The sequence below is a fragment of the Pseudomonas oryzihabitans genome (assembly GCF_006384975.1).
Lineage (GTDB): Bacteria > Pseudomonadota > Gammaproteobacteria > Pseudomonadales > Pseudomonadaceae > Chryseomonas > Chryseomonas psychrotolerans_B.
Genome location: NZ_CP021645.1, coordinates 4619290 through 4672573 on the forward strand (window position 1 = coordinate 4619290; position 53284 = coordinate 4672573).

Sequence of the window (53284 nt, forward strand, 5' to 3'; positions counted from 1 at the left end):
TCAGTTCGGCGGCGTTGGCGCCGTCGGCGACCCGTACCACCACCACGAGCGGCTGGGACTGGTCGGCGATCGCCTGCAGCGAAGCCGCCAAGGTGCCCTTGGTGCCGGCCTTGGCGACCGCCGCCTGGACGTTGGTGAGCAGGACGGGAGTGTCCAGCGGGAAAGCGGTGGCGTCGGCGTCGCTGGCGGTGCAGACCATGCCGATGACCGCGGTGGAAACGGTGGAGATGGAGCGAGTGCCTTCGTTGATTTCGAGGACACGGACGCCGTGATGATAGTCAGCCATGAGGGTTTGCCTGCGCAGATGGTTAGGTGACGTTGCACAGGCTGGCGCAATCCCTTGCGCCTGTCGTGGCAAGGGGGTTGTGGGGAGCGGGGCTACAAGTCGGAGTTCGAAAAGAGGCTGGCCAGCCACTCGGGCGCTACCGGGCGGCTGTGCTGGTCGGGAAAGCCGGAGGCCCGGGGCCAGTCACGCAGATCCAATCGGTAGGCCTGCAGCTCGCGGTATTGCGCGTCGGTCAGGGAGGTAGCACGTGCGGCCTCCAATTCGTCGCGGTGACGGACTACTAGGTAGTCGGTGCCGACGAGACGCTTGTCGCGCCAGGAGCGCTCGGCGGCGGCGCGTTGGTCTTGGCTAGGGGCCGGCGGATCTTGTAGCCGCGGCTGGCCATCCGCGGCGCTGACGATCCGTTGGCCCTGGGTCTGGCCATCGAGCAGCGCCTGGTAGTGCGCTTCGCTCAGGGCGACGGCATCGCTGGGTAACTCGTCTATGACACCTGCATGACAAAAGCCAGCCAGGGAGGGGCTCCAGTAGAGATTCATGATCATTCTCCTATCGCGAAGACGCGGATGAGTCGGCTGCCGTCTATTTCCGAATACAGAAAACCTTCCAAGCTGTTGCGGCTGCCGCCTTCGACGGTGAGGCAGACTTTGCTCGGTGTGCACCCGCTGCCCAGGACCGCGAATTTTTGCAGGCACTGGGTCGGGAAGGTGGTAGGCAGGGTGACCTGCCAGGCAACGATCTGGCCGGCGCTGTGGCTCACTGAAAACTCGGCCCATTGCAGGATCTGGCCACTTATTAACCGCGTGAAGCCATTGGGTGAGTTCAGCTTGGTGAAGAGCGCCAGGCGGCCAACCTCGATGTTGTCGATGCGCAAGACTAGGTTCGAGGAGGAATTCTCGGTACCGCCCTCGGCGAAGAGACCGGTGTCGCCATCGGCACCGAAGGTGTAACCCGATTGGTAGGAGGCATCCAGCGCCGCTGGAGCACCCTTGGGAACGCGTAAGCCACAGTAGGCCTGCAACGGCCCCTTGAGACTGCCTTCCAGCAGCACCTTGCCACCCGCCACCAGTTTCAAGCGATCCTCAGCGTTGCTGAAGAGGCCGGTATCGGCATCGAAGACGAAGCCTCCGGTATTGGTGTCGCCGACCTTGCCGCGCAGCGGCCCTTCCATTTGGCCACCGGCGAGCGGCAGCTTGGTGGCGTCCTGGACGGTGATATCGGAGCTACCGTCGAAGGCCACGCCATTGATCTTGCGCCAGGTAGCCAGGCGGGCGGCTAGGGTGGCAATGCGGCTGCCATCGAGCAGACCGTCCAAGCGCGTCTTGAGCCAGCGGGTGCGGTTGGCCAACTGGTTGGCTTGGCGGTTGGAGATGCCGTCCGCACCGCCGACCACCGGGTCGCTTTTCTCGATCTGGTAGATCCCGTCTTCATACTGGTTCTGTTCGGTGAGATTGGCCATCAGGCGACTCCGTAGGTGAAGCTTCCGTCGTAGTGGAAGGTGCCGCTGTGGTCATTGAGCGCGGCGGTGAAGTTGAGGGACAGCAGTTCGCAGCGCGCCGGGGCGACGTCGGCCAGGGTGCTGCGGATCAGCGACGCCTGGGCGATGCTGATGGGTTGCCGGACGTACAGCCGGTATTGGGCCCAATGCTCGGCATGGCTGTGGAAGCGCTCGCCGTCGTAGGCGTAGCGGGCGTCGTAATGACCGCCCTGGGCGCCTTCGAGCAGGGTGAAGTCCTGGTTACCGAGCAGGTTGGCCAGCGCCCGACGCACCGCGCCGCGAGTACCCTTGTGGCGATGGATGCGCACCGAGTCGGCAATGACCTGACGCTTCTTGTCCTCGCCCCAGTTGGCATCCCAGTCGTCCACCGAGACGGCCCAGGCCAGCCAGGGCAGCAGGCCGGCCGGGCACCGCCAGGGATTCCAGAGATCGCGCAAGGGCACCGGCAGCGCCGCGAGGTCGGCGCCGGCCGCGGCCAGGGCCTTCTCGAGGCGGGTGCGGTTGGGTGGCAGCAGCGACTCAGGCGTCATCGAGGATCTCCGTGGTCAGGCTGATGGCACTGCAATAGGCAGCCTGATCGGCGGTTACCGCGAGGTCGTTGGCCGGGCTGACCAGGCGCACGTTATGCACGCCGCTCTGGTGTAGGGCGGCGAACAGGCCGGAGCGGGTGATGTCCTTGCCCAAGGCATGGCGCTCGGCGACATAGGCCTGGGCCTTGGCCAGGGCGTTTTGCCGGACCACGGTCAGTTCGGGGCCAGGGTAGAGCTGCAGGGTGGCCTTAACCTCGTAGGTAAGGACCGTGGCGGCACCGACCTCGACGGTGTCGCACAGCGGGCGCACGTCTTCATCGTTGAGGGTGGTCGCCACCTGGGCCAGCAGGGCGGAGTCGGGGGTGCCATCGCCCGTGGCCGCGAGCACCACCACCCGTACCGTGCCCTGGACTGGCCGCAGGATGGCGACGTCCTTGACCTGGGGCGTGGCGGACAGGGCGTGGTAGCGATAGGCGTTGCGCGAGCCGGCGGTGGTGAAGCCCTCCAACGCCAGCTGGGTACGCTGGCGCAGGCGCTCGTCGCTTTCATAGACGGCTGCGCGTGGCGGCTTGGCAGTGAGATCGGCTGGCGTCACCAGCGCCCGCGTGACCCCGTACCAGGCAGCCAGGTTTTCCAGGTCGCTGCCGGTCGCATAGGCCAGCAGCGTAGCCTTGGCGCCTTCGTTGATGCGCTGGCGCAGCAGCAGTTCGCGATAGGTGCTCTCCTCGAGCAGCTTGGTCAGCGGCTCGGATTCCAAGGCCAGCCGGGCGGCCAGCGCCTCTTGCTCGGCCACCGGCCAGAGGGCGAGCAGGCGCGCCTTGCGTTGGGCCAGCAGCGTCTCGAAGTCGAGGGGCTCGACGACGGTGGGTGAGGGGAGTTGCGAGAGATCGATCATGGGTGGACTCCGCGAGGATGAGGCGGGCGGGAGAAGCCGGGCGTGCGCGCTCTATGTTCCGGAACGCGACTGGAGCGAAGTCGAGAAGGGCGACGCCCAGAACGGGACGGGCGCCGGAGCGTTGCGGGAGCGGCCATGGAGGAAAGCGCCGGGAAAAGGATGACGCTGCACAGGCTGGCGGACCCGGCGAGCCGGGTCATGGGGTGGGGGTTGTGGTGGGGGGCGCTACAAGATTGCGTTCAGAGTCGAAGCCCAGCGGACAGCCTCGGCCAGTTGCCCCGGGCTGTAGCGGTGTGGCTGCTCCAGCCCTAGAGCCTGGGCGCAGAACTCCGAGCAGAACCAGCGCGACCGGCTCTGGAAGCCGGTCGGCAGGATCTGGCTGCCGAGGATGCCGAGCCAGTCGTAACCGGCGCCGACTTCCTGCTCGAGCAACTGTTCGACGTGGGTCGGCTGGAGCCAGGGCAGGGGCAGGAAGTCCCAGACCGCTGGGTCTGGCTCGATGACCTTGGCGCGGACACCGCCGTCCCTGGGGAGCTGGAGATGAAGCGGCCATCCGGCAGCACCAGCTCACAGTGGGAATAGGGGCTGCGCGTCCAGGTGCGGATGAGCCGGTCGAAGGTGTCGCCAGGGGCCTTGTAGAACCCCAGGCGCATCACTGCGGCGCCGTCCAGGTGATGGCCTTGATCTCGGCAAGAGTCGTGGCCTTGGCCAACTGCTGTTCCAGAGCGATCTTGCGGGCAATGCAGGCATTGATGGCATTCTTGCCGTCGGTGCCTACCTGCTGGATCTGGGGAGCGGTGTGGGGGCGGTAGGCCCAGGTGCCGGTGGCGTCCTGGCACCAGAACGGTGTGGTCCAATCCTCGGCCAGGCCGGGAATGAGGGAGGCCAGCACGGACGCCTGCAGATTGCTCTGGTCGGTCAGCTTGGCCGGGTAGCGGTGTTCTGAACCCAGGGCCGCTGAGACGAAGCCTTCAAGGATGGTGGCGTCGCAGGCTCCGGCGATCACCGCTCGGATCACATCCTTGTCGTGCTGAGGGTCGTAAATACTTGGGTCGCCCGAGTCGCTCCAAACGACAGATTGGCCCTTGAACGCCTCGTACTGTTCTGGGCTGATCTCGACAGCGTCTTCCGGGATCTGCGCGTGTAATTGGCTGAGATAGAGCCCGCGGGTTGAGCGAGAAACGAAGTATTTCATGGGGCCTCCTTATCGGCCGATGGTGAGCCAGCCGACGGATGTGCCGCCATCTGAGTTGGAGACGGCAAAGGTTGCCTGGGTCAACGGGTTCGGGGACGTAGTTCTGCGAACCGAATCTGTTGCGCCGTTCGTGTCGTTGTAGATGGTCCCCCATACGCCGTAGCAAGCATTAGGGAAGGCGATTGGATACGTCGCCACCACCCAGTTCACATTCGCGGCTCTGATCGAGCCCCATTGCAAAATGAAGCCGCCCAGCCAGGTGGGAAGAGCGATACAGCCGACCGTCCCGAAGCTAACTATGAAGCCGGTCCGCAGCTTCTTCGGGGTAACGGTGGTGGCATCGTCGGTACCCGAATTCACCTGCGCTTGAGTGGCCAGCTTGGTCCAGCCGAAGCTGGTTTCGCTGGCTTGCCTCATCGCCGCACTCCACCAGTTGGCGAGTTTTTTCGGAGTGATGAAGCGGGTGTCGTCGGTTGCCGCGGAGATGTCCACTTCCGTCGCGATCTTGGCTGTGCCCCGAACTGCTTCGCTCGCCTGTTGAGTCGCCATGTCGACGTATTGCCGGGTGGCCAGGATCACGCTGGGATCGATCTTCAATTCCACGGAGCTGGTGCTGCTGACGACCAGGATCATGCGCAGCACCTGGGTCCGGCCAGAGCCCTCGGCCAGTTGCGGCTTGTAGCTGGGCGGGGTATTGGCCACGGCGATCAGGTTGCCGTCGCTGTCGTACAGGCCCATCTCGCGGATCCAGTTGCCGCCGGTGGCCTCGGGGATGACCAGTTCGGCGATGATCTGGCTGCCGTTGTTGGGATCGACAATCAGGGTGTTGAGGCCGGCGCGATACCACTCGCCGGCCAGGGCCGTCTGGGTGCGGGTGGGCGTGGGCACGGCGCCACCGCCATCGCCGACCGCCATCTTGGCGATCTTCAGGGTGGTGTTGAGCGCCGCGGCGTTGGCCAGCTTGGCCTCGCCGATGGCCGTGAGGATCGCGTAGTAGGTCTGGCTCATGGATAGATGCTCAGGGTATCGAGGGTGTGGGTGCTGCCGGCGCCGAGCAGGGCCTGGCCGCTGACGACGATGGCGTCGGGCTGATAGGCGTAGACGCTGAGGATCTCGCCCTGGTAGGTCGCGAGGCCGACGCTTGCGGCACCGCGGGTTTCCAGGCTGATGGCCAGGCCGACCAGATGCCGGCCGACTGGGCGGGCGTCGTCGATCAGCAGGCTCATGGCGTCATACATGGTCTCGGTGATGCCGCTGTCGAGTACACCGACGTCCAGGCGGAAGGTGCCCGGGATGCCGGTCGGACTCTCCTGCCACCATTCATGAACGCGGATCAGATAGCCCAGGGGTTCCACCACCCGGCGCAGGGCGCCGATGGTGCCCTTGTGGGCATGGACGAAGTAGGCGGACTTGATGACCTGCCGCTTGGTGGCCTCGCTCCAGCCGCTGTCCCAGCGATCCACCGAGCGGGCCCAGGCCAGGTAGGGCAATAGTTCTTCGGGGCAACGGTCGGGGTCGGCCAGGTCGCGCAGCGGGACGGGCACCTCGCCGATGCCGGCCAGCGCCTCGGCGGCTAGGCGTTCCAGCGGGGTACTGTTGGGTGGCAGCAGCGTCTTCATGGTCAGGCGCCCAGGGTGACGCTAATGGCGGTGCAGTAGGCCGCCTGGGCTTCGGTCGGGGTCAGGTCCTGCCAGTCCTTGAGCTCGACCCAGGCCACCCCGGCGACGTGCAGCGCGGCATCGATACCGGAGCGCGACACCCGTACGCCGAGGCGGCGCCGCTGGTTGACGTAGGCGGCCAACTGCTGCCGGGCGGTGGCCAGGATGACTTCGCCCTCGGCACCGGTGTTGGCCAGGTGCAGCACGGCTTTGACCTGGTACCTGAGGATCTGCGCCGATTGCACGGTCAGGCGATCGCCCACCGGGCGCACGTCCTCGTCGTTGAGGGCCTGGCTGACGGTGGCCAGCAACTCGGCCGAGGCGCTGCCGTCTCCCTCCAGGCTCTGCACTGTGACGGTTACCACCGCCGGACTGGGGCTGGTGGCGCTGGCGTCGGCGACCTTACCGCTGGCGTTGCGCGCATGCAGGATGTAGGCGTTGCGCGGCCCGGCCACGCTGAGGCCTTCCCAGGCCATCTGCACCCGCTCGCGCAGGGCATCGTCCGTCTCCAGCACGGCCGCGGTGGGCGGTACGGCATTGGGATTGGCAGCGGTCACCACTAGGCGAGTCAGATTCACGCCGGCGGCGATCTGCTCCAGGTCGCTGCCGCGGGCCTTGGCCAGCATGGTGCCCAGCGCCGCCTCGTTGACCCGCTGGCGCAGCAGCAATTCGCGATAGGTGTTTTCCTCGAGCAGCTTGGTCAGCGGCTCGGACTCCAGTGCCAGACGGGCACGCAGGGCGGCTTGCTCGGCCGTGGGCCATAGGCTGACCAGTCTCTCCTTGCGCGCCTGCAGCAGGCTTTCGAAGTCCAGCGGCTCGACCACGCTCGGCGCCGGCAGCTGGCTCAGATCGATAGGGGTAAAGGTGGTCATGACAGGCCCCCCAGAACCAACGGGGCGCGCAGGCTGACGGCCGCGTCGTTGACGGTGCTGTAGCCCTCCAGCTCGATGAAGGCCTGGCCGGGATGATCGCCCTGGACCAGATCGATATGGGTCAGGTTGAGGCGCGGCTCCCAGCGCAGCAGGGCGATCACCGCGACGGCCTTGGCCTGCAGGCCGAGGGCACCGTTGAGCGGCTGGTCGAGCAGGCGGAACAGGTCGCAACCGTAGTCCCGCCGCATCAGGCGGCTGCCGATGGGCGTGGTGAGGATGTCGGTGACCGATTGCTGCAGGTGCTCGAGGTCGCCCAGTGCCTGGCCGGTGTTGCGATTCATGCGGGTGCTCCTGTCTGGCTGCCGCCGCTCTGGACGCCGCCGTGCTTGTGCTTGACCAGGCTGATGCCGGCCGCCACCACGTCCTGGCTGACGGTGACCTGGCCGGTGACCTTCTGGTTGCCGGTCTGGGTGTAGTCGCCCTGGTGGGTGATGGGGCCGACGATGGTGATGCCGCCGGTACTGGTCAGTTGGGTGACACCGCCCTCGGGCAGCACCGCGCTCAGGCGATGGGCCTGGCTGTCGTACTCGATGACGGCGCCGTCGGGGTAGCTGCGTCTGTGCAGGTCGGCGCGGTCGCCATTGGCCGGCAGCAGCTGGCTGAACAGGCCACAGAGGACGATGCCCTGGGTGGTCTGGCCGCTGGGGCTGAGCAGCAGCACCTGCTCGCCGAGGGTCGGCGGGTCCCACTCGCGGCTGCTGCCGGCGCGCAGGGTCAGCCAGGGCAGCCAGCCGGTCAGCAAGTCACCGCTCTGCACGCGGACGCGGGCGGGCCGGGGTTCGGTGAGACTGCCGTGGTCCACCGCGGCGATGGTGCCGAGGCGGATCAGGTTCTCGAGGAGGCGGGACAGCGCAGCGAATTCGTTCATGCCGCCAGCATGGCGCTCGCCCGGGCGCGCCGCAGCTGACGGGCGTTGTCGGCGCGCCGCCGACAACTTCAGGCGGTGCCGATCAGCCGGGCCACGTCCGGGTTGGCGGCCAGGAAGGCCTTGAGCTTGTCGACCGGATCCTCGGCCGCGAAGGCCTTGGGACGATTGACCAGGCGCCAGGCGCTGCCGTCCCAGCGCGGCCACTGGCTGTCCTCCCAGGTGGTGGGCGGCGGCGTTTCCACGCAACGTGCCGGCAGGAGATAGACGCCGGGATCGAGCGGTGAGGCGTCGGCGACGGTCTCGCCCAGGTAGAAGCCGGCGTGGTCGAGCTGGTAGACGAGCTTGTCCATGGGCACTCCTTCAGTACTTGATGATGGCCAGCAGGGCGACGTTGCGTGGGCGGGCTTCGTTGCCGCCGCTGGAATCGATGGTCAGGGCGTGACTGTGGTCGCCGTTGGTGCTGGTGCTGTAGTAGCTGTCGCGGTCGGTGAAGTTGTTACCGCCCGACAGACCGCTGGTGCTGGTCTCGAAGGTGTCGGTGTTCATGTAGGAGTGGGAGTGGGCACCGGCCGTGGCGGTGCGGCCGGCGTGGCTGTGCTCCTGGTTCTGGCTGCCCTGGGCGGTGCCCAGGCCACGGCCCTTGTCGACCCCGCGGCCGTCGTCGAGGCTGCGGATGAATTCACCGCGCAGATCCGGCAGGTTGAAGGTAGTGAAGCCATCGCCCGCGCCATGGAAAGTGCCCAGGGCGGCGAAGAGTTCGCCGTAGGCGGTGCGGGAGATGGCCGCACCATTGGCTTTGAACCAACCGGCCGGCGCGGTGGTGCCAGCGAAGTAGACCACGGTGCCTGCCGGTACCCGGGGAATCAGGCCTTCCACCTCGCTCTTGCTGTAGAGCTCGAGATTGGCGCGGGCTTTGGCCTTGTCCGGTACGTCGGCCAGGTTCTGGGCGCGCAGCAGCGGATCGAAGAAGGTCCCCAGCGGATCGTTCTGCGCCAATGCGATCTTGGTGCCGGCCGCGTAACTCTTGGCGAGGGTCAGGATGGTACTGCTGGTCGCGGTCCATTCCTCGCTCGGCCGGAGCCGGGTACCGGCAACGTAGACCGAGAGGCCGACGGTGGTGGTCTTGGCCAGGTTGACCACGGTCTGATTGGCCGCCAGCGTCTGGATTTCTTCGATGGAGCGCACCACCACGTTCGCCTCGGTGGGGTCGGTCCAGGCATAGGCGCCATCGGCATTGCCCGTCTTGGCCAGTACCTGCCGAGTAGTGCCGCCCGGAATGATCAGCGCCTTGGCGAAGGTATTGAGCACCCAGGTGTGCGAGGCGATCGCCACATTCGGATCGACGGCGACGCTGATGACCGAGGCGTTCGAGACTAGGAATTGCACCCGGATAGTCGCGTCCGAATAGGCGCCCTCCCCCGCGACCGGCTTGTAGGTGTCCGGCAGGTTACCCACCACAAACAGGCTGCCCTGGTCGTCGTAGATGCCAATCTCGCGCATGGTGAAGCCACCGACCGCCGCCGGGATGATCAGCTCAGCCACGAAGGCTCGTGGCTCGTCCGGATCCTGATACACCCGATTGAGCGTCGTGCGGTAGCGCTCGCGAACCAACTGGGTCTGTGTCTCGACTGGGGTTGTTGCGTTGCCGTTGCCGTCGCCAACCGCTGCCTGCAGCAGGTTCACGGGAACGCCCGAGGCCTCGGCCTGGGCCAGGCGCTTGAGGCCGTAGGCCGTGTGGATCGTGTGGAAGTCCATGGTCAGCCCTTGCTGGTGCGCGCCTTGGTGGTCGATTCCACGGGCGGCCAATACTTATCGTCGGTGTAATCCTGCGGTATGGGCTGCAGCTGCTTGAGCGTATTGCCAGCGATGACTAGCAGGCTCTTGCGAGCCACTGCGGCGCGGGCGAAGGCGAGGCAGGTCTGCGCATCCATGGGCACCCGTGAGTTATCCGCAGCGATCCAGAAGAAGTCGAAGCCCGGATCAGCCCAGTGGAGATTGCCGGCCTGGGCGCCGTCCACAGCAATCGCAGCCAGAGCGGTACCGAGGGCGCCAAGAATATTTTCCCGATCACTCTGACTCTCTGTCTGGTAGGTCTTACCATCAAAGATAAAGCCCACGGAAATTCGGCGGTCGCGCTCTTGATCAACCTGATAAGACTCGACGGGCACTACAACTACGGGAGGGGGCGAGAATGTGCTGCCGTCATATAACCAGCCTATGTCAACATCATAATTCTCTGGAAGAACCACCCAGCCTTGCGAATGCGCGAAGTCAAACCCCTGCTCGTCATCAGTGATGGAGGCAATATTGACAACTTTTCCGTCTTCAATTATCGCTGCTGCTCTGCTCATCCCCACCACCATATTCTGACTCTGCCGTTAGCCCCATCGCCGCCCTTGGTGCCGCCATTGCAACCGCCGCCGCCGCCACCTGGAAAGACGCCGTTTTGCCCAGGTGTCGATGCGCTGTTGTTTGCAGCACCGCCGGCGCCTGCATCGCTAGAGGCGCCGCCGGGTGCCGCGCCATAGATGATTGTCCCGGCTTCGTTCCGGGCATAAGCATTGCCGCCCGAACCTCCGCCCTTGATTGAGCTTCCACCGAGCGAGCCGCCGAATGACCACTCTCTGTTGATTGCCGTATACCCATACTGCGCGGCATATGAAATTGTCTGATATGATCCCGCGGCCTGTAACAACGAGCCAAAGGTAGTTGCGCTACCGGACTTTCCTTCTGACGACGAAAATGTTCCTCCCTTGCCGCCGACTCCCGTAACAATGGATACCGATGATGGAATATCGCTCGCCCGGAATAATTTGGCGTTAAAAGCGCCACCATCACCGCCCGCAATCCAATAGCTCGAATTGTTACCTGGTTGGACTACATAACTACCTCCAGCGCCAGCCCCCACCGCTTCGACATAAATAAACTTCGCGCCGTCAGGCTTGTTGAAAGTGCCGGAACTGGTGAATTCTTGATAACCCGACTGCATTGCCAGCAGATCGGCATAACTCTTGGTGACGGCTTCGAGAGCCTGACTGGGAGGCCCCTTGAGAAGGAGGGAGCCGGTCAAGGTGCCCCCTGTCTTGGGCAAGGCTGCATCCGCCGTCGTCTTGATGTTGCCTTGCGCGGTCGCCTGGGCATCGAGATAGGCCTTGAGCGTCACGCTGCCGTGACCAACCAAGGTACTGCCGGTGGTCGCTGCCAGGTCGTTGCGGGTAGCACTGGCCGCCGCAATGGCCGCAGCCAGGCGCGTGACAAGGCTGGGTAGCGTCTCGACCTGCTTACCGTCGATGGTGGTGTAGTAGCCGGCGGAGTTGCCGTTGGTGAAGTCGTTAATCCGCCCCTCGTTACCACGGAAGCGCGTGATTACCTCGGGCAGCGTCATGTCAGCCATTTTTCAGTTCCAGCGCCTGGACCAGGCCTACGTTGGTGATTTGATTCAGCCCGGACTCGGCCTCGACGAAGCTAGGCTCATGGGCCGCGTATTGGGTATCGGAGGGGCGCAGGGTCAGCTCCTGGCCGGCGCGCGCGACGCAAGCTGAATAGGCCCTCGCCTTGGTGGTGGCCCGCAGTTCGATGGTGTCCAGGTGCGACCTGAGGTTCTTGGCGGCCTCGACCACGGCCAGGAAGCGTTCGGCGCTGCTGTTGGGCACGCCGACCTGGTCGACTTCGATCAACAGGCGGAAGGTGCCGGGCTGACCGGGTGGCGTCTGCTGGTACCATTCCTGAACGCGCAGGGGATAACCCAGGGCGGCCAGGGCGTCCTTGATGGCGCCGAAGGTGCCCTTGCTGCGGTGGACCTGGAGGCTGGCGCGGATGGTTTGACGCTTCTGGTTCTCGCTCCAGAGCGGATCCCAGGCGTCCACCGACAGCGCCCAGGCCAGCCAGGGCAACTGCTCGGCCGGAGCGGTGTCCGGGTTCCAGACCGAGCGAGTGGGTACCGGCACCTCGCTGATGGCGCTACCGACCTGGGCCAGGCGCCGTTCCAGGTGCGTGCTGTTGGGTGGCAGCAGGTCACGCATTGGTCGCCCCCGCCACGCTGAGGGTCACCCCGGTCAGGTTGCTGGCCTCGCCGTTGCCGAGGACCAGGCTGGCCGCGGGCCGCTTGAGCTTCACCGATTGGACGCCGGCGCCGTGCAGGGCCTGGTAGAGGCCGGAGATGGCCACGTCGTAGCCGATCTTCTTCACGCTGGCGGCGTAGTCCTCCACCGCCTTGTAGGCGGCGTCGAGTACCACCTTGGCATCAGGGCCGTCGTAGAGGGTCAGTTCGGCCTCGACCTGGTAGTCGACGATGTTCGCCGCCAGCACCGTCACCTTGTCGGTCAGCGGGCGGACCTTCTCGGCATTCAGGGCGGTGCTCACCTTGGCCAGCAGCGCTGGCGAGGCCTGGCCCGAAGGCCGGCGCGACAGCACGTAGACGGTTACCTGGGTCGGCGCCGTGCTGATGGCCTGGATGTCGCGCACGTCGCCATCGGCCGACAGCCCGTGGAAGACGTAGCTGCCCTGGCTGCCGGCGGTGGTGTAGCCCTCGGGCGAGAGCTGGATGCGGGCGCGGAAATCGTCGTCGGACTCGTAGACGGCGGCGGTGGGTGGGACGGCATTGGGATTGGCGGATTGCAGCAGTAGCCGGGTCACGCCGAAGTTGGCGCCGAGCTGGTCCAGGTCGCTGCCGCGGGCGAAGGCCAGCATCACGCCGCGGGTGGCGTCGTTGACGCGCTGGCGCAGGATGAGTTCGCGATAGGCGTTCTCCTGCAGGATCTTGGTCACCGGATCGGATTCCAGCGCCAGGCGAGTACGGATGGCCGCTTGCTCGGCAGCGGGATAGAGGCCGATCAGACGCGTCTTGCGTTCGGCGAGCAGGGATTCGTAGTCCAGTGCCTCGATGATGGTCGGCGCTGGCAACTGGCTGAGATCTATGGGACTGAAGGTGTCGACCATGGCGGGTTGCTCCAGGCAAGCGGCCGCCACGTTCGGTGGTCTGCCGGTGGATCAGCGGGCGTGGCTTGGCGAGATTGTCTGCAAGCTCTCGGTACCAGCCAGCATGGCGGGCGCCCGGCCTGGGTGCAGCAGGCCCGGGTTGTGGTGGCCGGGCCGACAAGCAAGGGTGACGAATGTCGCCACCCCAGCAGCTATCACCCTCAGCCCTTACTACGCTTCGGATGTGGCATGGCCAGCGCCACGGCATCGCCAGCTGCGCTGGACCGCCATCCGCTGAGCGCACCATCGGCCGTGGCGAGCTGCCAGGTACCGGCAGCCAGGTAGGGGCTGTAGTGCGGCTCGGCGGGGCGGCTCAGCTGGTAGGAGCCGTCCGCCTGGCGCTGGGTCACGACTCTTTCGGTGAGGGGCAGGAGTAGGGACAGGCCGCTCGTGGTCATCTCGAAGCCGATGCCCTGGGCGGCCTGGTCGAGGCTGACCAGCAGGTCGGACTGATTTTCCCGGACCCAGAGCAGCAGCGCCAGGAGCACCAGGTCGACATCGCCGGCGAAGTCGGTCAGGGTCAGGCGCAACTGGTAGGCGTATTCCCAGGACAGGCTGGTGGCGCCGGTGCAGTGCAGTCGGCCCTGGGTGACGGTGAGGGCCAGGCGGTTGGGGTTGTCGTGCAGTTCCGGGATGCTGGCGAGCAGCTGGGCGCGAAGACTAGCGGGTTTGTTCATGCTGGGCCTGCTGCAGGGTGTAGATCTGGTCGACCTGGGCGGCGCAGTCGGCCCACGCCGCCTCCAGGGTATCGGCGTCGGCGAGCAGTTCGCCGTTACTGCGCGGCGCCGTGGCCGGTAGCTGGCAGGGCGTCACCATGGGACAGCCAGTCACGGTAAGCGCCGGCACCGTCGAGGGTGGGGCGCTGGCGCAGCCGGCGAGCTGCAGCAGGCAGAGGCTGAACAGCCCAGGCCTTGAGATCGCGGTTTTCATCTTCGAGCTCCTGCAACCGGCGCCGGCGAAGATCCAGTTCGCGACGCAGGTCGTGTTGGGTGGTCTGGAGTTGCTGCTGGGCGGCGCGTTGCTGGTCCAGCACCTGCTGCAGTTGGCGCAGTTCGGTCTGGGCCGTGCCGACGGCCTGGCGGGCGCTGTCGCGTTCGGCGCCGACCAGTTGCAGGCGCAATTGCTGGGCATGCAGCAGCAGGCCTAGCAGGACGCAGCCGACCAGCAGCGCCAGGGCGCCGAGCAGGCGTGCCGCCAATAGGTTCATAGCGCTTGCCAGCCGGCGTGGCCGAGCGCCGCGCAATCCAGATGGCGGGGATCGCCGACCACCACGATGGCCTTGACCCCCGGGCTGGCGCGCTGGATGGTCTCGGCCAGGCGTTCGGCGTCTTCCAGGGAAGCGCCAGCCGGCAGGACGAAGACGTCGCCGTCGTAGGCGGGACGCTGCGGGTCGTGGCTCATCGAGCGGACTCCGCGCTGTAGCGGGCGAAGGCGCGCGCCAGCTTGATGTCGTAGATATTGCGGGCATAGCCGGGGCCGTTGTAGCCCCGGGCGAAGTCCGCCCATTTGCCGGCGCGCAGGGCCTGCAGCAGCCCCGGCTGGGCGCGCAGGAAGCGCACGAAGGCCTCCAGTTGCATGGCCGCGCCGCTGCTCATCCGCGCGACGAAGTCCTGGATCCCGGCATAGTCCAAGGTCTGCCAGTGGTAGCCCATGATCTGGAACAGGCCCCAGCTGGCCGACTCCAGGGCCAGGTTCTCGTCGAGCTGGCGGGCGAGGGTGAGCCGTTGCCATTCGCTGGTGCCGTTGCCGTAGCCGCCGGGCTGCGGATTGACCAGGTTGGGATAGTCCCGGGCCAGCAATTCGGCCGTGGCACGACCGCGACGTTCGACCAGGCGAGCGTAGAAAACATGGCGTTCGAAGAGGATCACCGGGCGGCCGTCTTCCAGGAAGCCACTGCCGCGGGATTCGACCTCGGTGACCGCCTGGACGGCCGCCAGGGGGACGACCAGGGTGGTGGCGGCGTTCCGCAGATCGGCGGGGGCCAACTGGCGGGAATCCGCGGCGCCGCCCAGCGCGGCCAGGGTACGCGGACCGGCGAGACCGTCCGCCGGCAGGCCGGCCCGCTGCTGGAAAGCCTGGACGGCGGCCAGGGTCGTCGCGTCGAAGGTGCCGCTGGCGACGAGCGCGAAACCCTGGGCGGCCAGAGCCTGCTGCAGGGCTTGCACCGCCGGGCCCTGGTCGCCCTGGCGCAGGGGCATGGCCGCACTCATTGCAGATCCACCTTGCGGTCGAGGTAGCGATCGGCCAGCTTGCGCACGCCTTCGACACCGAGCAGGCCGATGATCCCGCCGAAGAAGGGCGCCGTGGTGCTGGATAGGCTGAACAATTCGAAGCCGCCACAGGCGCTGACGGTGATCAGGCCGCACAGCGGCGCCTCCAGCAGCATCTGTCGCAAGGTGCCGCCACCGTAGGCGACGCGCAGGGCGGCGACACCCGTGCCGATCAGGCCGGCATAGAAGGAAGGCCAGTGGTCCTGGAACCAGGCGATCAGGAAGGCCCAGGTATCGGGACGGTCGGGCATGTCGGGTTTCTCGCGCATGGGATCAATCCCAGAGGTTCACCGGCTGTTGCACGGCGGTGCCGGCGGTGGCCGTGGCGGGGACGTCTGGCAGGGTGACGGGGGTGCCGATGGGCAGGACCGGGCCGAGTTCGGCCAGACCTGGGTTGTAGTCGAGGGCGGCCTCGGTGACGCCGCGGGTGTAGCCGTAGTGCCGCAGGCAAACGAGATCCAGGGTGTCGCCTTGTTGGGTACGCAGAACGCTGGTCATCAGCGCAGCTCCTCGGGACGCGGCCGGTTCGGGTGGGGGAATGGGCCGGGGAAAGGGGTGGGATCGACGGTGCCGGTGTTCTCGCGGCATCGGGACGAAGGTTTCAGGCATGGTCGAACGACAGCCGCAGCGCGACAACGCGCGGGGGTTGTAGGTCTGAAGGGGACAAGCAGCAGGACGGGTGGCATTGCTGGGTGTAAACCAAAAGATTACACTTTGCCGATGATTAAGACCTTCAAGCACAAGGGCCTGAAAGCCTTCTTCGAGACCGGCAGCACCCGGGGTATCCAGGCAGCCCATGCGAAGCGGCTAAGCCTGGTGCTGGGGGTACTGGATCAGGCCGTGGCGCCTGAGGAGATCGATATGCCCGGGTTTCGCCTGCATCCGCTCAAGGGCAACCTGGCCGGCTATTGGTCACTGTCCATCAGTGGCAACTGGCGGGTGATCTTCCGCTTCGACGGCGTTGACACCGAATTGCTCGACTATCTCGACTACCACTGAACAGGAGGCCCCATGGCCATGCACAACCCCCCGCATCCCGGCGCCGTTCTGGAAACTGTACTCGAGGAAACCCCGATCAAGATCGCCGAGGCCGCCCGTCGGCTGCATTTCAGCCGCGTCTACCTGTCCGGCGTGGTGCACGGTCGCAAGCCGATCCGCGCCGACCTCGCCGTGCGCCTGGAGCGCGCCGGCCTATCCACCGCGCGCTTCTGGCTGTCGATGCAGGCCGCTTATGACCAGTGGCAGGCCGAGCAGGCCGAGCAGCCAGAGGTCGAGCGCATCGCCGCCGCCTGAGCCGTAACGAAAAAGCCCCTGACCGCTCGAGCTGCCAGGGGCTTTTTCATGCCTGGGAATCTTGTAGGAGTAGGGGGTGCACCCACCGTTACCAGCGTTCCGACGCTACATCGGTTTGGGCTGAAGGCCGCGTCTGGCCTGGCTTCCAGACCTTGCCAACGGAGCGTTCCGCCCGCGTTACCGCTACCGTTCTCCAGACGCAAAGCCGCTTGCCAGAAGGGTTCTGAAGAATCTTGGGTAACAGTCCATTTTGTTACCACGGAACCTTGGATAACGGCCAGGGAACAGCCACGACGAACGGCTGAAAGCCAGCTACGCCAAGGCGTACAAAGATTTTCGAGAGGTCAGTAACGGCGGTAACGCCAGCCCCTGGCCCGGCCCTGAAAAGGGGCTGCTGGGAGGGAGGAGGGTTGGTAAAGGTCGGTGCAGCGTTGGACGTCAACTGTCACCAAAACTGTCACCAGCTTGCTTGGTGGCCGGCTCTCACCCTCTGAAAGCCGCATAAAATCTGGAGCGGGCGAAGGGAATCGAACCCTCGTCATGAGCTTGGGAAGCTCAGGTAATGCCATTATACGACGCCCGCGTGGGGTGCTTTGTACCAGAAGCGGGCGCCGGGGTGAAGAGGCGGGAGTCGTCTGGTTGTTTTGCGGTCCAAGAAAACAGAGGCCGCACGCTGCGGTGATCGGGGACCCTGTCCCCCAGAGAAGGAGGGCGCGCATGTCTCGCAACCAGGGCACCATCCAGGGGGTCATTCCTCCCTACATTCTTGGCCGCATCATCGATCATGGCGACGAGCACCAGCGTTCCTGCGCCCTGACCACTCTGAGCCATGTGCAGAGCCTGCTGCACAATCCCGGTCGGCCGGGGGTGCGCCAGGCACCGGTCGGGCCGCTGCCGCGTACCGATGACGCCAGTCCGCAACGCAGCATCTTCGATGCCGGCAACGCCATGCAACTGCCGGGGCGACTGGTGCGCCAGGAGGGGCAGGCGGCGGTCAGCGACGTGGCGGTGGACGAGGCCTACGATTACCTCGGCGCTACCTTCGCCTTCTTCCACGAGGTGTTCGGGCGCAATTCCATCGATGGCCAGGGTCTGCCCCTGGCCGGTACCGTCCATTATGGTCAGGACTACCAGAACGCCTTCTGGAATGGCGAGCAGATGGTGTTCGGCGATGGCGACGGCGAGATTTTCAATCGTTTCACCATCGCCCTGGACGTCATCGCCCATGAACTGGCGCATGGGGTCACCGAGAGCGAGGCGGGATTGGTGTACTTCAACCAGTCCGGGGCGCTGAACGAATCGGTGTCCGATGTCTTCGGCATCCTGGTCAAGCAGTACCAGCTCAAGCAGACCGCCGCCGAGTCGGATTGGATCATTGGCGCCGGGTTGCTTACCGAGCGTATCCAGGGCAAGGGCCTAAGGTCCATGGCCGAGCCCGGTACGGCCTACGACGATCCGACCCTGGGCAAGGATCCCCAGCCCGGCCATATGCGCGACTACATCGAGACCCGTGAAGACAACGGCGGCGTCCACCTCAATTCGGGCATTCCCAACCGGGCCTTCTATCTGGCGGCTGTGGCCCTGGGTGGCTACGCCTGGGAAAAGGCCGGGCCGATCTGGTACGACACCCTTTGTGACAGCCGCCTGGCCAACGATGCGGACTTTCCCGCCTTTGCCCGGTTGACGGTGTCCAATGCCGGTCGGCGCTTCGGAGCGGAGTCGGCTGAGGTACGGGCCGTCGAAGAAGCCTGGGCCGGTGTGGGCGTTACCCTGAGTTAAAGGAGCACGGCGATGCGCGAACTACCCCCGCTGGGCAAGGACACCGTGGTGCGACTCTCGCGACAGGGTGGCTTCGCCCCCCTGCATGCGCTGAGCAAGCCGCGGGAGATCGAATTCGGTCAGTACGACAGCGCCCAGCGCGGGCGCATCTGTTCGGTGCTGGAACGCTGCCTGCCGGAATCCGGCGAGCCGACCCAGGTCGGGCGGGGTGATCAGCGCTATTTCAAGGTGGAGCTGCGTTTCCGACCACAGCCCGCCGAGCAGGAAGACGAGCTGACCCTGCTGATTCCCGAAGACCGAGCGCCCAGTGAGCTGGTGCGCCTCTGGGACAAGGGGTTGGTGGAGTAACCGCTCAGGGTACTGACCAAACCTCGCCTGGCACCGGCGTCCGAAAGTCCGCATCCGCCAGACCATGCAGTGCACGCGCCTGGGCCAGGTCGCGGGGTGGCGCGAATTGCTCTTCATCGCTGAGCGGAAAGGTGCCGAAGTGGATACCGAGGCTGCTGCGCGCTTCCAACACCTGATGGGCGCGCACCGCATCGTCCGGGTTGAGATGGCTGTCTTTCATGAACCACCGCGGTTCATAGGCGCCTATGGGTAGCGCGGCGAAGCGCGGTGCGCCCAGGCGCTCGCGGATCTGGGCGAAATGCGGCCCCCAGCCTGTATCGCCAGCGAAATAGATCGGTCCCGCCGGTGCCTCCAGGACGAAGCCACCCCAGAGCCGGCGATTGGTGTCGAAGCGGCTGCGCGCCGACCAGTGCTGGCCTGGCACCAGATGCAGGCGTATGCCTTCCTTGAGCGGCACGCTCTGCCACCAGTCCAGCTCCTCGACCGTGACGAAGCCGGTCTCGCGACGAATCAGCGCGGCGTTGCCCAGGGGCGTCACTACCGGCGTCAGCGGCGAGCGCTCGGCCAGGCGCCTCAGGGTCGCCAGGTCCAGATGATCGTAGTGGCTGTGGCTGACGAAGATCAGGTCCAGCGGCGGCAGGTCGTCCAGGGCGACGCCGGGAGCGTGATGACGCTTTGGGCCGATAAAGGTGAAGGGGCTGACCCGCTCCGACCACACCGGGTCGGTGAGGATGTTGAGGCCCTCGTGCTGGATCAGCAGGGTGGCATGGTTGACGAAGGTCACCCGCAGCTCGCTACCCTCGACGCGCGGTAGGGGACGCGTCGGCACGGGCGGACCGTCCTGCCAGGTCCACTGCGGACGGGTCCGGGTGAACTGCCACTTGAGCAATGTCCAGAGGCTCTTGTCTTCGCGTGGCGCCAGATTGTAGAAGCGCTCGCCGTCGAAGTGGTCGGAGCGCGGGCCTTCGTAGGCCGATGAGGCACAACCGGCCAAGGTCAGAAGGTGGATCAGCCACAGCGGACGAAAGATGCGCATGGGACCTCGGACGATTAGACTGGACGGCCCAGCTTACCTCCTAGCTATCCATGCCACGAAATCCTCGTTCCGCTGCCGGCCCCCGGCCCCGCCGCCAGGCCAAGGCGCCGCCGGCCGAGCCACGACTCCTGCTGCTCAACAAACCCTTCGATGTACTCACCCAGTTCGCCGACGCCGATGGCCGGGCGACGCTCAAGGCCTTCGTCGCGGTTCCGGGGGTCTATCCTGCCGGCCGCCTGGACCGCGACAGCGAAGGGCTGCTGTTGCTGACCAACGATGGCCAACTGCAGGCGCGCATCGCCGATCCCAAGCACAAGCTACCCAAGACCTATTGGGCGCAGGTCGAAGGCACGCCTACCGAAGAGCAACTGCAGCGCCTGCGGCAGGGCGTGGAGCTCAACGACGGCCCCACCCTGCCAGCCGAGGCGCGGCTATTGGCCGAGCCACCCGTGCTCTGGGAGCGCGATCCGCCAGTGCGTTTTCGCAAGAGCGTGCCCACCGCCTGGGTGGAGTTGACCATTCGCGAAGGGCGTAACCGCCAGGTAAGGCGCATGACGGCCGCCGTCGGCCTGCCTACCTTGCGGCTGGTGCGGGTACGCATTGGTCCCTGGACGCTGGACGACCTGGCGCCGGGGCAATGGCGCGAGGTACCGGCGTCCTTATAGTTGGCTCTCAGTCCTGCCGCTGGCTGGCAGCGTCCTGCAGATCCCGGGCGACGTCCGTCAGCCGTCGGCTGATGTCCTTCAGCGTCTGCGGTTCGAGGGGGCGCTGTGGCTGGCCCGGCTCGGTCAGCAATTGGCTGGCCAGCAGGGCGCTCAGGGCGCCGATCTCGGCTGCCTGGTTGCGCAAGTCATGAGTATGCTGAACGGCGGCGTCGCGCAAGAGGTTGGTGCTGTGGGTCAGGCGGCCCAGTTCGTCATCCCGACCATTGGTCAGGCGCTCGCCGAAACGACCGCGGGCCAGCAGGTCCAGTTGCCGAGCGCAGGCTACCAGGGGATCGACCAACCGGCGTTCCACCAGGCGCACGCCGAGGAACAGCAAGCCAACGCCACAGAGTAGCAGCGCCAGGCCGCCCAACAGGATGTCGCGCTGGGCTTCGGCGCGGATGGTGGCGATCTCGACCTGGGTACGTCCGTGCAGTTCGTAGACCAGCGCGGCGAAGGCGTCGGCGGTGTCCCGGTCGATACCGCGGACCTCGGCATCGCCCGCTTGCGGATTGCGGTCGTGCGCGAGATAGGCCGCATGTCCGGCTCGGTAGCGCTCGCCCAGGCGAGCATGTTGCGCACGTAGCGCCGTCACGCGCAGCTGCAGGTCCGGGCCGAGCGTGGCGGCCAGTTGCTGCAGGCGCTGATCGACCTCTGCTTCGCGGGCCAGGAAGGCCTGCCAGTAGCGCGTGGCGGTCTCCGGATCGCCGCCGCGTAACAGGAAATTCTTCCACTCCTGCACCTGGATCTTGAAGATCAGCTGGGTGTCGTCGATTTCCACCAGCCGCTCCAGCGGGCCTTCGATCAACGCCTGGTAGCGGTGCAGCTCGCGGGATAGCAGGGCGAAGCCGGCCAGGGCGATCAGCAGCATCAGCAGCAGGCTGCCACCGAACAGGAGCAGGCTCTGGCTGCGGAGCGAGCGGGCGAAGAGCATGGGACGTCTCGACGAGAGGGGCAGAGCCGCAGCTTAGGGCGCCCGCGCGCCGAAGACCAGTCTTAGGCCGAGACCAATAGTTGTACGGCAACGGCGAACATCACCAGCGCCACCAGCAGATCGATCAAGCGCCAGACATTCGGACGGGCCAGATAGGGCGCGGCCCAGGCGGCGCCCAGGGCGAGGCCGAAGAACCACAGCATGGAGGCGGTGGCGGCGCCGAACACATAGGCCAGGGGCGCGGCCTGCTGGCTGCCCAGGGAGCCCACCAGCAGCACCGTGTCCAGATAGACGTGGGGGTTGAGCAGGGACACCGCGGCGGCGGCGAGCAGGGCCTGGCGCCGGCTGCGCGGACTCGTGGCGTCCAGCTTGCTCATGGCGGCCGGCCGCCAGGCGCGGCGCAGGGCCTGGACGCCGTACCAGAGCAGGAAGCCCGCGCCACCCCAGCGCAGGACAGCCACCAGCAGCGGGCTGTGCTGGAGCAGCGCGGCCAGGCCCAGGACGCCCGCGGCCACCAGCACCACGTCGCAGGTCAGGCAGAAGGCGGCGATGGCCAGTTGATGCTCGCGCCGCAGCCCCTGGGCCAGCAGGTAGGTGTTCTGGGCGCCCAGCGCCATGATGAGGCTGGCCATGGTCAGCAGGCCGGTGAAGTAGCTGTTCATTACGCGAAGAGGTGCCGTGGTCGTGGAGTGGCTGCCACCTTGCCGGGTTTGCGAGTATAAGAAAAACCAATATTCCTTATGCAGCATTAGCTAAATCGATGATCGACTACAAATTGCTCGAAGCCCTGGCCGTGGTGGTGGAAGAGGGCGGCTTCGAGCGCGCCGCGCGGCGTCTGGGGCTATCGCAATCGGCGGTCTCCCAGCGCATCAAGTTGCTCGAGGCCCGGGTCGGCCAGGCCGTGCTGGTTCGCGAAACGCCGCCCCAGCCCACCGCCCCTGGGTTGCGCCTGCTGCGCCATATCCAGCAGGTACGACTGCTGGAGGCTGATCTGGGCAGCGAGGTACCGGGCCTGGCCGAGGACGCGCCGCAACGGCTGCGCATTGCCCTCAATGCCGACAGCCTGGCGACCTGGTGGGCCGTCGCGGTGGGCCCTTGGGTGACGCAGCAGGCCGTGCTGCTGGATCTGGTGGTGGAAGACCAAGACGTGGTGCTGCGCCGCATGCGCGCGGGCGAGGTGGCGGCCTGTCTTTGCGCCAGTGGCCAACCGCTGGCCGGCGCCCGCGTCAGTACCTTGGGCGCCATGCGCTATCGTGCCCTGGCCAGTCCCGCCTTCTGTGCCCGGCACCTGGCCGAGTTGCCGGATGCCCGCGCCCTGGCACGAGCGCCGGCCATCGTCTTCGGCCCGGACGATCGCTTACAGCACCGCTACCTCGAACAACTCGGCGTCACCCAGCCGTTCGACTACCACCTCTGTCCGTCCGCCGAGGGCTTTCTACAACTGACCCTGAGCGGCATCGGCTGGGGGCTGCTGCCGGACATGCAGAGCGCCGCCGCTCGTGCGAGTGGGGCGCTGGTGGATCTGGCGCCCGGTCATTGGGTGGACGTGCCGCTGTTCTGGCATCACTGGCGCAATGGCGGTACGTCCTTGCAGGCCCTGACCCGGCACCTGGAGCGGACCGCCGGTGACTGGCTGGTGCGCGACTAGCGGCGTAGGCGCGAGGCTTTGGTTACACTGCGCGACCGGTCGCCATTGCCGCGACCGTGGCCTTTTCAGGGAATCCCAGCGACATGCGTATCTTGATCACGGGTGCCAGTGAAGCCCTCGGCGCGGGCCTGGCCTGCGATCTGCTCGACCGCGGCCAATTGGTGCGCGTACACGGCCGTCCCGGCGCGACCCTGGATGCCCTGGTCGAGCGCGGCGCCGAGTATCGCCCGGCCTTGCTCGACCAGCCCGAGCAGGTGGTGGCGCTGTGCGACGACATCGATGCCGTCGCCCACTGCGCCGATGTGGCCGGTGTACCGACCGCCGCGGCTCTCGCCCAGGGCCATGTGCTGATCGAGGCCTGTCTGCAGCAGCGGGTCGCCCAATTCGTCTACGTGTCGTCTGCCCGCGTCTATGAAAGAGGCGGCGAGGCGCTCAAGGAAGACCAGGTGCCGGCCAAGCCGCGCGGCAGCGAGGCCCAGCGGCGCCTGCAACTGGAACGCCTGGCCCTGGCCGCCGGCGAGTTCGGTCCGCAGGTGACGGTGCTGCGTCCGGCCCAGGTGCTCGGCCTGGCCGATCGGGAGTGGGCGCGTTGGCTGCTCGAACGCGCCCGGGCCAAGCAGCTCTGGCGGCGCGGCAATGGCCTCAATCGGTGGGACTTCACCAGCGCGACCAACCTGCGCCAGGCGCTGGTGACGCTACTGCTGGAACAGCCGGCGACGGCCGCCGGCAAGGTGTTCAACATAAGCGACGCCCAGCCGCTGGTGTGCTGGGACGCCATCAACTTCCTGCTGCGCCGCTTCGAGCTGCCGCCCGTGACCGAGGCGAAGGTTCTCGATCCCCGGCAGCTCTATGCCCGGCTACGCACCCCGCGCCACGAATCGCGCTGGACCAAGCTGCTGGACAGCCCTGTCACCCTGGACATCCGCGCCGCTCAGGAGGCCTTCGGTTATCGTCCCGAGGCCAGTTCCTGGGCGGCGCTGGAGGAGTATCGCCCGCGTGGCCGTCAGCCCCGTAGCGGGCCGACGTAGCGATTGGCGGACGCCAGGAATTCACGGCTGACGAAGCCCGATTCCTGGATATCCAGTGTCGGTCGCGGCAATTCAGCGGGCAGTTGCACGCCACTGAGCGCGGCCAGCCGTTCGCCCAGCGCGCGGGTCTCGGCCTCGCTGGAGCGCAAGCTGGCCACCAGCATCCGGGGTATGGCATCGGTCTCTTCGAGGTGGATCGTCAGGCCCTGTTCTTTCCGCAATTGGCGGCGCAGGGCGGTAAGGCAATCGACGTACGCTTTGCTGTATTCCATGCTGACCAACGTCCAGTGATTGAGATGCGTTGTGTGAGGCAAGTCGCATACCAGGAGCTGGATAGCGTCAAGAACGCACCTTTAGCCAGGTAGTGCTGTTCCATTTGCGCCGTGATAGCGCATTGATATCGACGTAGTGTGCGTTTCGGTGCACGATCCCGATACGAAAGCTGCGGTGGGCTACCTCGCGTTGGCTGTCACGACCGCTATACTGGCCGCGATTTTGCCTTTCCTGCCCCTGGTCATAGGTCTGCCATGCGCAACGATCTTCTCGATGAAATGGATAACGTGCCGAGTCTGAAGCCGGAACGTGACGATCGCCCCTTGAGTCGGCGGCCTACCGACGGTGACGACGAACCCTATCGCGAGCCCGTCGGCCATGCCCGCCCGGCCCGACGCGGGCCTTCCACGGCGCCCCTGTGGGTATTGGTCGCCGCCCTTACCCTGGCCTTGGCCGGCGTCGCCTGGTGGAGCCACCAGCAACTGGTGCTGATGCAGGACCAGGTGGTGGCCACCCAGGAAAATTTCGCCCGCATCAGCGAAGACGCCCAGGGGCGGCTGAGGGATATCTCCGGCAAGCTGGTGGAGAGCGAATCTTCAGGCACCACCAGCCGCGAAGCCTTGCTGCTGCAGGTCAAGACGTTGCAGACCAAGGTCGCCGAACTCAGTCGCCAGCAGCAGGGCGTGGCGGATAACCAGCAAGCCCAGGACAATCGCCTGCAAGACCTCACCACCGCGCTGGAGACGGTGCAGAACGGCAGTGGCACGGTGGATAGCCGCTTGAAGGCGTTGGCCGACGAGCAGGCCGCGCTGAAGCACGGCCTGGCCCAGACCGGCACCCTGGCCGAGCAGGTCGCCAATCTGACGGCGCAGAACAAGGCGTTGCAGGCGGACATCGCCGCGCTCAAGAAGCCGAGCGCTCAGAGCCAGTCGCTGGGCGACATCCAGCAGGACCTGCTGGTGCTGCGCAGCGAGCTCGACGCCCGTCCGGTCGGCCCGGACAGCAAGGAATTCGACGCCTTCCGCCTGCAGACCACGAGAAACATCACCACCCTGCAGAGCCAGGTACAGAACCTGCAGCAGCAGATCAGCTCCGTGGCGCGTTGATCGGATCTATCTCGCTGCGCTGCCATTCATGCGGCCAGAGCTCGCCATCGAGTTGGTCGAGCCGGCGCTGCAGCACCTTCTGCTTGAACACCTCCAGGATCTCCACCAGCACCTCGTCCAGGGCGCTGTCCTGGGCGCCGCTGGGCAGACTCTGATCGAAGCCCTGATCGGCCAGCCGGCTGGCCAGGGCGCGGAAATCACGGGTGCGCAGGCTGGCCGCCGCCTCCCGTACCAAGCCGTTGACGATATCGGTGAGCACCCCGTCCAGGGTGTCGGCCAGGCGGTCGCCCATGGGCAGGCGCTTGAGCCGGGCAAGCTCGGGGTTGTCGTCCAGAGCTCGCCCTACCACGTCGCCCACCAGTCGCTCCAGGGTGGCGCGATTTTGTGCGTAGCCCTGTTCCACCAGCGCCTGGATGCGTAGCGCCATGCCATCGATGAGCCGCTGCTTGCGCGGGCGAAGGACGCGGTCGATCACGCTCTGGGAGAAGTCGTCGCGGGTATTCAATTCATCCTGCAACTCGCCGCAGATCTTGATCATCACCCGGTCCGACAGGTCCTCCATGAGCAACTGGTAGTAGTGGTTGAACAGGCGGTAGGGCCGCCAGTGGCGCATGTCGATCAGCCCCAGGCGCTGCAGGCGCAGCAGCAGCGAGATGATGCGCAACGCCCGCAGCAGGCGGAAGCCACCCAGCGGGATACAGCCGAGCACGTCGTACCAATGGATGAAGGGATAGTGATACCAGCGCGCATGACGGCGTTCGACCACCGCCACCAGCCAGCCGAGCAGCACGTCGGCGATGAAGAAGGCGACGAATACCAGGTCGATGCTGGTGAAGTGGGCGTGAATGCGTTCGCCATAGAAGGCGTGAAAGCCTGGCAGCAAGGCGGCCAGGGCGCGATTGAGCGGGCCCAGGGCATAGAGACTGTCGAACAGGATCAGCGCCAGGTTCACGCAGACCAGGATCAGGATGAGGCCGTCCCAGAGCGCGAGCAGGCCCTCGTGGCGGCGCGCGGGTGGTGCCGCAGGCGCGCTCATGGTCGCGCGGCCTGCCAGAGCACCTCGCTCACGCCTTGGCGCCGGGCGACGATGCGCGCCGCGACGAACAGCAGGTCGGACAGGCGATTGAGATAGGGCAAGCCCTGGCCTTCCAACGGCTCCACCGCATGCAGACTACGGCAGCGGCGCTCGGCACTGCGCGCCAGGGTACGGCAGACATGGGCCTGGGCCACGGCGCGGGAGCCGCCAGGCAGGATGAAGTTCTCCAGCGGACCCAGCTCGGCGTTCCAGCCGTCGATGACCTGCTCCAGCCGCTCGATCTCAGCCGCCTGTAGGGCACGGTAGCTGGGCATGGCCAGCTCGCCGCCGAGATCGAACAGCCGGTGCTGGCAGGGCGCCAGGACAGCTCTCACCTCGGCCAGGCGCTCATCGTCAGCCAAGTCGGCGAGCAGCAGGCCCAGGGCGCTGTTGAGTTCGTCCACCGCGCCGATGGCCTCGATGCGCGGATGGTCCTTGGGTACCCGGCTGCCATCGGCGAGGCCGGTGTCGCCGGCGTCGCCCTTGCGGGTGTAGATCTCGGTGAGGCGAAAACCCATGGTGCAGCTCCTGACTGAGTCTAGGCCGCGTCGAAATCGGCCTGGACGAGGGGCAGGCGCAGGGTGAAGCAGGTCCCTACGCCGGGTGTGGAATGCACCTCCATCTGCCCCTTGTGGTTGTTAGTGATGATGAAGTACGACACCGACAGCCCTAGCCCGGTGCCCTGGCCTACTTCCTTGGTGGTGAAGAAGGGCTCGAAGATACGTTTGCAGATGTCCTCGGGGATGCCGATGCCATTGTCCTCCACCTGGATCTCCGCCCAGCCGCCGCGCAGCCGGGTGCGCAAGGTGATGCGGCCGTATTCGCCTTCCTCTTCGTCCTCGCGCAGGTGGATGGCCTGGGCGGCGTTCTTCAGCAGGTTGAGCAGCACCTGCTCCAGTTCATTGGCGATCACCGGCACCGGCCCCAGCGCCGGATCGAATTCACGGACGATGGACAGGGTGCGGAAGTCGAAACCCTCGGCGAGGTCGAAGTCGTTGCCGGCGATCTCGATGGCCTGGTCGATCAGCGGTGGCAATTCGCTGGCTTCCATCTTGCGATTGCTGCGGCGGCTGAAGGCGAGCATGTGGCTGACGATCTTGGCCGCCCGGCTGCCGGCCTGGTGGATACCGTCGAGCAACCGCGGGATCTGCCGGCTTTCCAGGTAGCAATTCACCGCCTTGAGTTCGACGCCGGATTCGGCGGCCTGCTCGAGATTCTTCGGCAATTCCGGCGACAGCCGCCGCCGGATGTTCTGCACGTTGTGCAGGATGGCGCCCAGCGGATTGTTGATCTCATGGGCCATGCCGGCCGCGAGGCCCCCCACCGAGAGCATCTTTTCCGACTGCACCATCATCTCTTCCATGTTCAGCCGCTGGGTGATGTCGTCGATGCGGATCACCACGCCGCGCCCGGCGCCGCCCATCAGCGGGTAGAAGGTGAGGGTGTAGTGGCGCGGCGTGTCGGTCAGCGCCCAGGTCACCCGCTCCACCTTTTCCACCCGCAGGAGTTCGGCGGTGCGGCTCAGTTGCGGCAGGAAGGGCTTGAGCGAGGGGAAGGCGAGGAATACCGGCTGGTTCAGCGCCTCGTCCAGCTGGGTGCCGGAGAGGTGGGTGGCTTCCTGGTTCCACTGGGTGACGTAGAACTGCTCGTCCACGGCGATCAGCGCCGAGGGCATGGAGTCGATGATGCTGTTGAGGTAGTTCTGGAAACCGGTGAGTTTCTTCTCGATCTTGCCGCGGACCTGCACCTCCAGCTCCAGCTTGCGGTTGGAGCGGCGGGTTTCCTCGGCCAGGCTCTGCGCCTGCAGCACGGCGTACTGGGCATCGTCACGGGCGCGCTTGAGTTGCTGCTCGCGGCCCTGGATGCGGCCGAGCATGGTGTTGAAGGACTCCGCCAGGCGGCCCAGTTCGTCCTCGCTGCCCTTGCTGGCGCGCAACGAATAGTTTTCCTCGCGGGTCACCTGGCGCGAGAGTTCTTCCAGTTCGCGGATCGGCAGGGTGATGAGTCGTTTGATCTGCCGCGCCACCACCAGCCAGAGCAGGATACTGAAGGTGAGGATGGCCAGGCTGGCGGTCAGGGTGCCGCGGTAGAAGGCTCCCGGCAGCTCACTGCTGGCCACCAGCAGCAGGTGACCGGGCGGGCTGCCCGGATGGGGTAGCTCCACCAGCAGATTGGTGCGGAATTCACGCAGGCGCCAGGTCTGCAGCTCCTCGAAACGCTCGGGCACCTTGAGCCGATCGCCATTGTGCAATTCGGCCAGGCGCTGGCCCTGGCTGTCGTAGACCACCGCCAGGCGCAGCGGGGCATAGCCGTCGAGCTGGCGCAGCTGCGCCTGGGCCGCCTGGGGCGAGGCCAGGACCTCGCCGCTCAGCACCGGGCTGGCGAACAGCCGGCCCAGGGTCTGCAACGCCTGGGGCGCCACGCTTTCCTGAGAAATCCAGTAGGCCGCGCTGATGAAGGTCACGTTCGCCACCACCAGCACCGCGATCATCATGACCAGCAGGGCGGCCAGCAACTTGCGGCCGACCGGGAGGTTCTTCAGACGTTTGGCGAGGATCATGGCGCGGCCGTTCCATCGGAGGGACGGGCAGGGTAGCCCGCAGCTAGTCCAGGGGCAATCCGCGCTCCGCGAGGCGGGCTTGCAGACGCTGGTGGACGTCCGCGAGGTGTGGCACCGGTAGGCGCAACCGCTCGGCGATCGGCAGCGCATGGCCGAGCAGATAGCTTACCTCGGTGCGCTGGCCACGCTCCACGTCCTGCAGCATGGAGGATCTGTTGTTGGCGGTGGCGGCGATCACCGCCTCGACTTCCGGCTGCAACCCCTGGGCAGCCGGGGCGAGTCCCATGGCTTCCAGCAGGGTGGCGAGTTCATCGCACAGCGCCGCCACCTCTGCGGCATGGCCGCGCAACTCGCCATTGCGACAGCGGTACAGCACGGTCAGCGGATTGATGGCGCAGTTGATCGCCAGCTTGCGCCACAGGCGGGCGTCGATGTCGTCCGTCCAGTGCACGGGAATGCCCAGCGCGGTGAGGGTGTCCAGCCAGGGCGGCGGTACCTGGCTGCCGAGCTGGTCGCCGATCCAGGTCTGGCCGGCGCCGGCCGCCACCACATGGAAGTCGGTTTCGCGAAAGGCGCCCTCGGTGGTGCTGGCTCTCAGGCAGCGCACCCGGGGAACCCGCGCCGCCACCGCGTCCTGGCTACCGAGGCCGTTCTGCAAGAGCAGGATCTCGGCCTCCGGCTCCAGGCGCGCGGCAACGCTGGCGATGGCTTCCTCGGCGTCGTAGCTCTTGCAGGCCAGCAGCAGCCGGCGAATCGGATTGCCTGCCTCGGGCGTTTCGGCGGGCAGCGGATAGAGGCTGGTGATCTCGCCCTCGGTGAGGTGCAGGCCGCCCTTGGCGCGGTACTGCGCCAGACGCGTGCGATCGCGCAGGATCAGCCGCACCGGTTCGCCACCGCGAAACAGGCGCGCGGCCCAGAGTCCGCCGAGACTGCCGGCGCCCAGCACATGCCAGCTCACGAGTGTGACTCCAACGTCGATTCCTTGCGCATGGTCGGATTCCTGAGGAAGAGGGCCAGTCGTTATAATGGTCGGTCATGCCGCAGCGTCAAGGCTGCCCCATCCTAACCGAGGAGAAAATCCATGCCTTCCTTCGACGTGGTATCGGAGCTGGACAAGCACGAAGTCACCAATGCCGTGGACAACGCCATGAAGGAGCTCGAGCGCCGCTACGATCTGCGCGGCAAGGGCAGCTTCGAGGCCAAGGACCTGACCGTGACCCTCACCGCCGAGGCCGACTTCCAGCTCGAGCAGATGCTGGAGATCCTCAAGGTCAACCTGGCCAAGCGCAAGATCGACGTCCAGTGCCTGGAGGTCAAGGACGCCTATGCCTCCGGCAAGACCGTGAAGCAGGAGACCACCCTGCGCGAGGGGATCGACAAGGAGCTGGCGAAGAAGATCGTCGCCCTGATCAAGGACAGCAAGATCAAGGTCCAGGCCGCCATCCAGGGCGAGCAGGTGCGCGTCACCGGCAAGAAGCGCGACGAGCTGCAGGAGGTCATCGCCCTGCTGCGCGGCCAGTCCCTGGGCATGCCGCTGCAGTTCGACAACTTCCGCGACTGAGCCCCGCTCCGGAACCTCTGGGCCTACCGTCCGTCGCACATAGGGCGCCGCCATTGCGGTCGCGCCCGACTTTTTTCCTGTGCGTGGAGAGGTAGACGATGGATTTTAGTGCCCAGACCGATCACCTGCTGACGGCCTTCACGGCCTGGATACCGGTGATCCTGCAATATTGCGGCAAGGTGCTGCTGGCCCTGATCACCCTGTGGATCGGCTGGTGGATCATCAATCGCCTCACCGGGCGGCTGGCCGCGCTGTTCACCCTGAGGCACATGGACCAGGCCCTGGAAACCTTCGTGGTGACCCTGGTCAACATCGGCCTCAAGGTGATGCTGGTGATCAGCGTCGCCTCCATGATCGGCATCGCCACCACCTCCTTCGTCGCCGCCCTGGGTGCGGCCAGCCTGGCCATCGGCCTGTCGCTGCAGGGCAGCCTGGCCAACTTCGCCGGCGGGGTGCTGATCCTGCTGTTCCGTCCGTTCAAGATCGGCGACTACATCGAGGCCCAGGGCGTGCAGGGCACCGTCGACTCGATCCAGATCTTCCACACCGTGCTGCGCACCGGTGACAACAAGACGGTCACCATCCCCAACGGCAACCTGTCCAACGGCATCATCACCAACCAGTCACGGCAGACCACCCGGCAGATCGTCTTCGACGTCAAGGTGGGTTACGACGCCGATTTGCAGAAGGCCAAGCAGGTGCTGGCCGACATGGCCAAGGACCCGCGGGTGCTGGACACCCCGCCGCCGGCCATCGTGGTGGCCGGCCTGGGCGATACCTTCATCACCGTGTCCCTGCGCTGCTGGACCGCCAACAGTGACTTCTGGGGTACCCAGTTCACCTTCAACGAGCAGATCCGCGACCGGCTGCGCGCCGAAGGCATCGACATCGCGCTGCCCAGCCGGGTAGTCAAGGTGCTGGACGACAAGGATGGCGAACGCACGGCGGCCGCTGCGCAGGAGTGACGCCTGGGCCTTATCGGCGGCCTCAGTGGCCGCCGTTGGCCGACTCGGGCGCGACCGGCATCCGCCGCTGGCGCAGCCAGAGCATTGCGATCAACAGCAGGGTCGGGACCCCCATCAGTGCGGTCAGCGAGAAGAAGGAGCTGTAGCCAACGTGCTCCACCATGGCCCCCGAATAGCCGCCCAGTAAGCGTGGTAACAGCAGCATCAGCGAGCTGAGCATGGCGTACTGGGTCGCCGAGAACCTCAGGTTGGTGAGGCTCGACAGATAGGCGACGAAGGCCGAGGTGGCCATGCCACCGCTGATGTTGTCGGCACAGATGGTGGCGATCAGCAGCGGCACGTTGGCACCGGTGGAGGCGATCATCACGAACAGCAGATTGGTCAACGCCGAAGCGGCGCCGCCGATGAAGAGGATGGGCAGGATGCCGATGCGCGTGATCAGGACGCCGCCGAGGCCGGCGCCGAGCAAGGTCATGAACACGCCGAACACCTTGCTCACGCTGGCGATGGTTTCCTTGCTGTAGCCGACGTCGATGTAGAACACCCCCGCCATCACCCCCATCACCGTATCCGACAGTCGATAGGTGGAAATCAGCCCGAGCAGCAGCAAGGCCTGCCACTGGTAGCGCTGGATGAATTCGGTGATCGGCGTGAGCACTGGCGCCATCAGGCGGCGACCGGGGGCGCACAGGCAACCCCAGGCGATCAGGCTATACATCAGGCCGCGTGGCCAGTAGCCGCCGGCATAGGCCGACAGGGCGCCGGGAACCGCCACCAGCAGCACGATGAGCAAGATCACCGAGACCATCTGATGCACGAAATCGAAGCGCGGTACTTCCTCGGCATTGGCGGCGTCGCGCAGGCGCATGGGCTCGCGGACCCGACGCAGCAGGTCACTGAGCGGGCGCGTGCAATAGCGCCCCCAGGGCGAGAGGATGCCCACGATGAACAGCGTATAGAGCAGAGCGCGCGGCCAGGCCTGGGCGACCAGGGCGTTGATCGCCGCGGGGATGGAGATCAGCATCACCAGCAGCAGCGCCACCGCCACCAGTTGATGATTGAAGCCGAAGGGCGATTCGGCCATGGCCAGGGGCGCCACCTGCTCGGGCTCGCGGATCAGCAGGCTGGTGATCAGGCTGGGCACCACCAGCAGGGCGAACAGCAGGTAGGTGGTGGCCCAGGCGCTCTGGCTGTAGTCCAGTTTGGACGAGCCCAGTTCCTCGGCGAGGAATAGCGCGCCGGCGCTGGCGAGCAGGGCCGCGATGCGATAGCCGGTCATGTAGCAGGCGGCCAGCGCCGCCTGGCGTTCGTCGCCCGCGATCTCCAGGCGATAGGCGTCCACGGCGATGTCCTGGGTCGCCGAGGCGAAGGCCACCAGGACCGCCAGGGCAATCAACTGCTCCAGGTGCTGCTGCGGATTGCACAGCGCCATGCCCACCAGGCCCAGGCCGACCACGACCTGGGACAGTACCAGCCAGGAGCGTCGCCGGCCGAGTCGGCCGAGTAGCGGCAGCTTCCAGAGGTCGAGCATGGGCGACCACACCCACTTGAAGGCATAGGCCAGGGTGATCCAGCTGGCATAGCCAATGGTCTCGCGGCTCACCCCGGCTTCGCGCAGCCAGACGGAGAGGGTGGAGAACACCAGCATCGCCGGCAAGCCGGCGGCGAAACCCAGCAGCAGCAGCGCCAGACAGGCCTTGGACTTGTAGGTGGTGACGGCTTCACGCCAGAAACGTGCAAACATGCCCTTGGGCTCGGAAAAAACGCGCACTCTACTCGACACCCTCAGCTGGATTCCACCGGTACCGACGCATGTCCACCCGGTCCTCGTGCAGCATCACACCTTCGGCACGCAGACGCTCGCGTTGCTCCCTTCCAGACGGGCTGTCGCGGGTCAGGCTCGGCCGGCCATCGGCCGCGATCACGCGGTGCCAGGGCAGGGTACTGCCTTCCGGCAAGCGCCCCAGCATCCAACCTGCCCAGCGGGCACCGCGCCCGAGACCGGCCAGCTCCGCCAACTGGCCATAGCTGACCACTCGCCCGGGAGGGATGGCGGCCAGCGCCTGGAAGAGCGCCTGGCGGCGGGGATCGGGAGCAGAGGATTCGCTCATGACGCCTTGATGCTTGGAGATAAGGATGCCAGTGTGCCGAAAAATTTGGTTACAGTGTGACCAGAAAGGTGGTCGCTTGCCGCTTTCTTCAAGTCCGACCGACCTTTGGGCGGTATTTCGGGAAACTTGCTCAACTTTTACTCAGCAACGGTTGCGCCAGACTCTGTCACCCGGATAATCGCGCCCCTCTCGTTTCGTTACCTTTATACCCAAGGTGTCCTGGTGCCCATGCGTTTTCGATTCCTTACCTCGCTCGCGCTGTTGTCGCTTGCCTCGTTCGCCCATGCCGACACGGTCTGGCTCAAGAATGGCGACCGCCTGACCGGAACCATCAAGCTGCTCGACAGCAAGAAGCTGCTGCTGCAGACCGAGTACGGCGGCAACATTCCGCTGGCTTGGGACAAGATCAAGACCCTGCAACGCGACAAGCCGGTCATCGTCCAGCGCGGCAAGTACGAGCCCGATTTCCCCGTGGAAAGCCTCAAGCCGGCCAATGACGGCGAGGTGGTGGTCACCACCACTGACGGCGCGCAGACCGTACCCCTGGCGAGCATCACCCAGATCGTCACGCCGCGTCCCTTCCTGCGCGACTTCGCCTGGAAAGGCAACATCGATGCCGGCCTGGACTACATCAACTCGTCCAAGGACAGCGAGAAGTACGACATCGACTTCCGCACCCAGGCACGGCACGGCATGTGGCGGCACAATGCCAACGGCAGCTATGACCGCTACGAGGCCGACGACGTGGTCTCGATCAACAAGTACGACCTGCAGTACGCCCTGGATCGCTTCTTCGACGAGAAGTTCTTCTGGCAGGGCCGGGCCGAATACAAGCGCGACTGGATTCAGGACCTGGCCAAGCAGCGGACCATAGGTACCGGTCCGGGTTACCAGTTCTGGGACAACGAACTGGGCGCCTTCTCGCTCACCGGTCTGCTCAACCAGAACCGCTACGAATATCGCGACGGCGGTTCCAGCAGCTTCCTCTCGGCGAGCATGAAGTGGGACTACAACCGTTATCTCTACGGCCAGACCGTCCAGTTCTTCACCACTGGCGAAATCGGCCGGCCGCTGGACAACACCGCCGACCTGACCTTCGATGGCGACATCGGCCTGAGATACAAGGTGACCAACTGGGCCTCCTTGAACCTCAAGGCATCCAAGGAACTGACCAGCGGCGCCGAGGGCAACGTCAACCAGACGGAATACACCGCCGGCGTCGGCGTGTCCTGGTAACGTCATGTTTCCCTAGGCGTCAGCCGAACCGTCAAGGCCGCGATTTTCGCGGCCTTTTCGTAGGCGCCCGGTGCACGGCGATCACCTTGAAATCGCTGCGGACGCCTCCATCTCTAGGCATTCAACCGGTTTCTACCGTGAAGGATTCGAGATGCGCGTGACCGCCTTAGTCTTCTTGCTGTTCCCCTTTCTGGAACTGGCCGTACTCATCAAGGTCGGCAGCGAAATCGGCGTGCTCGCCACCTTCGCCCTGCTGCTGCTGGGCTTTCTGGTCGGCGTCGCCCTGCTGCGCGTCGCTGGTTTCACCACCCTCTGGCGCATCCGCATGCGCCTGGCCCAGGGACAGATGCCCGAGCAGGAAGTGGTGCAGGGGCTGACCATGGCCATCGCCGGCGCCCTGTTGATCTTTCCGGGCTTCATCAGCGACGTCCTGGCGCTCATCTGCCTGCTGCCGGTGACCCGCAAGGCCCTGTTGGGCGCGGTGATCGGCCAGGTGACACGCCGTGCGCCCGGCGCCCAGGGCTACCAGCCGGGCTCCGGCCATTCCGCGCCCCATCGTCCCGAGGTGATCGAGGGCGAGGTCGTGCGCCGCGACGAGGAAAAGCGCTAAAAATTTTCCTGGCCACCCTTGAAATGCCTGGCGACAACCTCATGTAGCGGACACCGCAAGGTTGTCGCCGCGAGGCGAGCAGGTTTCGCGTTCCGTCATGCACGGACCGCACCCGGCGCAGCCGGTAAAAACAAACTGCCGATGCAGTCATCGGCGCTGGAAACACTTAGAACTTTGGGAGATACGACAATGGCGCTTCGTCCTCTGCATGATCGCGTTGTGATCCGTCGCAGCGAAGAAGAGACCAAATCCGCTGGCGGCATCGTGCTGCCGGGCTCGGCCGCCGAGAAGCCGAACCGCGGTGAAGTGGTTGCCGTAGGCACTGGACGCGTGCTGGACAACGGCGAAGTCCGGGCTCCGGCAGTGAAAGTGGGTGACAAGGTGGTGTTCGGTCCCTATTCCGGCAGCAACGCCATCAAGGTCGATGGCGAAGAACTGCTGGTCATGGCCGAGTCCGAAATCCTGGCCGTCATCGAAGGCTGATCCCCGCTCACTTTTCGAATTTCTTAGAGGAAACAGAACATGGCTGCAAAAGACGTCAAATTCGGTGACTCCGCGCGCAAGAAGCTGCTGACCGGTGTCAACACCCTGGCCGACGCCGTCAAGGCCACCCTGGGCCCGAAAGGCCGCAACGTGGTTCTGGAGCGTAGCTTCGGTGCTCCCCTGATCACCAAGGACGGCGTTTCCGTCGCCAAGGAGATCGAGCTCAAGGACAAGATCGAGAACATCGGCGCCCAGCTGGTGAAAGACGTGGCCTCCAAGGCCAACGACGCGGCCGGCGACGGCACCACCACCGCCACCGTACTGGCCCAGGCCATCGTTACCGAAGGCCTGAAGTCCGTGGCCGCCGGCCTGAACCCGATGGACCTGAAGCGCGGCATCGACAAGGCCACCGCCGCCGTCGTCGCCGAGCTGAAGAACCTGTCCAAGCCCTGCGCCGACAGCAAGGCCATCGCCCAGGTAGGCACCATCTCCGCCAACTCCGACGACAGCATCGGCAACATCATCGCCGAAGCCATGGAGAAGGTCGGTAAAGAAGGCGTGATCACCGTCGAAGAAGGCTCGGGCCTGGAAAACGAACTGTCCGTCGTCGAAGGCATGCAGTTCGACCGTGGCTACCTGTCGCCCTACTTCATCAACAAGCCCGACACCATGTCCGCCGAGCTGGACAGCCCGCTGCTGCTGCTGGTCGACAAGAAGATCTCCAACATCCGCGAACTGCTGCCGGTGCTGGAAGCTGTCGCCAAGGCCGGTCGTCCGCTGCTGATCGTCGCCGAAGACGTCGAAGGCGAAGCCCTGGCTACCCTGGTGGTCAACAACATGCGCGGTATCGTCAAGGTCGCCGCCGTCAAGGCGCCCGGCTTCGGTGATCGTCGCAAGGCCATGCTGCAGGACATCGCCATCCTGACCGGCGGTACCGTCATCTCCGAAGAAGTCGGTCTGAGCCTGGAAAGCACCACCCTGGAGCACCTGGGTCAAGCCAAGCGTGTGGTCCTGAACAAGGAAAACACCACCGTCATCGACGGCGCTGGCGTCGAAGCCGACATCCAGGCCCGTATCAAGCAGATCCGTGCCCAGGTCGAAGAAACCTCTTCCGACTACGACAAAGAGAAGCTGCAAGAGCGTCTGGCCAAGCTGGCTGGCGGTGTTGCCGTGATCAAGGTTGGCGCTGCCACCGAAGTCGAGATGAAAGAGAAGAAAGCCCGCGTCGAAGACGCCCTGCACGCGACCCGCGCTGCTGTGGAAGAAGGCGTGGTGCCTGGCGGCGGTGTTGCCCTGGTGCGTGCCCTGGAAGCTCTGAAAGACCTGAAAGGCATCAACGAAGAGCAGAACGCCGGTATCAACATCCTGCGTCGCGCCGTCGAAGCGCCTCTGCGCCAGATCGTGACCAACGCCGGTGACGAAGCCTCCGTCGTGCTGGACAAGGTCAAGCAGGGCAGCGGCAACTACGGCTACAACGCCGCTACCGGCGAATACGGCGACATGCTGGAATTCGGCATCATCGACCCGGCCAAGGTGACCCGCAGCGCGCTGCAGGCCGCTTCGTCCATCGCCGGTCTGCTGATCACCACCGAAGCCATCGTGGCTGAGCTGCCGAAAGACGACGCAGCCCCGGCCATGCCCGACATGGGCGGCATGGGTGGCATGGGCGGCATGATGTAAGAGCCGCTCCGGTCCTAGGGCCGAGCCGAACCCCGGTGATCCTCGCGGACACCGGGGTTTTTTTATGGCTGGCCTCCGGGCCGCCTGGCGCTGGTCGAGTCCGCTGGACGCGGTTAGGCTCTGTGCCGAACAGCAAGCGTGCGAGCTCGAGCGGCTCGCCAACGAGGTAAGGCGACATGCGTATCCTGGTGGTAGAAGACAACAAGGACATCCTCAGCAACCTGCTGGATTACCTCAGCCTCAAGGGCTACAGCGTGGATTGCGCCCAGGATGGCCTGTCCGGCCTGCACCTGGCCGCGACCGAGCACTACGATCTGTTGATCCTCGACATCATGCTGCCGGGTATCGATGGCTACACCCTCTGCCAGCGCCTGCGCCAGGACGCCCGACGCGATACCCCGGTGATCATGCTCACCGCCCGTGACCAGCTCGACGACCGCCTGGAAGGCTTTCGTTCCGGCGCCGACGACTACCTGGTCAAGCCCTTCGCCCTGTCCGAACTGGCCGCCCGCGTCGAGGCGGTGATGCGTCGAGCCAAGGGCGGCGGACGCCGCCAGTTGCAGGTCGCCGATCTCAGCTACGACCTCGATACCCTGGAAGTGACCCGTGCCGGTGCGCTGCTCAAGCTCAATCCCATTGGCCTCAAGATTCTCGCCCTGCTGATGCAGAAGAGCCCGCACGTGGTGCGTCGTGAGGTGCTGGAAGAGGCGGTCTGGGGCGAGGACTACCCCGACAGCGATAGCCTGCGCAGCCATGTCCACCAGTTGCGGCAGGTCATCGACAAACCCTTTGGCCAGCCGCTGCTGCTTACCATCCATGGCGTGGGCTACAAACTGGTCGAGCAGGATTGACCATGGAGTACCACCTGAGCCTGTCGCGGCGGATCGTCATCGCCTTCGTGCTGATGACCTGCCTGGTCGGCGGCGTGTTTTCCCTGGGCATCGTCGCGGTGGTGCACACCGTCGAGGAGCGGCTGATTTCCACCGACCTGCGCAATGAGCTGGAGCGTATGGTGCAGCGCGACATGCGGCGGGGTGGCCAGCCGGTGCTGGATCCCGATATGCGCCTGTATTTCGTCCCCCTTGCCGAGGTGGCGCAATTACCCGACCACTTGCGTGACCTACCAGCAGGTTTCAGCGAAGTGGAGGAAGACCATCAGTATTTCTACGCCTATGTGGCCGAACTCGAGGGCAATCACTTCGTCCTGTTGCAGAACCAGAGCGATTTCGAAGCTCGGGAACGCCTGCTCTACAAGGTGGTGCTGGTCGGCTTCCTGAGCAGCGTGGCCCTGGCCTGGCTGTTGGGTTGGGCCCTGGCGCGGCGGGTGATCGCCCCGGTGGTGCGCCTGGCACGGCAGGTACGGCGGCGCGATCAGATCCTGGATGTCACACCACCCCTGGCCCCCGACTATGCCAAGGACGAGGTGGGGGAATTGGCCGGGGCCTTCGACCACGCCTTCGATCGCCTGCGCGCCGTACTGGTGCGCGAGCGATTGTTCACCAGCGATGTCAGCCATGAGCTGCGTACGCCGCTGATGGTCATCAATTCGTCCTGCGAGCTGCTGGCCGCCATACCGGATCTACCGCCCCGGGCGCAGGGACCGCTGGAACGCATGACGCGCGCTGCGCGCGAGATGCAGGAGCTGGTCCAGACGTTCCTGGCGCTGGCTCGCAACCAGGGTGACAGCGATACCCAGGCACCCCGGGCCACCCTGGCCGAGGTGGCCCGTCGGCAGACGGCGGAATGGCAGGCGGCGGTGGAGGCCAAGGGACTGCAATGGCGGCTGAGCGTGGCGCCGGAAGCTGACACCTACCTCTGGCACGAACCCTTCCTGCGCTCGGTGATGAGTAATCTGCTACGCAACGCGCTGCACTATACCGAGCGTGGCTACATCGGCTTGCAGGTCGGCGCCCAGGGCTTCGTGGTGGAAGACAGCGGCGTGGGTATCCCGGCAGAGCAGCGCGAAGCCATGTTTCAGCCCTTCGTACGCGGCGCCGAAGGGCGTGGCGAAGGACTGGGACTTGGCCTGTCTTTGGTCAGACGAATCTGCCAGCTACAGGGGTGGAGCGTGGCTCTGGGTGACAGCGCGCTGGGCGGCTGCCGTTTCGAAATACGACTCGGCAGCGACAGGGTAGCGGATTAGGATTACAGAATTTTCACAAAGGCTTGACCGGCGTTTGACAGCAGCCTGGGTAGGTTAACGGCACCTTCCTACCTTCCAGGAGCCGTCTCCGTGAAAGCGCCCATCGATTTGCCCTTTTCGCAAAAGTACGACGCCGACCACGCTCGCCAATATTACCTCAAGCATCAGGACGGACTGGCGCGGCGCCTGTCCCACTGGCGTGACGAGCAACTAGCGCGCCAAGCGTTGAGCATCGCCGGCCAACCCAATCTGGTGCTGGACCTGCCCAGCGGCGCCGGGCGTTTCTGGCCCCTGCTGGCGGAAAAGCGTAATCGCGTGATCATTGGCGCGGACTACTCGGAAAACATGCTGGCCACCGCCTGCGCGCAGCAGCCCGCGGAGGTGGTAGCGCGGGTACGGCCGTTGCAAACGTCGGCTTTCGCTATCGACTTGTCTGACAATTCTGTAGATTGCATCTTCTGCATGCGTTTGCTCCACCACGTGGGCGAATCGGCGGATCGCCTGGCCCTGCTGCGGGAATTCCATCGGGTCACCCAGGATAGCGTCATCCTGTCGCTCTGGGTGGATGGCAATTTCAAAGCCTGGCGCCGCCAAGCGCTGGAGCGCCGCCGCCAGGCCGAAGGCCGGGACCGCGGCGGTTACCAGAATCGATTCATCGTCGCGCGCAGCCAGTTCGAGGCAGAGGTCGCCGAAGCTGGTTTCGTCGTGGATCGGGCCCTGGATTTCCTGCCGGGCTACGCCATGTGGCGGGTATACGTCTTGCGCAAGGCCAATTAAGCGTTCCAGAACAAGAGAGGCAGCCGATGGGAGTCATGACTCAGGGCGACAAGGGTTTCGACCGTTGGTGGAACACCGCCGGTGATTGGGTGGAAGCGCCCAACGTTCGTCGCGGTGGGGAAAGTGGCGTCCAGCGCCTGCGGCTTCCCGACGGTACCCTGGCCTACGTCAAGCGGCAGGTTGGGCACCTCTACCGCAGCCTGCGGCACCCACTGGGTCGCCCCACCGCCCTACGTGAGCGGGATGCCCTGTTGGCCCTGCGCGAACTGGGCATTCAGGTCCCGAAATTGCTGTTCTGCGATGCTCGGCAAGCTGACGGCGGCTGGCGCGCCTTGCTGGTAAGCGCCGCGCTGGAAGGGTATCAGGACCTCGATCAGTGGTACGCGGAAGGTGGTGGTAGCCAACTGAACGAGGCTGAACACGAACGTTTCCTGGCAACCCTCGCCGGTGTCCTGGCCCGGATGCACCGGCATCGTTGGCAGCACGGCTGCCTCTATCCCAAGCATATCTTCGTGGCCGAGCGGCAGGGCGCCGAGGGCAAGGAATTCGATGTGGCGTTGCTCGATCTGGAGAAATGCCGCCAACGAATATCGCTAGACACCGCCGCTCGTCGGGATATGCTGCAATTACGCCGCCATTCGTCGTGGAACGCTGCGCAATGGCGAACTCTGATCTACGTTTACCAACACGCGCTGGGGCGGAAGATCAGGGGCTTAGAATCATGACTTCACAAATTACTCGAGGTTTGCTGGTGGCGGCCTTCTGTGGGGTCACGACTCTGGCCTACGCGAGTTGGTTGCGTCCAGCGGCCGCCGTAGTGGGTAGCGAGGAACTCAGCTACTGCCAGACTCCGGTCTCGCGCAACCTGAGCACCTCCAACACCGGCAGCCACGACCTGCTGCTGTTCCTGTTCGGCATGACCCAGACCCATAACCGCTAATCCCCAGGCGGCCAAGCTCCTTTCGCTTCCCAGGCAAGTTCGGCATGCTGTCGATTGACCAATCGACGCCGAGCCCCGCCAATGATGGCCGATAGTTTCTCCGAGCAGGCCGTGCAGAGCCTGCTGGACACCGATTTCTACAAGCTCACCATGATGCAGGCCGTCCTGCACAACTATCCGAACGCGGAAGTCGAATGGACCTTTCGCTGCCGCAACGATGAAGACCTGCGGCCCTATCATGCGGCCATCCAGGCCGAGATCGATGCCCTCGCCGACGTCGCCATCAGCGACAGTCAATTGGCCTTTCTCGAACGCATCGCCTTCATCACCCCCGATTTCATTCGCTTCCTGCGGCTGTTCCGCTTCAATCCTTCCTATGTGTTCCTCGGTGAGGAAGAAGGCCGCTTCACCTTGACCCTGAAGGGGCCCTGGCTCCACCTCATCCTGTTCGAGGTGCCGATCCTGGCGTTGATCAGCGAGGTGCGCAATCGCCAGCGTCATGCCGATCTGCCGTTGCAGGTGGCCCGCGATCAGCTCTATCGCAAATTCGACTGGCTGGCGGCTGCTGCGGGTGCCGACGAGCTGGCCGAATTCAAGATGGCCGATTTCGGTACGCGCCGCCGCTTCTCCTATGGTGTGCAGGAGATGGTGGTGCGCAGCCTGAAGGACGATTTTCCCGGCCGCTTCGTCGGCACCAGCAACGTCCATCTGGCGTGGAAGCTGGATGTCGCGCCCCTGGGCACCATGGCCCACGAATGGCTGATGGCGCACCAGCAACTGGGGCCGCGGCTGATCGACAGCCAGATCGCTGCGCTCGACTGCTGGGTGCGCGAGTACCGCGGCCAGCTCGGTATCGCCCTGACTGACACCATCACCATGAATGCCTTCCTGCGCGATTTCGATCTCTACTTCGCCAAGCTGTTCGACGGCCTGCGCCATGACAGTGGCGATCCCCTGCAATGGGCGGAAAAGGCCATCGCCCATTATCAGCAGCTGGGTATAGATCCCCTGACCAAGACCCTGGTGTTCTCCGACTCCCTGAATCTGGAAAAGGCGCTCGCCCTGTTCCGCGCGCTGCGTGAGCGGATCAACGTGAGCTTTGGCATCGGCACCCATTTCACCTGTGACATCCCCGGAGTGCAGCCGATGAACATGGTGCTCAAGATGAGTCGCTGCAACGGCCAGCCGGTGGCCAAGATCTCCGACGCGCCGGGCAAGGCCCAGGGTGGCGAGCCGGACTTCCTGCATTATCTGAGGCACGTCTTCCAGGTCGACGGCGCCTAGATCGCAGTCAGGCCGACGCGCGGCAGATTACCGACCGGCTCTCAGGACGAGCAGCTGATCTCCAGATGCTTACCCCAATCCGGGGGCCGTTGGGCGAAGCGTTCGCGGCCCGGCTGCGTTTCGAAGGGGCGCGACAGCACCTCGTGCAGCAGGCGCACCTCGCTGTAGTCGCCCGCTTCGGCCTGCTCGATCGCCTGCTGGGCCAGGTAGTTGCGCAGCACATACAGCGGATTGACCGCGTTCATGCGGGTGGTGCGCTCGGCCGCCGCGCCGCCTTCCGCGTCCAGGCGGGCGCGATAGGCCTGGCTCCAGTCGTCGAAGCCGCGCAGGTCGATGAAGTCCTCGCGTACCCGGGCCAGCGCCGCGGCGGGTTCGTCTTCGCCCAGCCGGCGGAAGAACAGGTGGTAGTCCACGCCGCCCTGTTGCATCAGGGCCAGCAGGCGTTCGACCAGTTCCTGGTCCTGCTCGCGGGCCTCCTGCAACCCCAGTCGCCGCCGCATCAGGTCCAGGTAGTGCGCCTGGTAGAGCGGCAAGAAGAGGGCGATGTTCTCCTGCAGCGTCTCGACCGCCACCTTGGGCGTCAAGGCCTGGGCCAGGGCTGCCAGGTTCCAGTGGGCGATGGGCACCTGGTTGCTGTAGGAGTAGCGCCCCGTGTGGTCGGAGTGGTTGCAGATGAACTGGGCGTCGAAGTCATCGAGGAAGGCGTAGGGGCCGAAGTCGAAGGTAAGCCCGAGGATCGAGAAGTTGTCGGTATTCATCACGCCGTGGCAGAAACCATAGGCCTGCCAGTGGGCGATCAGTTGCGCGGTGCGCTCCACCACCTCGCGAAACAGCGCCGCCCAGGGCTCGGGGCTGGCCAGCAGCTCGGGGAAATGCGTGGCCAGGACATGCTCGCCCAGCTGTTCGAGCAAGTCGTGCTGGCGGGTGTAGTAGAAGTATTCGAAATGGCCGAAGCGTACGTGGCTGGGGGCCATGCGCAGCAGGGTGGCGCCGGTTTCCAGCCGCTCACGCACCACCTGGGTGGAGGAGCCGATCACGCAGAGGGCACGGGTGGTCGGGATGCCCAGGGCGTGCAGCGCCTCGGAGGCGAGGAATTCACGGATGGAGGAGCGCAGCACGGCGCGGCCGTCGCCCATGCGTGAGAAGGGCGTGAGGCCGGCCCCCTTGAGGTGCAGGTCCCAGTGCTCGCCGCGGTCGTTCACCACCTCGCCCAGCAGCAGGCCCCGGCCGTCGCCCAGGCGCGGGTTGTAGGAGCCGAACTGGTGGCCGGAATAGACCATCGCCCGCGGCTCGGCACTGTCCCAGAGCTGGGCGCCGGCGAATACCTGGATGAATTCGGGCGTCTCGGCCACCGCCGGGTCCAGATCCAGCAGCGCAAGGGCCGCCGGGGAGGCGACCACCAGCCGCGGATCGTCCAGCGGCCGCGGCTCTATGTGGGTGGAGAAGGCATCGCCCAGGCGGGCGAATCTGTTGTCGAAGGTCAGGTCGAGCAGCTGTTTCATGGGTATCCCAGGGGCTGGAGAGCCTGTTCATAATCTCGCGAGCTAGAGCCAAACAAGGCGAAAAGGGCTGAGGAAGCGGACCGGGCTCGCGAACGAGTTTACGAGTGGTAAATGAGCATTCCGACCGGGCTGGCGACCCAGGCCCTTTTCAACGCGGTTTGGCCGACGCGCAGCAGATTATGGACAGGCTCGTAGCGGCCGTCAGGCCTTGGTCGGCTTGGGATCCTCGGCCTCCTGCTGGGCATCCCCTTCAGGTAGGAGGGACTTTTTGCCCAGTTGTTTCTCCGCTCCGTGGCGATTCTTCAGGGTGATCTCCATTTGCGGTGTCGACAGCAGGTTGATGCCGGCGTCGCGCAGCAACTGATCGATCCGCCGAATCAGCTCGTCGGTGGCGGCGCTGCGGTCACCCAGTTCGCGCACATAGATGCGCAGTTCATGGTCCAGGGTGCTGGCACCGTAATGGATGATGTACAGCGAGGGCTCGGGATCGTGCAGGACCCGCGGATTTTCCTTCACCGCCTGCATGATCAGCCGCTGCGCCTCGGCCAGGTCGCTGCCGCGGTTGATGCCCAGGCTCAGCACGATGCGGGTGACGGTATCGGTCAGCGTCCAGTTGATCAGCTGGCTGGTGACGAAGGTCTTGTTCGGCACTACCACCGACTTGCGGTCGGCATCGGTAATGTGGGTGGCGCGGATACGGATCTTGTTGACCGTGCCGGTCACGTTGCCGATGGTGATCAGATCGCCGACGCGCACCGGGCGCTCGAAAAGGATGATCAGGCCGGAGATGAAGTTACCGAAGATCTCCTGCAGACCGAAACCCAGACCGACGGAGAGGGCGGTGGCCAACCATTGCAGCTTGTCCCAGCTCACCCCGAGCGTCGCCAGGGTGGTGACGGCGCCGAAGCCGACGATGACGTAGGACAGCAGGGTGGTGGTGGCGTAGGCGCTGCCCTGGGCGAGGTTCATGCGCGACAGCACCAGCACCTCCAGCAGACCGGGCAGGTTGCGCGCCAGGGCGACGGTGAGACCGGCGATGACCAGGGCGATGATGAATACCCGCAGCGTCAGGGGTACCTCGGTGGCGGTAGCGCCGGTGCCGCTGGTGTATTGGTAGAGGGTGACGTTGTCCAGGTAGGAGAACACCGCTACCACGTCGGCCCAGACCAGATAGAGCACGCCGAGGAAGGCCAGTAGCAGGGTCAGGCGCAACAGCCGGGAGGACTGCTGGTTGACCTGCTCCATATCCAGGACCGGCTCCTGCACCACCTCGACGCCCTCGGCGTCTTCCTGCTGCGCCTGGCGCTTCTGCAGGGCGCGCTGGTAGGCCAGGCGCCGGGCCGCCACGCTCAGGCCACGGGCCAGGGTGGCCTCGAGGATGATCCAGGCCATCAGCACATAGAGGGTATCCACCAGCCGGTCGGTGAGCTTGAGCGCGGTGTAGTAGTAGCCGAACAGCACGGCGCAGAACAGCACGGCCGGGATGGCGGTGATCATCAGGCCGAGCAGCAGGCGGAAGAACGGAAGGCGTTCCCGGGCACTGGCGTTGAGCAGGGAGCGCCCCAGCATCCAGGCCAGGCTGGCATAGGCGACCAACACGATGAGGATGCCCAGAACGTCGTCGGCGAGACCGGCCAGCTGGCGTTCGGCGATGGCTACCACCGCCATCAGCGCCAGGGCCAGCAGCCCCACGCGACGTACCAGCCGACGCAGCGACTGCGCCTGGGGGCGAGCCCAGCGGAAGTGGGTCTCGGCCACGCCACCGGAGGACAGCAGGCGGTACACCGTGTAGAACACCAGCCAACCGGCGGCGATTTCCAGCAGCGCCGCACCGATGGCGGCGTTGACGCCGCGCTCGTCGCCTTCCAGGGCCACACCGCCCAGCCAGAGCACCAGGCTCGCGGGCAGGCCCAGCAGGATGGTGAGCAGGATGGCCTGAGGCGTGTGCAACTGGCTATCGCGCTGGTGGTGGCCGATATCCCGGTTGAGCTTGGCCAGGCGGGCATGGATACGCGGCCGCTGCCAGATCAGGGTGGCGAAGGCGAGCACCAGTGGCAGCAGCAACAGGGGCCGATCGGCGAGACCTACATAGAGCTCATGGAGGCTGGCCCCCCAGGGCACGTCGCGCAACTGCTGCAGCAGCTTGCCGGGCGCGCTCTTCAACCAGTTCCAGTCCAGCGGCTTGTTGCTGGGAATCCAGAACATCTGCTCGTCGAGGGTGCCGCGCAGGTTGGTCACGGTCGTCTGCAACTGGCGTTGGTTGAGTTGCAGGTCGATGGATTCGCTGAGCAGGGCGTTGAGCTCGGTGTTCAACTTGTCCTGTAGGTCGGCGCGGGTCTTGAGCAGGTCCAGCAATTGCTGGCGGAGTTGCGGCGTGGCCTTTTCCGGCGGCTGCTGGGCCAGCAGATTGTCGACATAGGCATTCGGATTGGCGATCTGGGCCCGCTGCTGGTTCAACTCGAACTGATAGAGACGTAGATCGGCGATGTCGTCGGTCAGGTCCTTGTTCACTTTGACCGAAGGCAGGGCCGCCCGCTGCTGGTAGAGCAGCTTGGAGAGCAGGACGCTACCCTTGAGTACACCGATCTGCTGATCCATGGTCTCGCTGGTCTGCTTGAGCTGGTCCAGCTGCTGGCGCGCCTCGAGATTGCGGCGGTTGAGGTCGTTGAGCCGATCCGTCGCCCGCAGCAGGTAGTCGGACAGTTGCAGGTTGGCCTTGGTCTCCTGGGACAGCACGTCATCGCCGGCGCTCTTCTCCGATTCGCGCGAGGCTTCGGCCAGAGTCTTCTCGGACTGCTGGCGACGCATGCCGCTGATCAGGGTCTGCAGGTCCAGGGTTTCCTGCTCGTAGCGCTTGACCTGCTCGGTATAGAGTTCGCGGCGGGCCGAGCCCAGGTCCTGCAGGACGCTGTTGCTGGCCAATTCCTGGCGCAGCAGCTGGATCTGGGCGGTGTCGGCGGCCTGCTCGGCGAGCAACTGGTTGCGTCGCTCGCTGGTGAGCGGCTTGGTGTTCTCACGACCGCTCTTGAGCAGGTCGGCGATCTGCTGCAGACGGGTCTGCAGGTTGGCGATGTCCACCTGGGCACGCTCGGGGCGGGTCTGGGCGTTGATCACCAGGCTGTTGGCGGCGTTGAGGTCGTCCTGCACGTTGTTGAGCGCAAGGCCGGTCTCGCTCAGCCGCTGCTCCAGGGCCTGGGGCGTGGCGCCGGCATAGCGCTGCGCCGCCGGCTTGACCGGCTCGGCGCGCAGCCGTGCCAGTTGCCGCTGGGCGTCCTTGGTCTGCTGCGGCGCCTGGGCCACCTGTTGGCGCAGGTCGTCCAGCTGCTTGAGGTATTGGTCACGCTGATCGAGCAGCTTGAGCGTCTGCTGCAGGCTCTCCTGGGCGGCGGCCTGCTCGGCGGCAGGCAGCTTGCGATTGGCCAGGTCGGAGAGACTCTGCTGGACCTGCTGCGCATCGGGCGGTCCGAAGTCCTGGGCGACGGCGGGAAGGGTGAACAGGCAGCCGCAGAGGGCGACAGCACCAAGCAGGGCGGACAGGCGAGACATACGGCAGGCGTCGGGCAGTGGAAAGGCGCGAGGTTAAAGCCAGGCTGCCCGGGGTGCAAGGCAGGGCCGTCCAAGCCGCGAACCCGGTCCGTCGTCTCCTATAGAAAGAGCGCGGGTCCGCTGCTGCTGCCTTCGGGAAACTTCACCCCCACCTTGCGCACGCGCTGGTTCTCGATGGCGGCCACGATCCATACCAGGCCGTTCCACTCCACCAGGTCGCCGACGATGGGTTCGCCACCGATTTCGTGGGTGATGAAGGTGCCGAGTCGCTGGTTGCCGTCCACATTGCCCAGTTGCAGGCCGTACAGGGCCGCGACGGCGCTGAGTTCGGCATCGGCTTCCAGGACGAAGTCGCCAAAGAATCTCTGGGTCTGCTGCGGTGCCTGGCTGAACAGCCGGCCCAGGGCGGGCAGGTCGTGCTCATGGCCGACTACGCAGAGGATGTCGCCGGCTTCCAGGGTGGTACTGCCCGAAGGGTGCAGCAGGGTCTCGCCACGGAACAGCGCGGCGATGCGGGTACCCTCGGGCATCTTCAGTTCGCGTAGCGCCGCGCCGATGCACCATTTCTCGGCGCCCAGGCGATAGATGAACAGCTCCCACTCGCTGGTGGGGTGCACCTGCAGGCCGGCGCGGGAGAAGGGCGCCGGCTCCGGGGGGACGGTCACCTTCAGCAGCTTGGCCGCTAGCGGCAGGCTGGAGCCCTGTACCAGCAGCGACACCAGCACGATGAAGAAGGCTACGTTGAAGAACAGCTGCGCCTGGGGCAGACCGGCCATCATCGGGAACACCGCGAGGATGATGGGCACGGCGCCGCGCAGGCCGACCCAGGCGATGAAGGCCTTCTCACGGTCGTGGAAGGCGCGGAAGGGCAGCAGGCCAATGGCCACCGACAGCGGGCGGGCCACCAGGATCATCCATAGCGCCAAACCCAGGGCGGGCAGGGCGATGGGCAGCAGGTTATGCGGCTCCACCAGCAGGCCCAGCACCAGGAACATGCCGATCTGCGCCAGCCAGGCCATGCCGTCGAGCATGTGCAGCATGCTGTGCCGGCTGCGAATCGGCCGGTTGCCCAGCAGCAGGCCAGCCAGGTACACGGCGAGGATGCCGCTGCCGTGGGCGGCGTTGGTCAGGGCGAAGATCAGCAGGCCGCCGCTGATGGCCAGTAGCGGATAGAGGCCGTCGGCCAGGTGGATACGGTTGATCAGTTGCAGCAGCAGCCAGCCGCCGCCCAGGCCGATGATGCCGCCGATGGCGAATTCACTGACGAAGTGACCGAGCAAGCTCCAGGTGAAACCGGTCTGGCCGCTGGCGAGCATCTCGATGAGGGTGACGGTGAGGAACACCGCCATGGGATCGTTGCTGCCCGACTCGATCTCCAGGCTGGCGGTGACCCGTTCGTTGAGGCCGCGGCCACCGAGCAGGGAGAATACCGCAGCGGCATCGGTGGAGCCGACGATGGCGCCGATCAGCAGGCCTTGCAGCAGGCTGAGATTGAACAGCCAGGCCGCGGCGAGGCCAGTCAGGCCGGTGGTGATCATCACCCCCACGGTGGCCAGCGACAAGGCCGGCCAGAGTGCCACCCGGAAACTCGACACCCGGGTGCGCATGCCGCCGTCTAGCAGGATCACCGCCAGGGCCAGGTTGCCGACCAGGTAGGCCATCGGATAGTTGTCGAAGGCGATGTGCCCGGGTCCGTCGACCCCGGCGAACATGCCGACCACCAAGAAGATCACCAGGATCGGGATGCCGATCCGCGAGGAAATCGAGCTGACCAGAATCGACAGGCCGATCAGCACCGCACCGATCAAGAACAAGCTGTTGATGGTGACGGCGTCCAAGCGCGACTCCTATGGCAAAGGATTGAAGAACCTGGGGATTTAACCCGCTGGGCGGCCGGGGTGTCAAAGCGCAGCGCCGCTGGCGGTGGAGGAAGACGGTACACTGTAGGGCTGACGCTGGAGTATCCCATGAATTACCGACACGCCTTCCACGCCGGCAACCACGCCGACGTCTTCAAGCACGCCACCCTGCTGCGCCTGGCCGCCTTGCTGGCGCGCAAGGAAGCCCCCTTTGTCTATCTGGACAGTCATTCCGGTGTCGGTCGCTACGACCTGGCCGGCGACCAGGCCAGCCGTACCGACGAATGGCGCGAGGGTATCGGCCGGCTCTGGGGGTTGGAAAACGCGCCCGCGGCCTTTGCCGGCTACCGCGAGGCGGTGGCGGCGCTCAATCCCGACGGTGCCCTGCGTTACTACCCCGGCTCGCCCGAATTGATGCGCCAGGCCCTGCGACCCCAGGACCGGTTGCTGCTCAACGAGCTGCATCCCGAAGACGGGCGGTTGCTCAAGGAGAACATGGCGGGCGATCGTCGCGTGGCGGTGCACCAGAAGGACGGCTGGTTGTTGCCGCGCGCGCTGCTGCCGGTGAACGAGCGACGGGCCCTGCTGCTGATCGATCCGCCCTTCGAGAAGGCCGACGAGCTGGAGCGTTGCGTCAAGGCGGTGCAGGAGGCCATCGGCCGCATGCGCCAGACGGTGATCGCCCTCTGGTATCCGATCAAGGATCGTCGCCAGCTCAAGCGCTTCTATGCCGGGCTGCAGGGCAGTGGCGCACCCAAGCTGTTGCAGGCGGAATTGCTGATCCGTGCGGCGGATGATCCCGGTCGTCTCAATGGCTCCGGCCTCGCCATCGTCAATCCGCCCTGGGGGCTGGAGGAAGAGCTGCGCGAGCTGCTGCCCTGGTTGGCCGCGCACCTGGCTCAGGGCGAAGGTAGCTGGCAGTTGGATTGGTTGATTGCGGAATAGATGTAGGCTGGATTGAGGCGGCTCTAGCGCCGGGAGCCCCACAGGGTGGTGCTGAGCCTGGCGCTGTTGGGCTTCGCTGTGCTCAACCCAACCTACGAGAGCGACCTGGCGTAGGTTGGGTTGAGGCGGCTCTACCGCCGAAGCCCAACAGGGAGCCGCTAGCGCGGCTCGGGATCAGACCGCCAGGCTCGGTGGCAGGCAGACGCCGGTACCGGCCAGGCCGCAATAGCCGTTGGGATTCTTCGCCAGATACTGCTGATGGTAGGCCTCGGCGTAATAGAAGGGCGGTAGCGGGGCGATCTCGGTGGTGATCTCGCCATAACCCGCCTCGGCCAGCTTGGCCTGGAAGGCGGCTTGGCTGGCCTCGAAGGCTTCGCGCTGGCGCTCGTCGGTGTAGTACAGCGCCGAGCGGTACTGGGTGCCGACATCGTTGCCCTGGCGCATGCCCTGGGTCGGATCGTGGGCTTCCCAGAAGATCTTCAGCAGCGCTTCCAGCGAGGTTTGCGCCGGGTCGAACACCACCAGCACCACCTCGGTATGGCCGGTCAGGCCCGAGCAGACCTCTTCGTAGGTCGGGTTGGGCGTGTGCCCGCCGGCATAGCCCGCAGCGGTGGTCCAGACGCCCGGCTGCTGCCAGAAGCGCCGTTCCACGCCCCAGAAACACCCCATGCCGACGACCAGGCTTTGCAGCCCGGTGGGGAAGGGTGCCTTGAGCGGATGGCCGTTGACGAAATGCGCCTCGGGTACCGCCAGGGGTGTTTCCCGGCCGGGGAGTGCCTGGTCGGCGGAGGGCAGATGGGTCTTCTTGGTCAAGATTTCGGAACGCAGGACCATGGGTTACCTCGTTGGAAAGGCCTGGCGAAACACCCAGTGTACGCAAATCGCCCAGGCAGGGTCGGTGCCGCTCGGCAGCTCAGAGCATCGGTAGATAACGCGCCAGGGCGGTATCGAGTTGCTCGGCCGGGATCGGCTTGTCGAACAGATAACCCTGGCCGATATCGCAGCGGTGATGACGCAGGAAGGCCAGCTGTTCGGTCGTCTCGATGCCCTCGGCAACCACCTGCAACCGCAGGTTGTGGGCCATGGCGATCACCGCGGAGGTGATTTCCATGTCGTCCTGGTTGTCCGGGATGTCCTTGATGAAACTCCTGTCGATCTTGATGATGTCGATGGGGAATTTTTTCAAGTAGCTGAGCGACGAGTAACCGGTGCCGAAGTCGTCCATCGCCAGGCTCATGCCCAGGCGCTTGAGGGCTTCCAGGGTTTCGCGGGTAGCGTCGGTGGCATCCAGCAGCAGGCTTTCGGTGAGCTCCAGTTCCAGGCGCTGGGGGGCGATGCCTTCTTCTTCGAGGATGGTGACGAAGGACTGCACCAGATCCGGATCGGTGAATTGCTTGGGCGACAGGTTGATGGCGATCTGCAGGTCGCCGAAGCCCGCGGCATCCAACTGGTGCAACTGGCGGCAGACCTCGCGGATCACCCACTTGCCGATGGGCACGATGAGACCGGTTTCCTCGGCGACGCTGATGAACTGGTCCGGCCGGATCATGCCCTTTTCCGGATGCTGCCAGCGGATCAGGGCTTCCAGGCCAAGCAACTTGGCGCGCTTGAGGCAGACCTTGGGCTGGTAGTGCATCAGCAGCTCGTTCTGCTCCAGCGCACGGCGCAAATTGTTCTGCATGAACAGCTTGTGGCTGACCTCGGCGATCAGTGCCTCGGTGAACACCTGGACCTGATGGCCGCCATTGGCCTTGGCCCGGTGCAGGGCGAGACCGGCGTGCTTGATCAGGGTCTGCGGATCCGTCTCGTGCGGCCGCGCGGTGGTCAGGCCGATCGAGCAACTGATCAGGGTGGGGTGACCTTCTACATACAGAGGCGGATCGAGGGCGACCAGGGTGTCGCGCGCCAGAGCGGCCGCGGCGACCGCGTCCATCCCTTCGAGCAGGACGGCGAATTCGTTGCTGGCGATACGGGCGATCAGCGCGCTCTTGCCCAGCGCCGTGCGCAGGCGGCGGGCCAGGCCAACCAGCAACTGGTCGCCGATGTGGTGTCCGAGGCTATCGTTGACCCGCTTGAAGTTGTCGATGTCCACCAGCAGCAGCGAGTGCTCGCGATTGGCGTTGGACTGTTCCAGGCGGGCTTCCAGGCGGGCGATGAAATGGTTGCGGTTGGCCAGGCCCGTGAGGCTGTCGCGGAAGACCACCTCGTCGTTTTGTTGCTGGGCGAAGCGGATCTTGCTGGTGTTCTGGAAGATCCCCAAATAGCCCTGCAGCTCGCCGTTGGGTTGCAGGATCTTGGACAGCGACAGCATGCCCCAGTAGCTTTCGCCATCGCGCCGGTAGCAGCGTAGTTCGCCTTGCCAGCTGTCCTGGTGCGCGAGACGTTGCCAGGCTTCGTAGAGCAGCTCGCTCCAGTTTTCCAGCGCGGGCAGGGCTTCGATGAGGGTGCCCTGGATCCGGGTGTTGGGGTAGCCGGTAATCCGGGTGAAGCTGTCGGTGGCATGTTCCAGGCGGCCATCGGCGTCCAGCAGCAGGAAGGCGTCGGTACTGGCTTCCATCACCCGGGTGAGCGGATGGCCGCGCTCCGGTGGCCGCTCTTGACCGTGCACCAGCGCAGCCAGGCAATCCGCCAGGTCGCGGGCGAAGCCGACGTCTCCGGCTTCCCAGGTGGCAGCCTGGGCACGGCGCAGGCACAGCAGGCCGGTCAGGGTGTCGTCATGGATCAGGGCGACATCGAGGGCGGTACCGGCGGC

General features: G+C 65.5%; 60 protein-coding genes, 1 tRNA gene and 1 pseudogene (2 of these 62 running past the window's edge). 21 read left to right on the top strand and 41 right to left on the bottom strand.

The window, feature by feature from the left end; translation table 11 throughout:
* The 25 genes and pseudogenes from CCZ28_RS20815 to CCZ28_RS20930 all read right to left on the bottom strand — a co-directional run.
* On the bottom strand, positions 1 to 286 hold the 5' end (the start) of the coding sequence (locus CCZ28_RS20815; RefSeq protein ID WP_058768226.1) for a phage tail sheath protein. The gene continues 881 nt to the left of window position 1, outside the view; the window shows 286 of its 1167 coding nt (coding positions 1-286); it begins with the start codon at positions 284 to 286; the stop codon falls past the left edge of the window.
* A gap of 92 nt (positions 287 to 378) precedes the next feature.
* Complete coding sequence (locus CCZ28_RS20820) at positions 379 to 822, bottom strand: phage tail assembly chaperone (RefSeq protein WP_140220678.1); 444 nt, start codon at positions 820 to 822, stop codon at positions 379 to 381.
* Positions 823 to 824: 2 nt separating this feature from the next.
* Positions 825 to 1742 (bottom strand): hypothetical protein, encoded by a 918-nt coding sequence (locus CCZ28_RS24590; RefSeq protein ID WP_205894606.1) that lies wholly within the window; start codon positions 1740 to 1742, stop codon positions 825 to 827.
* A complete protein-coding gene (locus CCZ28_RS20830; RefSeq protein WP_140220679.1) occupies positions 1742 to 2311 on the bottom strand; it encodes a phage tail protein I in 570 nt (189 codons plus the stop codon). The genes CCZ28_RS24590 and CCZ28_RS20830 overlap by 1 nt, the downstream gene beginning before the upstream one ends.
* The gene (locus CCZ28_RS20835; RefSeq protein WP_140220680.1) at positions 2301 to 3206 is read right to left on the bottom strand and encodes a baseplate assembly protein; all 906 of its coding nucleotides are present in this window, start codon (positions 3204 to 3206) and stop codon (positions 2301 to 2303) included. The genes CCZ28_RS20830 and CCZ28_RS20835 overlap by 11 nt, the downstream gene beginning before the upstream one ends.
* Positions 3207 to 3431: 225 nt before the next feature.
* Entirely contained in the window at positions 3432 to 3638 is a 207-nt protein-coding gene (locus CCZ28_RS20840) for a hypothetical protein (RefSeq protein WP_140220681.1), read from the bottom strand.
* Between the two features lie 220 nt (positions 3639 to 3858).
* A complete protein-coding gene (locus CCZ28_RS20845) occupies positions 3859 to 4401 on the bottom strand; it encodes a DUF4376 domain-containing protein (RefSeq protein ID WP_140220682.1) in 543 nt (180 codons plus the stop codon).
* 9 nt (positions 4402 to 4410) lie between these two features.
* Positions 4411 to 5409: a phage tail protein gene (locus CCZ28_RS20850; RefSeq protein ID WP_140220683.1), complete on the bottom strand. Its 999-nt coding sequence runs from the start codon at positions 5407 to 5409 to the stop codon at positions 4411 to 4413.
* The gene (locus tag CCZ28_RS20855; protein WP_140220684.1) at positions 5406 to 6020 is read right to left on the bottom strand and encodes a phage tail protein I; all 615 of its coding nucleotides are present in this window, start codon (positions 6018 to 6020) and stop codon (positions 5406 to 5408) included. Before CCZ28_RS20855 ends, CCZ28_RS20850 begins: the two co-directional genes overlap by 4 nt.
* Positions 6021 to 6022: 2 nt before the next feature.
* Positions 6023 to 6931, bottom strand: coding sequence for a baseplate J/gp47 family protein (locus CCZ28_RS20860; protein WP_140220685.1), 909 nt, complete (start codon positions 6929 to 6931; stop codon positions 6023 to 6025).
* Entirely contained in the window at positions 6928 to 7272 is a 345-nt protein-coding gene (locus CCZ28_RS20865; RefSeq protein WP_058763429.1) for a GPW/gp25 family protein, read from the bottom strand. The genes CCZ28_RS20860 and CCZ28_RS20865 overlap by 4 nt, the downstream gene beginning before the upstream one ends.
* Positions 7269 to 7859, bottom strand: a complete 591-nt coding sequence (locus CCZ28_RS20870; RefSeq protein WP_140220686.1) for a phage baseplate assembly protein V — start codon at positions 7857 to 7859, stop codon at positions 7269 to 7271. Before CCZ28_RS20870 ends, CCZ28_RS20865 begins: the two co-directional genes overlap by 4 nt.
* A gap of 68 nt (positions 7860 to 7927) precedes the next feature.
* Positions 7928 to 8209: a phage tail protein gene (locus tag CCZ28_RS20875; RefSeq protein ID WP_140220687.1), complete on the bottom strand. Its 282-nt coding sequence runs from the start codon at positions 8207 to 8209 to the stop codon at positions 7928 to 7930.
* A gap of 10 nt (positions 8210 to 8219) precedes the next feature.
* Positions 8220 to 9614 carry a phage tail-collar fiber domain-containing protein gene (locus CCZ28_RS20880; RefSeq protein WP_140220688.1) on the bottom strand — a complete coding sequence of 465 codons (1395 nt, stop codon included), beginning with the start codon at positions 9612 to 9614 and terminating at the stop codon, positions 8220 to 8222.
* A 2-nt stretch (positions 9615 to 9616) separates the two neighbouring features.
* Positions 9617 to 10210 carry a DUF4376 domain-containing protein gene (locus CCZ28_RS20885; RefSeq protein ID WP_167509267.1) on the bottom strand — a complete coding sequence of 198 codons (594 nt, stop codon included), beginning with the start codon at positions 10208 to 10210 and terminating at the stop codon, positions 9617 to 9619.
* Positions 10207 to 11253, bottom strand: a complete 1047-nt coding sequence (locus CCZ28_RS20890; RefSeq protein ID WP_140220690.1) for a hypothetical protein — start codon at positions 11251 to 11253, stop codon at positions 10207 to 10209. The genes CCZ28_RS20885 and CCZ28_RS20890 overlap by 4 nt, the downstream gene beginning before the upstream one ends.
* Positions 11246 to 11881 (bottom strand): phage tail protein I, encoded by a 636-nt coding sequence (locus CCZ28_RS20895; RefSeq protein ID WP_140220691.1) that lies wholly within the window; start codon positions 11879 to 11881, stop codon positions 11246 to 11248. The genes CCZ28_RS20890 and CCZ28_RS20895 overlap by 8 nt, the downstream gene beginning before the upstream one ends.
* Positions 11874 to 12797 carry a baseplate assembly protein gene (locus tag CCZ28_RS20900; RefSeq protein ID WP_140220692.1) on the bottom strand — a complete coding sequence of 308 codons (924 nt, stop codon included), beginning with the start codon at positions 12795 to 12797 and terminating at the stop codon, positions 11874 to 11876. Before CCZ28_RS20900 ends, CCZ28_RS20895 begins: the two co-directional genes overlap by 8 nt.
* Positions 12798 to 12997: 200 nt before the next feature.
* Positions 12998 to 13513: a phage tail protein gene (locus CCZ28_RS20905; protein WP_140220693.1), complete on the bottom strand. Its 516-nt coding sequence runs from the start codon at positions 13511 to 13513 to the stop codon at positions 12998 to 13000.
* Positions 13497 to 13766 (bottom strand): Rz1-like lysis system protein LysC, encoded by a 270-nt coding sequence (gene lysC, locus CCZ28_RS24785; RefSeq protein WP_240795187.1) that lies wholly within the window; start codon positions 13764 to 13766, stop codon positions 13497 to 13499. The genes CCZ28_RS20905 and lysC overlap by 17 nt, the downstream gene beginning before the upstream one ends.
* A pseudogene (locus tag CCZ28_RS20910) lies at positions 13687 to 14043 on the bottom strand (Rz-like lysis system protein LysB); the annotation flags it as partial. The gene lysC and the pseudogene CCZ28_RS20910, both read right to left, overlap by 80 nt.
* Positions 14040 to 14237: a hypothetical protein gene (locus tag CCZ28_RS20915; RefSeq protein ID WP_140220695.1), complete on the bottom strand. Its 198-nt coding sequence runs from the start codon at positions 14235 to 14237 to the stop codon at positions 14040 to 14042. The pseudogene CCZ28_RS20910 and the gene CCZ28_RS20915, both read right to left, overlap by 4 nt.
* On the bottom strand, positions 14234 to 15034 hold the full coding sequence (locus CCZ28_RS20920; RefSeq protein WP_205894607.1) for an N-acetylmuramidase domain-containing protein: 801 nt from the start codon (positions 15032 to 15034) through the stop codon (positions 14234 to 14236). The genes CCZ28_RS20915 and CCZ28_RS20920 overlap by 4 nt, the downstream gene beginning before the upstream one ends.
* An 8-nt stretch (positions 15035 to 15042) precedes the next feature.
* Positions 15043 to 15357 (bottom strand): phage holin, lambda family, encoded by a 315-nt coding sequence (locus CCZ28_RS20925; RefSeq protein WP_140221406.1) that lies wholly within the window; start codon positions 15355 to 15357, stop codon positions 15043 to 15045.
* Between the two features lie 22 nt (positions 15358 to 15379).
* Entirely contained in the window at positions 15380 to 15604 is a 225-nt protein-coding gene (locus CCZ28_RS20930) for a tail protein X (RefSeq protein ID WP_140220697.1), read from the bottom strand.
* Between the two features lie 222 nt (positions 15605 to 15826).
* On the opposite strand from CCZ28_RS20930, the gene CCZ28_RS20935 reads away from it, so the two are divergent.
* Together CCZ28_RS20935 and CCZ28_RS20940 are read left to right on the top strand one after the other, a co-directional pair.
* Entirely contained in the window at positions 15827 to 16105 is a 279-nt protein-coding gene (locus CCZ28_RS20935) for a type II toxin-antitoxin system RelE/ParE family toxin (RefSeq protein ID WP_140220698.1), read from the top strand.
* Positions 16106 to 16117: 12 nt separating this feature from the next.
* Positions 16118 to 16399, top strand: a complete 282-nt coding sequence (locus tag CCZ28_RS20940; RefSeq protein WP_140220699.1) for a HigA family addiction module antitoxin — start codon at positions 16118 to 16120, stop codon at positions 16397 to 16399.
* Between the two features lie 509 nt (positions 16400 to 16908).
* Here CCZ28_RS20940 and CCZ28_RS20945 read toward each other — a convergent pair.
* Positions 16909 to 16982 (bottom strand) — tRNA-Gly (locus CCZ28_RS20945).
* A gap of 134 nt (positions 16983 to 17116) precedes the next feature.
* Here CCZ28_RS20945 and CCZ28_RS20950 point away from each other — a divergent pair.
* Positions 17117 to 18178, top strand: coding sequence for a M4 family metallopeptidase (locus tag CCZ28_RS20950; protein WP_140220700.1), 1062 nt, complete (start codon positions 17117 to 17119; stop codon positions 18176 to 18178).
* Between the two features lie 12 nt (positions 18179 to 18190).
* Positions 18191 to 18526, top strand: a complete 336-nt coding sequence (locus CCZ28_RS20955; RefSeq protein ID WP_017640065.1) for a protealysin inhibitor emfourin — start codon at positions 18191 to 18193, stop codon at positions 18524 to 18526.
* 4 nt (positions 18527 to 18530) lie between these two features.
* On the opposite strand, the gene CCZ28_RS20960 is transcribed toward CCZ28_RS20955, so the two are convergent.
* Positions 18531 to 19562: an MBL fold metallo-hydrolase gene (locus CCZ28_RS20960; RefSeq protein WP_140220701.1), complete on the bottom strand. Its 1032-nt coding sequence runs from the start codon at positions 19560 to 19562 to the stop codon at positions 18531 to 18533.
* A gap of 50 nt (positions 19563 to 19612) precedes the next feature.
* On the opposite strand from CCZ28_RS20960, the gene CCZ28_RS20965 reads away from it, so the two are divergent.
* A complete protein-coding gene (locus CCZ28_RS20965; RefSeq protein ID WP_058763453.1) occupies positions 19613 to 20227 on the top strand; it encodes a pseudouridine synthase in 615 nt (204 codons plus the stop codon).
* A 7-nt stretch (positions 20228 to 20234) separates the two neighbouring features.
* Here the strand turns inward: CCZ28_RS20965 and CCZ28_RS20970 are convergent, their stop codons facing one another.
* Together CCZ28_RS20970 and CCZ28_RS20975 are read right to left on the bottom strand one after the other, a co-directional pair.
* Complete coding sequence (locus CCZ28_RS20970; protein WP_140220702.1) at positions 20235 to 21200, bottom strand: HAMP domain-containing protein; 966 nt, start codon at positions 21198 to 21200, stop codon at positions 20235 to 20237.
* A gap of 62 nt (positions 21201 to 21262) precedes the next feature.
* On the bottom strand, positions 21263 to 21862 hold the full coding sequence (locus CCZ28_RS20975; protein WP_140220703.1) for a LysE/ArgO family amino acid transporter: 600 nt from the start codon (positions 21860 to 21862) through the stop codon (positions 21263 to 21265).
* Between the two features lie 98 nt (positions 21863 to 21960).
* Here CCZ28_RS20975 and CCZ28_RS20980 point away from each other — a divergent pair, with 98 nt between their 5' ends.
* Together CCZ28_RS20980 and CCZ28_RS20985 are read left to right on the top strand one after the other, a co-directional pair.
* Entirely contained in the window at positions 21961 to 22848 is an 888-nt protein-coding gene (locus CCZ28_RS20980) for a LysR family transcriptional regulator ArgP (RefSeq protein WP_140220704.1), read from the top strand.
* Between the two features lie 83 nt (positions 22849 to 22931).
* On the top strand, positions 22932 to 23876 hold the full coding sequence (locus CCZ28_RS20985; RefSeq protein WP_140220705.1) for an NAD-dependent epimerase/dehydratase family protein: 945 nt from the start codon (positions 22932 to 22934) through the stop codon (positions 23874 to 23876).
* Here the strand turns inward: CCZ28_RS20985 and CCZ28_RS20990 are convergent.
* Positions 23852 to 24148 (bottom strand): hypothetical protein, encoded by a 297-nt coding sequence (locus CCZ28_RS20990; protein ID WP_205894608.1) that lies wholly within the window; start codon positions 24146 to 24148, stop codon positions 23852 to 23854. The two genes, CCZ28_RS20985 and CCZ28_RS20990, sit on opposite strands and share 25 nt — an antisense overlap.
* A gap of 255 nt (positions 24149 to 24403) precedes the next feature.
* Here CCZ28_RS20990 and CCZ28_RS20995 point away from each other — a divergent pair, with 255 nt between their 5' ends.
* Positions 24404 to 25255: an ATPase gene (locus tag CCZ28_RS20995; protein WP_140220706.1), complete on the top strand. Its 852-nt coding sequence runs from the start codon at positions 24404 to 24406 to the stop codon at positions 25253 to 25255.
* Here the strand turns inward: CCZ28_RS20995 and CCZ28_RS21000 are convergent.
* From CCZ28_RS21000 to CCZ28_RS21015, 4 genes are read right to left on the bottom strand one after another with little or no spacing between them, the layout of a single operon-like run.
* A complete protein-coding gene (locus tag CCZ28_RS21000) occupies positions 25236 to 26291 on the bottom strand; it encodes an ion transporter (protein WP_140220707.1) in 1056 nt (351 codons plus the stop codon). The genes CCZ28_RS20995 and CCZ28_RS21000 overlap by 20 nt on opposite strands.
* Complete coding sequence (locus tag CCZ28_RS21005; protein ID WP_140220708.1) at positions 26288 to 26848, bottom strand: cob(I)yrinic acid a,c-diamide adenosyltransferase; 561 nt, start codon at positions 26846 to 26848, stop codon at positions 26288 to 26290. The genes CCZ28_RS21000 and CCZ28_RS21005 overlap by 4 nt, the downstream gene beginning before the upstream one ends.
* Before the next feature lie 20 nt (positions 26849 to 26868).
* Positions 26869 to 28890, bottom strand: a complete 2022-nt coding sequence (locus tag CCZ28_RS21010) for a sensor histidine kinase (protein WP_140220709.1) — start codon at positions 28888 to 28890, stop codon at positions 26869 to 26871.
* A gap of 43 nt (positions 28891 to 28933) precedes the next feature.
* Positions 28934 to 29848, bottom strand: a complete 915-nt coding sequence (locus CCZ28_RS21015; RefSeq protein WP_140220710.1) for a putative 2-dehydropantoate 2-reductase — start codon at positions 29846 to 29848, stop codon at positions 28934 to 28936.
* Positions 29849 to 29971: 123 nt separating this feature from the next.
* Between CCZ28_RS21015 and CCZ28_RS21020 the strand changes: the two genes are divergently transcribed.
* A complete protein-coding gene (locus CCZ28_RS21020; RefSeq protein WP_058786614.1) occupies positions 29972 to 30451 on the top strand; it encodes a YajQ family cyclic di-GMP-binding protein in 480 nt (159 codons plus the stop codon).
* Positions 30452 to 30549: 98 nt separating this feature from the next.
* The gene (locus CCZ28_RS21025; RefSeq protein ID WP_140220711.1) at positions 30550 to 31416 is read left to right on the top strand and encodes a mechanosensitive ion channel family protein; all 867 of its coding nucleotides are present in this window, start codon (positions 30550 to 30552) and stop codon (positions 31414 to 31416) included.
* A 22-nt stretch (positions 31417 to 31438) separates the two neighbouring features.
* Here the strand turns inward: CCZ28_RS21025 and CCZ28_RS21030 are convergent, their stop codons facing one another.
* Complete coding sequence (locus CCZ28_RS21030; RefSeq protein ID WP_140220712.1) at positions 31439 to 33160, bottom strand: AmpG family muropeptide MFS transporter; 1722 nt, start codon at positions 33158 to 33160, stop codon at positions 31439 to 31441.
* Positions 33161 to 33188: 28 nt separating this feature from the next.
* Positions 33189 to 33527, bottom strand: a complete 339-nt coding sequence (locus tag CCZ28_RS21035; RefSeq protein WP_140220713.1) for an MGMT family protein — start codon at positions 33525 to 33527, stop codon at positions 33189 to 33191.
* A gap of 228 nt (positions 33528 to 33755) precedes the next feature.
* On the opposite strand from CCZ28_RS21035, the gene CCZ28_RS21040 reads away from it, so the two are divergent.
* The 10 genes from CCZ28_RS21040 (at position 33756) to pncB (ending at position 42680) form a co-directional block, all read left to right on the top strand.
* The gene (locus CCZ28_RS21040) at positions 33756 to 34763 is read left to right on the top strand and encodes a DUF481 domain-containing protein (RefSeq protein WP_140220714.1); all 1008 of its coding nucleotides are present in this window, start codon (positions 33756 to 33758) and stop codon (positions 34761 to 34763) included.
* Between the two features lie 151 nt (positions 34764 to 34914).
* Complete coding sequence (locus CCZ28_RS21045) at positions 34915 to 35373, top strand: FxsA family protein (protein ID WP_140220715.1); 459 nt, start codon at positions 34915 to 34917, stop codon at positions 35371 to 35373.
* A 189-nt stretch (positions 35374 to 35562) separates the two neighbouring features.
* Positions 35563 to 35856, top strand: coding sequence for a co-chaperone GroES (locus tag CCZ28_RS21050; RefSeq protein WP_058763482.1), 294 nt, complete (start codon positions 35563 to 35565; stop codon positions 35854 to 35856).
* Between the two features lie 39 nt (positions 35857 to 35895).
* Positions 35896 to 37536 carry a chaperonin GroEL gene (gene groL / locus CCZ28_RS21055; protein WP_058763484.1) on the top strand — a complete coding sequence of 547 codons (1641 nt, stop codon included), beginning with the start codon at positions 35896 to 35898 and terminating at the stop codon, positions 37534 to 37536.
* 176 nt (positions 37537 to 37712) lie between these two features.
* Complete coding sequence (locus CCZ28_RS21060) at positions 37713 to 38387, top strand: response regulator transcription factor (RefSeq protein ID WP_140220716.1); 675 nt, start codon at positions 37713 to 37715, stop codon at positions 38385 to 38387.
* Between the two features lie 2 nt (positions 38388 to 38389).
* Positions 38390 to 39679: a sensor histidine kinase gene (locus CCZ28_RS21065; RefSeq protein ID WP_140220717.1), complete on the top strand. Its 1290-nt coding sequence runs from the start codon at positions 38390 to 38392 to the stop codon at positions 39677 to 39679.
* Positions 39680 to 39769: 90 nt separating this feature from the next.
* Positions 39770 to 40456 (top strand): class I SAM-dependent methyltransferase, encoded by a 687-nt coding sequence (locus CCZ28_RS21070; protein ID WP_140220718.1) that lies wholly within the window; start codon positions 39770 to 39772, stop codon positions 40454 to 40456.
* Positions 40457 to 40482: 26 nt separating this feature from the next.
* Positions 40483 to 41181: a lipopolysaccharide kinase InaA family protein gene (locus tag CCZ28_RS21075; RefSeq protein WP_140220719.1), complete on the top strand. Its 699-nt coding sequence runs from the start codon at positions 40483 to 40485 to the stop codon at positions 41179 to 41181.
* Positions 41178 to 41396 carry a hypothetical protein gene (locus CCZ28_RS21080; RefSeq protein WP_193557127.1) on the top strand — a complete coding sequence of 73 codons (219 nt, stop codon included), beginning with the start codon at positions 41178 to 41180 and terminating at the stop codon, positions 41394 to 41396. The genes CCZ28_RS21075 and CCZ28_RS21080 overlap by 4 nt, the downstream gene beginning before the upstream one ends.
* Before the next feature lie 81 nt (positions 41397 to 41477).
* Entirely contained in the window at positions 41478 to 42680 is a 1203-nt protein-coding gene (pncB, locus tag CCZ28_RS21085; RefSeq protein WP_140220720.1) for a nicotinate phosphoribosyltransferase, read from the top strand.
* Between the two features lie 41 nt (positions 42681 to 42721).
* On the opposite strand, the gene selO is transcribed toward pncB, so the two are convergent.
* The 3 genes from selO to CCZ28_RS21100 all read right to left on the bottom strand — a co-directional run bounded on the left by selO (position 42722) and on the right by CCZ28_RS21100 (position 49566).
* Entirely contained in the window at positions 42722 to 44182 is a 1461-nt protein-coding gene (gene selO, locus CCZ28_RS21090) for a protein adenylyltransferase SelO (protein ID WP_140220721.1), read from the bottom strand.
* 201 nt (positions 44183 to 44383) lie between these two features.
* Positions 44384 to 47728 (bottom strand): mechanosensitive channel MscK, encoded by a 3345-nt coding sequence (mscK, locus tag CCZ28_RS21095; RefSeq protein WP_140220722.1) that lies wholly within the window; start codon positions 47726 to 47728, stop codon positions 44384 to 44386.
* 98 nt (positions 47729 to 47826) lie between these two features.
* Complete coding sequence (locus CCZ28_RS21100; protein WP_140220723.1) at positions 47827 to 49566, bottom strand: potassium/proton antiporter; 1740 nt, start codon at positions 49564 to 49566, stop codon at positions 47827 to 47829.
* A 129-nt stretch (positions 49567 to 49695) separates the two neighbouring features.
* Between CCZ28_RS21100 and CCZ28_RS21105 the strand changes: the two genes are divergently transcribed.
* Positions 49696 to 50532, top strand: a complete 837-nt coding sequence (locus CCZ28_RS21105) for a 23S rRNA (adenine(2030)-N(6))-methyltransferase RlmJ (RefSeq protein WP_140220724.1) — start codon at positions 49696 to 49698, stop codon at positions 50530 to 50532.
* 174 nt (positions 50533 to 50706) lie between these two features.
* Here the strand turns inward: CCZ28_RS21105 and msrA are convergent, their stop codons facing one another.
* Entirely contained in the window at positions 50707 to 51366 is a 660-nt protein-coding gene (gene msrA, locus CCZ28_RS21110; protein WP_140220725.1) for a peptide-methionine (S)-S-oxide reductase MsrA, read from the bottom strand.
* 79 nt (positions 51367 to 51445) lie between these two features.
* Positions 51446 to 53284: the 3' portion of a putative bifunctional diguanylate cyclase/phosphodiesterase gene (locus tag CCZ28_RS21115; RefSeq protein WP_140220726.1), read on the bottom strand. 768 nt of this gene lie beyond the right edge of the window; 1839 of the gene's 2607 nt are visible here — the last part of the coding sequence; the start codon falls outside the window, past its right edge; its stop codon occupies positions 51446 to 51448.

Excerpts from the sequence above, each read along its gene's own strand:
- CCZ28_RS20860 (WP_140220685.1), bottom strand. The coding sequence starts at position 6,931 with ATGACCACCTTTACCCCTATCGATCTGAGCCAGCTGCCGGCGCCGAGC.
- CCZ28_RS21075 (WP_140220719.1), top strand. The coding sequence starts at position 40,483 with ATGGGAGTCATGACTCAGGGCGACAAGGGTTTCGACCGTTGGTGGAAC.
- CCZ28_RS20870 (WP_140220686.1), bottom strand. The coding sequence starts at position 7,859 with ATGAACGAATTCGCTGCGCTGTCCCGCCTCCTCGAGAACCTGATCCGC.
- CCZ28_RS21010 (WP_140220709.1), bottom strand. The coding sequence starts at position 28,890 with ATGATCCTCGCCAAACGTCTGAAGAACCTCCCGGTCGGCCGCAAGTTG.
- CCZ28_RS20865 (WP_058763429.1), bottom strand. The coding sequence starts at position 7,272 with ATGAATCGCAACACCGGCCAGGCACTGGGCGACCTCGAGCACCTGCAG.
- CCZ28_RS21060 (WP_140220716.1), top strand. The coding sequence starts at position 37,713 with ATGCGTATCCTGGTGGTAGAAGACAACAAGGACATCCTCAGCAACCTG.
- CCZ28_RS21065 (WP_140220717.1), top strand. The coding sequence starts at position 38,390 with ATGGAGTACCACCTGAGCCTGTCGCGGCGGATCGTCATCGCCTTCGTG.
- selO (WP_140220721.1), bottom strand. The coding sequence starts at position 44,182 with ATGAAACAGCTGCTCGACCTGACCTTCGACAACAGATTCGCCCGCCTG.
- CCZ28_RS20990 (WP_205894608.1), bottom strand. The coding sequence starts at position 24,148 with ATGGAATACAGCAAAGCGTACGTCGATTGCCTTACCGCCCTGCGCCGC.
- CCZ28_RS20935 (WP_140220698.1), top strand. The coding sequence starts at position 15,827 with ATGATTAAGACCTTCAAGCACAAGGGCCTGAAAGCCTTCTTCGAGACC.
- CCZ28_RS21105 (WP_140220724.1), top strand. The coding sequence starts at position 49,696 with ATGAATTACCGACACGCCTTCCACGCCGGCAACCACGCCGACGTCTTC.
- CCZ28_RS20885 (WP_167509267.1), bottom strand. The coding sequence starts at position 10,210 with ATGAGCAGAGCAGCAGCGATAATTGAAGACGGAAAAGTTGTCAATATT.
- CCZ28_RS21050 (WP_058763482.1), top strand. The coding sequence starts at position 35,563 with ATGGCGCTTCGTCCTCTGCATGATCGCGTTGTGATCCGTCGCAGCGAA.
- CCZ28_RS21025 (WP_140220711.1), top strand. The coding sequence starts at position 30,550 with ATGGATTTTAGTGCCCAGACCGATCACCTGCTGACGGCCTTCACGGCC.
- CCZ28_RS20920 (WP_205894607.1), bottom strand. The coding sequence starts at position 15,034 with ATGCCCCTGCGCCAGGGCGACCAGGGCCCGGCGGTGCAAGCCCTGCAG.
- CCZ28_RS21080 (WP_193557127.1), top strand. The coding sequence starts at position 41,178 with ATGACTTCACAAATTACTCGAGGTTTGCTGGTGGCGGCCTTCTGTGGG.
- CCZ28_RS20940 (WP_140220699.1), top strand. The coding sequence starts at position 16,118 with ATGGCCATGCACAACCCCCCGCATCCCGGCGCCGTTCTGGAAACTGTA.
- CCZ28_RS20975 (WP_140220703.1), bottom strand. The coding sequence starts at position 21,862 with ATGAACAGCTACTTCACCGGCCTGCTGACCATGGCCAGCCTCATCATG.
- CCZ28_RS20820 (WP_140220678.1), bottom strand. The coding sequence starts at position 822 with ATGAATCTCTACTGGAGCCCCTCCCTGGCTGGCTTTTGTCATGCAGGT.
- CCZ28_RS20930 (WP_140220697.1), bottom strand. The coding sequence starts at position 15,604 with ATGACCAGCGTTCTGCGTACCCAACAAGGCGACACCCTGGATCTCGTT.
- CCZ28_RS20850 (WP_140220683.1), bottom strand. The coding sequence starts at position 5,409 with ATGAGCCAGACCTACTACGCGATCCTCACGGCCATCGGCGAGGCCAAG.
- CCZ28_RS21000 (WP_140220707.1), bottom strand. The coding sequence starts at position 26,291 with ATGAGCGCGCCTGCGGCACCACCCGCGCGCCGCCACGAGGGCCTGCTC.
- CCZ28_RS21035 (WP_140220713.1), bottom strand. The coding sequence starts at position 33,527 with ATGAGCGAATCCTCTGCTCCCGATCCCCGCCGCCAGGCGCTCTTCCAG.
- CCZ28_RS20835 (WP_140220680.1), bottom strand. The coding sequence starts at position 3,206 with ATGATCGATCTCTCGCAACTCCCCTCACCCACCGTCGTCGAGCCCCTC.
- msrA (WP_140220725.1), bottom strand. The coding sequence starts at position 51,366 with ATGGTCCTGCGTTCCGAAATCTTGACCAAGAAGACCCATCTGCCCTCC.
- CCZ28_RS21040 (WP_140220714.1), top strand. The coding sequence starts at position 33,756 with ATGCGTTTTCGATTCCTTACCTCGCTCGCGCTGTTGTCGCTTGCCTCG.
- CCZ28_RS20980 (WP_140220704.1), top strand. The coding sequence starts at position 21,961 with ATGATCGACTACAAATTGCTCGAAGCCCTGGCCGTGGTGGTGGAAGAG.
- CCZ28_RS20955 (WP_017640065.1), top strand. The coding sequence starts at position 18,191 with ATGCGCGAACTACCCCCGCTGGGCAAGGACACCGTGGTGCGACTCTCG.
- CCZ28_RS21030 (WP_140220712.1), bottom strand. The coding sequence starts at position 33,160 with ATGTTTGCACGTTTCTGGCGTGAAGCCGTCACCACCTACAAGTCCAAG.
- pncB (WP_140220720.1), top strand. The coding sequence starts at position 41,478 with ATGATGGCCGATAGTTTCTCCGAGCAGGCCGTGCAGAGCCTGCTGGAC.
- CCZ28_RS20905 (WP_140220693.1), bottom strand. The coding sequence starts at position 13,513 with ATGAACAAACCCGCTAGTCTTCGCGCCCAGCTGCTCGCCAGCATCCCG.
- CCZ28_RS24590 (WP_205894606.1), bottom strand. The coding sequence starts at position 1,742 with ATGGCCAATCTCACCGAACAGAACCAGTATGAAGACGGGATCTACCAG.
- mscK (WP_140220722.1), bottom strand. The coding sequence starts at position 47,728 with ATGTCTCGCCTGTCCGCCCTGCTTGGTGCTGTCGCCCTCTGCGGCTGC.
- CCZ28_RS20900 (WP_140220692.1), bottom strand. The coding sequence starts at position 12,797 with ATGGTCGACACCTTCAGTCCCATAGATCTCAGCCAGTTGCCAGCGCCG.
- CCZ28_RS20985 (WP_140220705.1), top strand. The coding sequence starts at position 22,932 with ATGCGTATCTTGATCACGGGTGCCAGTGAAGCCCTCGGCGCGGGCCTG.
- CCZ28_RS21020 (WP_058786614.1), top strand. The coding sequence starts at position 29,972 with ATGCCTTCCTTCGACGTGGTATCGGAGCTGGACAAGCACGAAGTCACC.
- CCZ28_RS20965 (WP_058763453.1), top strand. The coding sequence starts at position 19,613 with ATGCCACGAAATCCTCGTTCCGCTGCCGGCCCCCGGCCCCGCCGCCAG.
- CCZ28_RS20890 (WP_140220690.1), bottom strand. The coding sequence starts at position 11,253 with ATGGCTGACATGACGCTGCCCGAGGTAATCACGCGCTTCCGTGGTAAC.
- CCZ28_RS20875 (WP_140220687.1), bottom strand. The coding sequence starts at position 8,209 with ATGGACAAGCTCGTCTACCAGCTCGACCACGCCGGCTTCTACCTGGGC.
- CCZ28_RS20950 (WP_140220700.1), top strand. The coding sequence starts at position 17,117 with ATGTCTCGCAACCAGGGCACCATCCAGGGGGTCATTCCTCCCTACATT.
- CCZ28_RS20830 (WP_140220679.1), bottom strand. The coding sequence starts at position 2,311 with ATGACGCCTGAGTCGCTGCTGCCACCCAACCGCACCCGCCTCGAGAAG.
- groL (WP_058763484.1), top strand. The coding sequence starts at position 35,896 with ATGGCTGCAAAAGACGTCAAATTCGGTGACTCCGCGCGCAAGAAGCTG.
- CCZ28_RS20970 (WP_140220702.1), bottom strand. The coding sequence starts at position 21,200 with ATGCTCTTCGCCCGCTCGCTCCGCAGCCAGAGCCTGCTCCTGTTCGGT.
- CCZ28_RS20855 (WP_140220684.1), bottom strand. The coding sequence starts at position 6,020 with ATGAAGACGCTGCTGCCACCCAACAGTACCCCGCTGGAACGCCTAGCC.
- CCZ28_RS21005 (WP_140220708.1), bottom strand. The coding sequence starts at position 26,848 with ATGGGTTTTCGCCTCACCGAGATCTACACCCGCAAGGGCGACGCCGGC.
- CCZ28_RS20925 (WP_140221406.1), bottom strand. The coding sequence starts at position 15,357 with ATGCCCGACCGTCCCGATACCTGGGCCTTCCTGATCGCCTGGTTCCAG.
- CCZ28_RS21045 (WP_140220715.1), top strand. The coding sequence starts at position 34,915 with ATGCGCGTGACCGCCTTAGTCTTCTTGCTGTTCCCCTTTCTGGAACTG.
- CCZ28_RS20895 (WP_140220691.1), bottom strand. The coding sequence starts at position 11,881 with ATGCGTGACCTGCTGCCACCCAACAGCACGCACCTGGAACGGCGCCTG.
- CCZ28_RS20995 (WP_140220706.1), top strand. The coding sequence starts at position 24,404 with ATGCGCAACGATCTTCTCGATGAAATGGATAACGTGCCGAGTCTGAAG.
- CCZ28_RS20960 (WP_140220701.1), bottom strand. The coding sequence starts at position 19,562 with ATGCGCATCTTTCGTCCGCTGTGGCTGATCCACCTTCTGACCTTGGCC.
- lysC (WP_240795187.1), bottom strand. The coding sequence starts at position 13,766 with ATGAAAACCGCGATCTCAAGGCCTGGGCTGTTCAGCCTCTGCCTGCTG.
- CCZ28_RS20880 (WP_140220688.1), bottom strand. The coding sequence starts at position 9,614 with ATGGACTTCCACACGATCCACACGGCCTACGGCCTCAAGCGCCTGGCC.
- CCZ28_RS20915 (WP_140220695.1), bottom strand. The coding sequence starts at position 14,237 with ATGAGCCACGACCCGCAGCGTCCCGCCTACGACGGCGACGTCTTCGTC.
- CCZ28_RS20845 (WP_140220682.1), bottom strand. The coding sequence starts at position 4,401 with ATGAAATACTTCGTTTCTCGCTCAACCCGCGGGCTCTATCTCAGCCAA.